At 63.9% G+C, this 57,671-nt stretch carries 50 protein-coding genes (2 of these 50 cut by a window edge); 27 read left to right on the forward strand and 23 right to left on the reverse strand.

The genetic code is table 11. From position 1 onward, the window contains the following. Together OS914_RS01115 and OS914_RS01120 are read right to left on the reverse strand one after the other, a co-directional pair. Positions 1-659, reverse strand: the 5' portion of a protein-coding gene (locus tag OS914_RS01115) for a PspA/IM30 family protein (protein ID WP_267544213.1). Its footprint begins 151 nt before the window's first position; 659 of the gene's 810 nt are visible here — the first part of the coding sequence; the start codon lies at positions 657-659; the stop codon falls past the left edge of the window. Between the two features lie 107 nt (positions 660-766). Beyond that, positions 767-2,809 carry a TPM domain-containing protein gene (locus OS914_RS01120; RefSeq protein ID WP_267544214.1) on the reverse strand — a complete coding sequence of 681 codons (2,043 nt, stop codon included), beginning with the start codon at positions 2,807-2,809 and terminating at the stop codon, positions 767-769. 297 nt (positions 2,810-3,106) lie between these two features. Between OS914_RS01120 and OS914_RS01125 the strand changes: the two genes are divergently transcribed. Beyond that, positions 3,107-4,705: a S1C family serine protease gene (locus OS914_RS01125; RefSeq protein ID WP_267544215.1), complete on the forward strand. Its 1,599-nt coding sequence runs from the start codon at positions 3,107-3,109 to the stop codon at positions 4,703-4,705. A gap of 116 nt (positions 4,706-4,821) precedes the next feature. Here OS914_RS01125 and OS914_RS01130 read toward each other — a convergent pair whose 3' ends face one another. Next, positions 4,822-4,959, reverse strand: coding sequence for a hypothetical protein (locus tag OS914_RS01130; protein WP_267544216.1), 138 nt, complete (start codon positions 4,957-4,959; stop codon positions 4,822-4,824). Between the two features lie 185 nt (positions 4,960-5,144). Between OS914_RS01130 and OS914_RS01135 the strand changes: the two genes are divergently transcribed. Both OS914_RS01135 and OS914_RS01140 read left to right on the forward strand, forming a co-directional pair. Continuing rightward, on the forward strand, positions 5,145-5,975 hold the full coding sequence (locus OS914_RS01135; RefSeq protein WP_267544350.1) for an electron transfer flavoprotein subunit beta/FixA family protein: 831 nt from the start codon (positions 5,145-5,147) through the stop codon (positions 5,973-5,975). Positions 5,976-5,992: 17 nt separating this feature from the next. Further along, positions 5,993-6,958, forward strand: a complete 966-nt coding sequence (locus tag OS914_RS01140) for an electron transfer flavoprotein subunit alpha/FixB family protein (protein ID WP_267544217.1) — start codon at positions 5,993-5,995, stop codon at positions 6,956-6,958. 134 nt (positions 6,959-7,092) lie between these two features. Here OS914_RS01140 and OS914_RS01145 read toward each other — a convergent pair whose 3' ends face one another. The 4 genes from OS914_RS01145 to OS914_RS01160 all read right to left on the reverse strand — a co-directional run bounded on the left by OS914_RS01145 (position 7,093) and on the right by OS914_RS01160 (position 10,074). Beyond that, complete coding sequence (locus OS914_RS01145) at positions 7,093-7,914, reverse strand: anti-sigma factor (RefSeq protein WP_267544218.1); 822 nt, start codon at positions 7,912-7,914, stop codon at positions 7,093-7,095. A gap of 16 nt (positions 7,915-7,930) precedes the next feature. Further along, on the reverse strand, positions 7,931-8,551 hold the full coding sequence (sigK, locus tag OS914_RS01150) for an ECF RNA polymerase sigma factor SigK (RefSeq protein ID WP_267544219.1): 621 nt from the start codon (positions 8,549-8,551) through the stop codon (positions 7,931-7,933). A gap of 227 nt (positions 8,552-8,778) precedes the next feature. Next, on the reverse strand, positions 8,779-9,579 hold the full coding sequence (locus OS914_RS01155; protein WP_267544220.1) for a class I SAM-dependent methyltransferase: 801 nt from the start codon (positions 9,577-9,579) through the stop codon (positions 8,779-8,781). Between the two features lie 27 nt (positions 9,580-9,606). Further along, a complete protein-coding gene (locus OS914_RS01160) occupies positions 9,607-10,074 on the reverse strand; it encodes a tRNA (cytidine(34)-2'-O)-methyltransferase (protein ID WP_267544221.1) in 468 nt (155 codons plus the stop codon). 123 nt (positions 10,075-10,197) lie between these two features. Here OS914_RS01160 and OS914_RS01165 point away from each other — a divergent pair, with 123 nt between their 5' ends. Next, positions 10,198-11,343, forward strand: coding sequence for a baeRF3 domain-containing protein (locus tag OS914_RS01165; protein WP_267544222.1), 1,146 nt, complete (start codon positions 10,198-10,200; stop codon positions 11,341-11,343). A 4-nt stretch (positions 11,344-11,347) separates the two neighbouring features. Here OS914_RS01165 and OS914_RS01170 read toward each other — a convergent pair whose 3' ends face one another. From OS914_RS01170 to OS914_RS01185, 4 genes are all read right to left on the reverse strand, one after another. Further along, positions 11,348-12,328 (reverse strand): J domain-containing protein, encoded by a 981-nt coding sequence (locus OS914_RS01170; RefSeq protein WP_267544223.1) that lies wholly within the window; start codon positions 12,326-12,328, stop codon positions 11,348-11,350. Between the two features lie 125 nt (positions 12,329-12,453). Then, positions 12,454-13,239: a pyrimidine reductase family protein gene (locus OS914_RS01175; protein ID WP_267544224.1), complete on the reverse strand. Its 786-nt coding sequence runs from the start codon at positions 13,237-13,239 to the stop codon at positions 12,454-12,456. Beyond that, positions 13,236-14,189 (reverse strand): dihydropteroate synthase, encoded by a 954-nt coding sequence (folP, locus tag OS914_RS01180; RefSeq protein WP_267544225.1) that lies wholly within the window; start codon positions 14,187-14,189, stop codon positions 13,236-13,238. The genes OS914_RS01175 and folP overlap by 4 nt, the downstream gene beginning before the upstream one ends. A gap of 8 nt (positions 14,190-14,197) precedes the next feature. Then, positions 14,198-15,472, reverse strand: a complete 1,275-nt coding sequence (locus tag OS914_RS01185; protein WP_267544226.1) for an NAD(P)/FAD-dependent oxidoreductase — start codon at positions 15,470-15,472, stop codon at positions 14,198-14,200. Between the two features lie 253 nt (positions 15,473-15,725). Between OS914_RS01185 and OS914_RS01190 the strand changes: the two genes are divergently transcribed. The 4 genes from OS914_RS01190 to mnmA all read left to right on the forward strand — a co-directional run bounded on the left by OS914_RS01190 (position 15,726) and on the right by mnmA (position 19,327). Next, entirely contained in the window at positions 15,726-16,088 is a 363-nt protein-coding gene (locus OS914_RS01190) for a hypothetical protein (protein ID WP_267544227.1), read from the forward strand. Further along, positions 16,058-16,759 carry a helix-turn-helix transcriptional regulator gene (locus OS914_RS01195; protein ID WP_267544228.1) on the forward strand — a complete coding sequence of 234 codons (702 nt, stop codon included), beginning with the start codon at positions 16,058-16,060 and terminating at the stop codon, positions 16,757-16,759. Before OS914_RS01190 ends, OS914_RS01195 begins: the two co-directional genes overlap by 31 nt. A gap of 80 nt (positions 16,760-16,839) precedes the next feature. Beyond that, positions 16,840-18,090: a cysteine desulfurase family protein gene (locus OS914_RS01200; RefSeq protein WP_267544229.1), complete on the forward strand. Its 1,251-nt coding sequence runs from the start codon at positions 16,840-16,842 to the stop codon at positions 18,088-18,090. Positions 18,091-18,151: 61 nt separating this feature from the next. Next, the gene (gene mnmA, locus OS914_RS01205; protein ID WP_267544230.1) at positions 18,152-19,327 is read left to right on the forward strand and encodes a tRNA 2-thiouridine(34) synthase MnmA; all 1,176 of its coding nucleotides are present in this window, start codon (positions 18,152-18,154) and stop codon (positions 19,325-19,327) included. 94 nt (positions 19,328-19,421) lie between these two features. On the opposite strand, the gene OS914_RS01210 is transcribed toward mnmA, so the two are convergent. Further along, the gene (locus OS914_RS01210; RefSeq protein WP_267544231.1) at positions 19,422-19,961 is read right to left on the reverse strand and encodes a DUF488 domain-containing protein; all 540 of its coding nucleotides are present in this window, start codon (positions 19,959-19,961) and stop codon (positions 19,422-19,424) included. Positions 19,962-20,185: 224 nt separating this feature from the next. On the opposite strand from OS914_RS01210, the gene OS914_RS01215 reads away from it, so the two are divergent. The 6 genes from OS914_RS01215 (at position 20,186) to OS914_RS01240 (ending at position 27,368) form a co-directional block, all read left to right on the forward strand. After that, a complete protein-coding gene (locus tag OS914_RS01215) occupies positions 20,186-21,829 on the forward strand; it encodes an ABC transporter substrate-binding protein (protein ID WP_267544232.1) in 1,644 nt (547 codons plus the stop codon). 151 nt (positions 21,830-21,980) lie between these two features. After that, entirely contained in the window at positions 21,981-23,072 is a 1,092-nt protein-coding gene (locus tag OS914_RS01220; RefSeq protein WP_267544233.1) for an ABC transporter permease, read from the forward strand. 2 nt (positions 23,073-23,074) lie between these two features. Continuing rightward, the gene (locus OS914_RS01225; protein WP_267544234.1) at positions 23,075-24,073 is read left to right on the forward strand and encodes an ABC transporter permease; all 999 of its coding nucleotides are present in this window, start codon (positions 23,075-23,077) and stop codon (positions 24,071-24,073) included. Further along, entirely contained in the window at positions 24,070-25,767 is a 1,698-nt protein-coding gene (locus OS914_RS01230) for an ABC transporter ATP-binding protein (RefSeq protein ID WP_267544235.1), read from the forward strand. The genes OS914_RS01225 and OS914_RS01230 overlap by 4 nt, the downstream gene beginning before the upstream one ends. 111 nt (positions 25,768-25,878) lie before the next feature. Beyond that, complete coding sequence (locus OS914_RS01235; RefSeq protein ID WP_267544236.1) at positions 25,879-26,334, forward strand: chorismate mutase; 456 nt, start codon at positions 25,879-25,881, stop codon at positions 26,332-26,334. Then, positions 26,331-27,368, forward strand: a complete 1,038-nt coding sequence (locus OS914_RS01240; RefSeq protein WP_267544237.1) for a uroporphyrinogen decarboxylase/cobalamine-independent methonine synthase family protein — start codon at positions 26,331-26,333, stop codon at positions 27,366-27,368. Before OS914_RS01235 ends, OS914_RS01240 begins: the two co-directional genes overlap by 4 nt. A 34-nt stretch (positions 27,369-27,402) precedes the next feature. Here the strand turns inward: OS914_RS01240 and OS914_RS01245 are convergent, their stop codons facing one another. The 6 genes from OS914_RS01245 to OS914_RS01270 form a co-directional block, all read right to left on the reverse strand. Then, positions 27,403-28,116 (reverse strand): DUF4166 domain-containing protein, encoded by a 714-nt coding sequence (locus OS914_RS01245; protein ID WP_267544238.1) that lies wholly within the window; start codon positions 28,114-28,116, stop codon positions 27,403-27,405. A gap of 69 nt (positions 28,117-28,185) precedes the next feature. After that, entirely contained in the window at positions 28,186-29,478 is a 1,293-nt protein-coding gene (locus OS914_RS01250) for a DUF58 domain-containing protein (protein WP_267544239.1), read from the reverse strand. A 12-nt stretch (positions 29,479-29,490) separates the two neighbouring features. Further along, on the reverse strand, positions 29,491-30,444 hold the full coding sequence (locus OS914_RS01255; protein ID WP_267544351.1) for an AAA family ATPase: 954 nt from the start codon (positions 30,442-30,444) through the stop codon (positions 29,491-29,493). A 101-nt stretch (positions 30,445-30,545) separates the two neighbouring features. Continuing rightward, positions 30,546-31,775 (reverse strand): DUF4350 domain-containing protein, encoded by a 1,230-nt coding sequence (locus OS914_RS01260; RefSeq protein WP_267544240.1) that lies wholly within the window; start codon positions 31,773-31,775, stop codon positions 30,546-30,548. Continuing rightward, positions 31,772-32,458 (reverse strand): DUF4129 domain-containing protein, encoded by a 687-nt coding sequence (locus OS914_RS01265; protein WP_267544241.1) that lies wholly within the window; start codon positions 32,456-32,458, stop codon positions 31,772-31,774. The genes OS914_RS01260 and OS914_RS01265 overlap by 4 nt, the downstream gene beginning before the upstream one ends. Continuing rightward, entirely contained in the window at positions 32,455-33,711 is a 1,257-nt protein-coding gene (locus OS914_RS01270) for a DUF7847 domain-containing protein (RefSeq protein ID WP_267544242.1), read from the reverse strand. The genes OS914_RS01265 and OS914_RS01270 overlap by 4 nt, the downstream gene beginning before the upstream one ends. Before the next feature lie 214 nt (positions 33,712-33,925). Here OS914_RS01270 and mtrA point away from each other — a divergent pair, with 214 nt between their 5' ends. From mtrA to OS914_RS01290, 4 genes are all read left to right on the forward strand, one after another. Further along, positions 33,926-34,600, forward strand: a complete 675-nt coding sequence (gene mtrA / locus OS914_RS01275; RefSeq protein ID WP_267544243.1) for an MtrAB system response regulator MtrA — start codon at positions 33,926-33,928, stop codon at positions 34,598-34,600. Between the two features lie 22 nt (positions 34,601-34,622). Further along, positions 34,623-36,497, forward strand: coding sequence for an MtrAB system histidine kinase MtrB (gene mtrB / locus OS914_RS01280; protein ID WP_267544244.1), 1,875 nt, complete (start codon positions 34,623-34,625; stop codon positions 36,495-36,497). Continuing rightward, on the forward strand, positions 36,497-38,296 hold the full coding sequence (locus tag OS914_RS01285; RefSeq protein ID WP_267544245.1) for an LpqB family beta-propeller domain-containing protein: 1,800 nt from the start codon (positions 36,497-36,499) through the stop codon (positions 38,294-38,296). Before mtrB ends, OS914_RS01285 begins: the two co-directional genes overlap by 1 nt. Before the next feature lie 114 nt (positions 38,297-38,410). After that, positions 38,411-39,412 (forward strand): ComF family protein, encoded by a 1,002-nt coding sequence (locus tag OS914_RS01290; RefSeq protein WP_267544246.1) that lies wholly within the window; start codon positions 38,411-38,413, stop codon positions 39,410-39,412. 51 nt (positions 39,413-39,463) lie between these two features. Here the strand turns inward: OS914_RS01290 and OS914_RS01295 are convergent, their stop codons facing one another. Then, a complete protein-coding gene (locus OS914_RS01295) occupies positions 39,464-40,066 on the reverse strand; it encodes a TIGR03086 family metal-binding protein (protein ID WP_267544247.1) in 603 nt (200 codons plus the stop codon). A 314-nt stretch (positions 40,067-40,380) separates the two neighbouring features. Here OS914_RS01295 and hpf point away from each other — a divergent pair, with 314 nt between their 5' ends. Genes hpf through secA form a run of 3 tightly spaced genes read left to right on the forward strand, consistent with a single transcriptional unit; the run spans position 40,381 to position 45,259 of the window. Continuing rightward, a complete protein-coding gene (gene hpf, locus OS914_RS01300) occupies positions 40,381-41,103 on the forward strand; it encodes a ribosome hibernation-promoting factor, HPF/YfiA family (RefSeq protein WP_267544248.1) in 723 nt (240 codons plus the stop codon). A 14-nt stretch (positions 41,104-41,117) separates the two neighbouring features. After that, entirely contained in the window at positions 41,118-42,365 is a 1,248-nt protein-coding gene (locus tag OS914_RS01305; protein ID WP_267544249.1) for a winged helix-turn-helix domain-containing protein, read from the forward strand. 41 nt (positions 42,366-42,406) lie between these two features. Then, a complete protein-coding gene (gene secA, locus OS914_RS01310; RefSeq protein WP_267544250.1) occupies positions 42,407-45,259 on the forward strand; it encodes a preprotein translocase subunit SecA in 2,853 nt (950 codons plus the stop codon). A gap of 124 nt (positions 45,260-45,383) precedes the next feature. Here secA and OS914_RS01315 read toward each other — a convergent pair whose 3' ends face one another. Both OS914_RS01315 and OS914_RS01320 read right to left on the reverse strand, forming a co-directional pair. Next, on the reverse strand, positions 45,384-46,130 hold the full coding sequence (locus OS914_RS01315) for an Rv3235 family protein (protein WP_267544251.1): 747 nt from the start codon (positions 46,128-46,130) through the stop codon (positions 45,384-45,386). A gap of 141 nt (positions 46,131-46,271) precedes the next feature. Then, positions 46,272-47,120, reverse strand: coding sequence for a LysM peptidoglycan-binding domain-containing protein (locus OS914_RS01320; protein ID WP_267544252.1), 849 nt, complete (start codon positions 47,118-47,120; stop codon positions 46,272-46,274). Positions 47,121-47,343: 223 nt separating this feature from the next. On the opposite strand from OS914_RS01320, the gene OS914_RS01325 reads away from it, so the two are divergent. Beyond that, positions 47,344-47,916: a hypothetical protein gene (locus OS914_RS01325; protein WP_267544253.1), complete on the forward strand. Its 573-nt coding sequence runs from the start codon at positions 47,344-47,346 to the stop codon at positions 47,914-47,916. A 68-nt stretch (positions 47,917-47,984) separates the two neighbouring features. On the opposite strand, the gene OS914_RS01330 is transcribed toward OS914_RS01325, so the two are convergent. Beyond that, a complete protein-coding gene (locus tag OS914_RS01330) occupies positions 47,985-48,236 on the reverse strand; it encodes a helix-turn-helix domain-containing protein (RefSeq protein ID WP_267544254.1) in 252 nt (83 codons plus the stop codon). A 283-nt stretch (positions 48,237-48,519) separates the two neighbouring features. On the opposite strand from OS914_RS01330, the gene OS914_RS01335 reads away from it, so the two are divergent. From OS914_RS01335 to OS914_RS01350, 4 genes are read left to right on the forward strand one after another with little or no spacing between them, the layout of a single operon-like run. Continuing rightward, the gene (locus tag OS914_RS01335; RefSeq protein WP_267544255.1) at positions 48,520-49,218 is read left to right on the forward strand and encodes a CpaB family protein; all 699 of its coding nucleotides are present in this window, start codon (positions 48,520-48,522) and stop codon (positions 49,216-49,218) included. 14 nt (positions 49,219-49,232) lie between these two features. Beyond that, entirely contained in the window at positions 49,233-50,582 is a 1,350-nt protein-coding gene (locus OS914_RS01340; RefSeq protein ID WP_324290603.1) for a CpaE/TadZ family protein, read from the forward strand. A gap of 58 nt (positions 50,583-50,640) precedes the next feature. Continuing rightward, positions 50,641-55,521 (forward strand): NAD-glutamate dehydrogenase, encoded by a 4,881-nt coding sequence (locus OS914_RS01345; RefSeq protein ID WP_267544256.1) that lies wholly within the window; start codon positions 50,641-50,643, stop codon positions 55,519-55,521. Positions 55,522-55,526: 5 nt separating this feature from the next. Next, positions 55,527-57,011, forward strand: a complete 1,485-nt coding sequence (locus OS914_RS01350; protein ID WP_267544257.1) for a sensor histidine kinase — start codon at positions 55,527-55,529, stop codon at positions 57,009-57,011. Positions 57,012-57,076: 65 nt separating this feature from the next. Here the strand turns inward: OS914_RS01350 and OS914_RS01355 are convergent, their stop codons facing one another. Beyond that, the gene (locus tag OS914_RS01355; protein ID WP_196396459.1) at positions 57,077-57,325 is read right to left on the reverse strand and encodes a WhiB family transcriptional regulator; all 249 of its coding nucleotides are present in this window, start codon (positions 57,323-57,325) and stop codon (positions 57,077-57,079) included. A gap of 247 nt (positions 57,326-57,572) precedes the next feature. Between OS914_RS01355 and OS914_RS01360 the strand changes: the two genes are divergently transcribed. Further along, positions 57,573-57,671 carry the 5' end (the start) of a hypothetical protein gene (locus OS914_RS01360; RefSeq protein WP_267544258.1) on the forward strand. The gene runs 384 nt beyond the window's last position, so the window shows 99 of its 483 coding nt (coding positions 1-99); it begins with the start codon at positions 57,573-57,575; its stop codon lies off the right edge, out of view.

The raw sequence follows: 57,671 nt of genomic DNA on the forward strand, positions 1-57,671 counted from the left end.
AAGTCCTCCAGACTGTTAAATTGAGCGTCGAGGCTGGAGGCCTGCAACTCGGCCTGGCCGCGGACCTTCGCCTCTTCCCGGCGGATCTTGTCTTCGAAGCGGCTGACTTCGCTGGTTGGATCCATGATGTCAATGCTCTTGAGCGCGTCATGAACCTGAGTTTGCGCCTGGACCGTTTTCGAACGAGCAATCAGTTCATTGCGCTTATTGGAGAGCTCGCCCAGCTTCGACTTCATCTGGTTCAAGCCGGTCTTGAGCTTCTCCACGACCTCTGACTGCGAGGAGATGCTGGGTTCGGCGGACCGCGCTTCGTTTTCCGAGCTCATCTGGCGCTGCAAAGCGATTTTGGCAAGGTTGTCGAATTTCTGCGCGTCGGCATCGTTTCCGGCGCCGCGGTATTCGTCGGCTTTGCGGCTGGCTGCCAAGGCCTTGGTGCCCCAGTCTTGGGAGGCTTTTATGTCCTGCTGATAGTCATCTTGGAGCATGCGCAGATTACCAATGGTCTGCGCCACAGCGGACTCGGCCTCCGCGATGTTGTTGGTGTAGTCCCTGACCATTTGATCCAGCATCTTCTGCGGATCCTCTGCCTGATCCAGCAGCGCGTTGATATTGGCCCTGGCCAGTTGTGAGATGCGGCCGAAAATGGACTGCTTTACCATCGTCTTACCTTCCGTCGTGCTCTTGATTGAGTTCCTCTGAAGAACGAATTTTTCGAGCTGAAGCAAGCGTGTCAAAAAACCGCTGGGCCGGCTACCGGCAGCGCAGGCTAGAAATTGCCGCCGCTGCCACCGAAGCCGCCTCCTCCTCCGCCAAAGCCGCCCCCGCCGCCGCCGAAACCGCCAAAACCGCCGCCACCCCAGCTGCCGCCGCCACGCCCGCCACCGGAGAGCATGCCGCCTAGAATTCCGCCCAAAATAGCGCCGCCAAAGCCGCCGCCCATGCCACCGCCGGAGCCATAACCGCCGTAACCGCCCCCGCCAAAGCCGGAGACGTCAGACTGGGCGAGTTGGACGGCCTGCTGGGCCAGGGCGCTGGCCTGCTGAGCGTATGTCAATGCCGACACGGGATCGGTCCGCTGGATTGACAGAGCGTAGTCAAGGTTGCGTTGCGCTTCGGCGATGCGGGTCCTTGCCTCGGATCGAACTCCGCCGCGGCGCGCCGCAATGTAGTCCTGGGCGGAGGATATCTGTGCCTGCGCCGCCCGGATGGTCTGCGCCAGTGCTGCCAGTGCCCGGGTGGTCTGTTGCTGCTGATCCCGGATTCCAGCGAGCATTTCATCCAGGTCCGCATGGGCCTTCTCCAAGCGGGCAAGAATGTTGATTGGATCCGGCAGCCCTGCGGTGAGCTGCTTCTGGGCTTGGCCCAGTGCAGCGTCTGCGGCCGCGATCTGACTGGCGAACTGTGGGTTCGAGCCGGCGGAGATAAGGGCTCTAGCCTGAGCGAGGTCGGAGGCGGTGTCCGTCATGGATTCCTTCAGCGCCGCCATCGCCTGGTCCAGATCCCCAGATACCTTTCCCACGGCGTCGAGCAGGAGTTTGGCCTGATGCAGGCTTTCCTCGGCGGCCCGAACCGCGACGGCGGCGCCGCTGACATCCGAGGACGCGATTTTCTCCTGTGCGCTCTGCGACGCGGTCTGGACAAATTCGAGACGATCCTGGGCCTGTTCGACATTATCTGCGACGGTGCTCAGCGCTGATTCCGCGTACCGGTGCTGCAGGTCGGTCAAAGCGGCCCGGGCCTTGGCAACAGACAATTCGGTTTTTTTGCGGCCTTCCGCCACGGTCGCCAGAGCCTGCGGAGCGTTCTTTTCCAGTTCGCGCAGCGAATCAAATTCAGCTTTCTGCGCTTCCAAGGACGCGTTAACGGCTTCACAGCGCCGGATGATGTCCCCGTACCAGGCGCGCTGGTCCTCTATCGTGTCCGGAATGGCGTCGTCGAGCTGCTGCTGCAGTTTGAATGATTCCTGTAGATGCCCTTTCGCCTCAAGCAGGGCTTGCTGGAAAGGTTTGACCGCTTCATCTCCGTAGGCCGCCTGGGCGAAACCGATTTCCTGTTCGCTGGACTTTATCGCGTCGTCGGCTGCGATCAGCAAGGACCCGGCGCTTTGACGCAGCTCGGGAATACTAGTTCCCGCCATCGGATCCAGCTTTTCACCCTGGGGCCCGTAACCTGATTCGGTAGCGGCCTGGGCGGTCTTCCGGCGATTACGGCGGATGGCGAGCGCTGTGCCGGCACCACCGAGGACGACGACGCCGCCGATTCCGAGGGCGACGTAACCACCGGTGGGGTCGGGAACGGTGCCGCTGCCGCCGCCGGCGGCGTCCCCGAGTGCGGCCGCTGCGTTAATAGCGGCCTGCGCCCAGTTATGCTGGCTAAGTTGCGGCTTGATCGCCGTGCCGGTGATACTTTCACCCTGTTTGGCGGTCAGTGCGGTGTTCTTTCCGCCGAGGAACGCGAACTGACTATCCTGTGTGGCGACGGCGAGCAGAGCATCGTGGCTGCCCATGCTCTTGCTGTCGACCACCTGCTGGGCCCATGCCTGTGGAGCCATGGAATCGAAGGACTTCACATAAACGACGAACAGGGTATAACCGTGATCCTTACCCAGTTTCGTAATGGCATCGTTGACATCCCCGGCCCGGCTGCCGAGCACCCCTGCATCGTCGACCACGTGCTGACCGGCCGGAATGGTCACCGGCGGTTGGGCATAGGCGGCTGCGCGCGGAACCAGAAGTAACGCGCCAAGCAGCAGTGCAGCTAATCCCGCGGCGGCGAGAACGCGAGTGAAGAAACTGAAACCGGACCGCATCTGTATCCTTTCGAAGAGTACTTGCGAACCCGTCAGCCGTGGAGGGCAGAGGTGCAACCGTGGTGATTTCCTTTGATTCTATTGGGGGTACGACGAACACGTCCACACCGCAGCAGCGGGCCCTCGCCCTGCAATCACGTCAATTACACCCGCGCAGGGGTGGCGGACAAGACGCACCCGCACGCGGGATACTGGAGACGGACTCGCGCCAACGTTCACAGGAACCTTCCAGTGAACGTTCGCGAAGGATCCAGCTCCACGGCTCATAGTTGAACTACCGACGAGGAAGGAAGTCCAATGACCGAACACAATGGCGGCGAGTCCGGCTTTGGCAGCGATGCCGTCCATAATGACGCCCGCACGCCCGAGAACAACGCCCCGGTCCCGCCGGCGACGCCGCCTACCTACCCAGTAGGATCGCCGTCGTCCCCGCAATCGGGCCAGCCAGCGGCCGATCCCACCCAGCAGTACCCAACTCAGCAATACCCCACCCAGCAGCACCCCGCGGCGCCGTATCCCGTCCCGTACAACTCCGTCCCGTACAACTCCGGTCAGGACAACGCCGTTCCGGGAACTGGGCACCATGCAGAGTCCTCTTATGGCGCAACCCCGTATCCCTCGGGCCAGCCCCAAAGCAGTTCCGCGTTCTATGGCGCCGGCCATGCCCCCGTGCGGCGTCGGGAAAAGCGGAAAGTCGGCGCCGGAATTTTCGTTGCCGGGATGGTCGCAGCGGCATTGATCGGCGGCGGTACGGCCGCGGGAACCTCAGCCCTGTTGGGCAACCAGACCTCGGCGGTCTCCAGCAATCAGGCAGCTCCCAATGTCCCGCTGATCGTCAATAATTCGACTGACGTTAATGCGGTCACCGCTGCTGCCCAGAAGGCCTCGCCCAGTGTGGTGACCATCTCTGCCGTTTCGGGTAATTCCGGAGGCACCGGGTCGGGCATCATTTTGGATACGGCCGGCCATATTCTGACCAACACGCACGTTGTGACGTTAGACGGGGCTGTGGCCCATGCGACGCTGGAGGTCCGGACGAACGACGGCAAGGTCTATTCGGGCACGGTGGTGGGTACGGATCCGCTATCCGACCTGGCGGTCATCAAGATCGACGCGCCCGGGCTGGTCCCGGCCGCTCTGGGAGATTCGACCAAAATCAATGTCGGCGACACCGTCATTGCCATCGGCGCCCCCCTGGGCCTGAGCGGCACAGTCACGGACGGCATCGTCTCCACCCTCAACCGGACCATTCAGGTGGCATCGTCGGCTGTGCCGAAGTCACAGAGCGATTCGGGCAACGGGAACGGTAATGGCGGAAACGGCTTCAACTTCGCGCCGCCGGACGGCTCCAGCGGTTCCAACAAGGCCGCTACCGGGACGGTCAACCTTAATGTGATTCAGACCGATGCGGCCATCAATCCGGGGAACTCCGGCGGTGCGCTGACAAACACCAAGGGAGAGATCATTGGCGTTAACGTGGCAATCGCCTCCGCTGGCGCCTCCTCCGGTACGAGCACCCAGTCCGGCAACATCGGGGTCGGTTTCTCTATCCCGATCGATACGGCCAAGCGTATCTCCCAGGAAATTATTGCCAATGGCACGGCCACTCACGGCCAGTTGGGCGTCTCGGTCAAGGGCAGCGCGGCCGGTAATTCCAATACCGGCACCTTCTCCAACGGTGCCGTTGTTGGCTCGGTGGTCCCCGGTTCCGCTGCGGATAAGGCGGGCCTAAAGACCGGTGACATCATCACCAACTTCGGCAGCCGCACCATCGACGATGCTTCGGCTCTGACCGCAGCGGTTCGTGAGCAGGCCGCCGGGGCGACGGTCAAGGCGACGTTCCTGCGCGACGGTAAGCAGCAGTCCGTGGACGTGACCTTGGACGCGGCGAGCTAGCGGGCGGTACAGCGACGGCCTTCAGGACGATGGCCAGGACGACACCAGAATAGGGGGCCGGATCCGCAGCAGCGGATCCGGCCCCTCACGCGTGAGCGTCCCCGGTTCGATCCGGCTTAATCTTCACTCAGCATCTTGCGCAGCGACCTTTGCGCAGCGACGGTGCCGGTGCTGACCAGCACTTCACCGGCCCAGCCCGCTGCACGGACGCTGCCGCCGTCGCGCATGACACGGCAGGTCAGGATGGCCGGCACAGATGGCTTCCCCGAACCCTGGCATCGCTGCCGGCGACGGGATGGCCGGCGGCGAAGCGCTCCCTGTGGGCGGCGGCAGCCGTCCATGGCAGAGGGAAAATACCGGCCATCGGCCTGAACGCACTAAGCTCGGGGAGGAATCTATAACACCGGCAGGATGAAGGGCAGCAGTGGAAACTTCGGCACTGAACATAGTAGTCCTCGTCAAACATGTACCAGATGCTCAGCTGAATCGGCAATTGAGTGCCCAGGACTATACCGTCGTCCGCACGGACAGTATCCTCTCGGAACTGGATGAATACGCCCTCGAAGCGGCACTGACCCTAGTGGAGGAACGTGGCGGAGCGGCGGGAGGCAACAACATCACCGCGCTGACGATGGGGCCGCCAGCGGCAGTGGCCGCGGTCAAGAAAGCACTGCAGATCGGCGCCTTCGAGGGGGTTCACCTCAGCGACGAGGCTCTGGCCGGATCCGATGCCGCGGCCACGTCCCTTGCGCTCGCGGCATTGGTACGCCATCTGTCAACGGCGGAGCACCCGGTGGATCTGATCATTACGGGGATGGCTTCCACGGATGGGGAAAGCTCGCTGGTCCCCGCCCAGCTCGCCGCACGGCTGGAACTGCCGCAGCTGACCTTCGCCGCGTCGCTGGAGATCCTATCCGAGGGCGCGGAGGCCGACGGCGGTGCGCGGAAGGCCGTGATCCGCCGGGACGGCGATACGGAGGCCGAGATGATAGCGGCTGCGCTGCCCGCGGTTGTTTCCGTGACGGATCAGATCAATTCGCCCCGTTACCCGAACTTCAAAGGCATTATGGCCGCGAAGAAGAAGACGGTGACCACGTTGAGCCTGGCCGACATCGGTGTGGACCCGGCGCACGTTGGCAGCGCCGGATCGTGGACCGCCATCGATTCCGCGCAGGCCCGGCCGGCGCGGACCGCAGGGACCATCATCACGGACGAAGGAAACGCCGGCGTACTGCTGGTTGACTTCCTTGCCGCCCAGAAACTGCTCTAAGCCGGAAGGACCAGAATATGTCTGCAGTTCTCGTTTTTGTTGACCAGCACGGTGCTGCCGCTGATGCCGGGCTTTCCAGGCGCACGCAGGAGCTGCTGACGCTGGCCCGGGCGGCGGGGGAGCCGGTTGCGGCCCTTGCAGGACCGCTCTCACCGGCTGCCCACGCCTGCCTCGGTGCTTATGGCGTTGGGCGGATCTATCAGAGCGAACAGAGCGAATTGTTCGACTATCTCGCAGCGCCGAAGGCAGATTTCCTGGCGCAAGTGGCAGGGGAACTGCAACCTGCCGCGGTGTTGCTGGAGAACAGCGCCGAGGGCAAGGAAATAGCGGCCCGACTTGGCATCGCGCTGTCCGCCGGAGTGATCTGCGATGCCGTGGGGTTGGACGCAGGTCTGCACGCGCAAAAATCCGTACTGGCGGGTTCCTACACCGTCACGTGCCGGGCGACGACGGCGATTTCCATCATCACGGTAAAGTCCAACAGCGTCCATGCCGAAGCGGCGGTAACCCCCGCGGAACCCGTGGTGGAAGCCGTGAGTGTGAGCTTCGGTGCGGCGAGCCTGGCGGCGAAGATCATTGACCGCAGCGCCACGCCCGCCAGCGGACGTCCGGAGCTGGGCGACGCGCGGATCGTCGTGGCCGGTGGGCGTGGCGTGGAAGGAAACTTTGGTCCGGTGGAGGAGCTGGCGGACGCACTCGGCGCCGCCGTGGGGGCGTCCCGCGCTGCTACGGATGCAGGCTGGATCGAGCACTCCGCGCAGGTGGGACAGACGGGCAAAACGGTCTCTCCGCAGCTGTACATTTCAGCGGGGATATCCGGAGCCATCCAGCAGAAGGCCGGCATGCAGACGTCCAAGGTCATTGTCGCGGTGAACCGCGATGCGGAATCTCCGATTTTTGAGATCGCGGATTTCGGTATCATCGGTGACCTGTTCACCGTGCTGCCGCAGGCCACCGAGGAAATTAAACGTCGTAGAGGCTGAGGCGGGGCTTCATGGCCGGGCAACGAACCAAAGGCGACCGGGAAGTCACCAGGTGCCGCTAACAGGACGTTTCAGCGGCACCGGGTGACAATTCCATTCGGACCCGCGCAGAGTCCAGCGGCCGAGCCGAAAACCTAAGCGCTCAGCGGCAACGCGGCCAAGGGAGGCAGCGTCGGCTGTGCTGATCCACCGTCCGGTTCAACCGTGACCGCGAAGGCCGATGCGTCGTCGACCCCCTTGATGGTGGCGGGCTTGGACAGGGCCGCTGCGTCCATGGTTCCCTGCGAGATCGGTGCCGAGCCGTCCTTGGGGAGCAACCACATCTGATAGACCTTGCCCGCAGGCGGGGCCGAGACGCCATTCATCGTGACAACGGCGCCGTCCTTCGATCCGGAAATGGCAAGTTTGGCGCTGCCGCCTCCCGGGAAGTCAAGTGTTTTGGTCTTCACATCAGCGGCGTTCAGGATCTGGTGGCCGGGGTCCTGATTGGTGATGATATTTGCGCCGACGCCGATGCCGCCAACTATGAGGGCGGCAGCGGCAGCGGCCCCGATCAGCCAGCGGCGGCCCGTCGACAGTCCGCCGCGAGCCGCTTTGCGCTCGCGCCGGACCGATAACTCATCGGTAGGACCTGCTTCTACTGCAGCCACCGATTCGGCAGCCACTGCGCCGGGAGTCCGTGACACCTGGGGAAGCTGTGCCAGGATATTCTCCAACAGGGAGGCCGGCGGATCGGCTTCCTCCAAGGCGAACGCACTCACCAGGGTTTCCCGCGTCTGCCGAACCCGCTGGTCGAAGCTCGCCCGCTGCTCCGCAGGGCCGGTCGAAACGAATTCGTCAATTTCGTTGCGCTCGGCGTCGGTCAGGGCGTCGATGGCGTAGATTTCTGCTAGTTCCAATAGCCTGCCCTGGGCCAGATCAATGGCAATGACTTCCGCGAACTGATTGCTCGGCATATCTTTCGTGTTCACCTCAACTCACCCCCAGACAGTTCTTCAAGCGTAATAATCCGTCCCGGATACGGGACTTGATGGTCGGTACGGCGGCGCCTAGTTTCTCCGCGACCTCCCGATACGTCAGGCCGCCGTAGTAGGCCAGATTCACCGATTCCTGTTGCGTCGGCGTGAGCGTAGCCAGGCACTTGACCACCGCTTCGGCGTCGAGCCGCTCGCTGACCGTGTCGACAACGTCGTCGTGCTCAATCACCTGACTCGTCGCGCCGTAGCGGGCCTCCCGGTCCGTCGCGCTCTGCGTTGAACGCACCTTGTCGACGGCGCGGCGATGCGCGATTGTCATCAGCCAGCCCAGCGGACTACCGGCCGCCGGATCATATTTCGCCGCGGATTGCCAAAGCTGAAGGTATACCTCCTGTGTGGTGTCCTCGGCCAGGTTGGGATCGACCAATACCCGCCGGGCCATGCCGTACACGCGCTTGGCCGTCAGCTGGTAAAGCTGGGAAAACGCGCTCTGGTCGCCGGCGGCCGTGAGGGAGATCAGCCGGACAAGGTTGTCCCGCTCGGAATCACCGGACTCGCCGGATGCATGCAGCTGCCGGGAAGGCTCTGGCAGTCGTGCGATCTGTGGGGTATCCATTAAGCCCAAGCATAACGGTTTCGCGTACCTGAACGTTGGATGACCGGCAGTGCTGCGTTCCCTGTGTCCGCACAGTGCGGGCAGTGCCGGTGCTGCGGGCCATTGAAGGTCAGCTGACATCTGCTCGCCTCTATTCCGCTGTAGGCCGGTTACCCGGGTTTGTGGTTCCACTAGCTATTCGGAACCGGGGCGGGAACGGATGGGTGCGGCGGCTGGACTAAAGCTCTCTACCGGCGGTAGCCCATGCCCACGAGCGAGTCAGAATTCATTTCCACCTGCGGCCCTACGGACCGGATAAAAAGTTTCCGCACCCGTTCTATGGCTTCCGGGTCCCTCGGCAGGTAGGTCCGCCAGCCACTGCCCATCACCAGGGTCCAGGCCATTTCGTCATCCACCGTCAGGGACAGCTTGCGCTCGGTCACCGTGACATCCGCGAGGCCGCGGTCCTGCAGCCATATTGTCAAAGCGGCTGCGGACGAGACCTTGTTCATGTTTCGGTTGGGTCGCGGAATCACCCCGGCCAGGCGTGGACGTTCGGTGACGGCGGCGTCTAGGATTCGTCCTGCGAAGGGTTCCAGCGCCCCGGCAAGCCAAGTGCTGGTGACGAATCTGCCGCCGGGGCGAAGCATGGACGCCAGGTGTTCCACGCCGGCTTCCATATCGGAGAAGAAGAACATGCTGTAGGAACACAGCACGGCGTCGAAGGTCCGGTGCCCACGCCATTGCGTGACGTCCGCTTCGGTGAGCGTGGTGTTCAGCAGCTTCGCTGCACCCACCCGTGCTGCGGCGAGGCGCAGCAGTCCGGTGGAAAGGTCGACGGCGTCAACGCTGCCGTCCGGGCCGACGGCCGCGGCAGCGGGAAGCGTCGCGGCACCGGTACCGCAACAGGCGTCCAAGACCCGCTCGCCCGGCTGCAGGGCGGCGGCATCCGCGAGGGCACGCCCCACTGGGTCCCACAGCTGGTCGGACCACATCTGAAACTGCAGGGCGCCGTCGGTGAAAGCCAGGCCAGGGTCACGTGCGGACATGAGTACCTTTCGAAAATGGGACGGGATTCAGAGCCGGGCGCCGGCAAAATCGTGCTGTCGCCATGCCTCATAAACGGCGATGGACGCCGAATTGGCCAGGTTCAGCGACCGCAGGCTGGGCAACATGGGCAACCTGACCCTGGCCGTGACGTGGGTGTCGTGTTTGATGTCTTCGGGCAGCCCGACGGATTCCGGGCCGAACATCAGCACGTCGCCTTTGCGGTACTGGATCTGCGTGTAGGAGCGCTCGCCGTCGGAGGTAAAAGCGAACACGCGTTCTGGTGCCAGCGCCTGCCAGGCGTCCTGCAGGGTTTTGTGCACATGGAGAACAGCGAGGTCATGGTAATCGAGACCTGCCCGGCGGAGTTTTGAATCTTCGAGATCGAACCCCAGCGGTTCCACCAGATGCAGCTCGGTGCCGGTAATAGCGGCAAGCCTAATCGCGTTGCCGGTGTTGCCGGGAATTTCGGGAGTATAAAAAAGAATGCGGAACACTCCTCCATCTTAGGCGCCAAGGACTCTGCCATTGACTATGTACTTGCCGGTGCTACGTCGCTAGGGTCGAAAGCATGGGACGAAGTGAGTTGCGTCTCATGCAGGAACGATGCGGAGGACACCATGGATCATTTGACCAAAAGCCAGCTCGAGGAGCTCGCAGCGCAGGAAACGAGCGGCATTCACGTGTCGCTTTTCATGCCCACGCACCGGTCCGGCAGCGGTACGGAAGCGGACCTGCTGGCGTGGAAGAATCTGCTCGCCGGCGTGGCCGCGGCGCTGTCAGACAAGGGCCTGCGTAAATCTGAGATAGACGAACTACTTGCGCCGGCGTGGGCGCTGCACGAGGACGGCAGAGCCTGGCAGTACATGAGCGACGGGCTGGCGGTCTTTCTGCGGTCCGGCTGGCACCGGGAATTCCGCGTCCCCATCGGCCTGCCCGACCTGGCCACCATGGGGGACCATTTTGTCATCAGCCCGCTGCTGCCGGTGATTTCCGGTGACGGCGGCTTCCTGTTGCTGACCATCAGCCAACGGCAGGTCCGGTTACTGGAAGGAACCCGGGACCGGGTGACGAATATGGACATCGGCGAAATTCCCGTGAGCCTGCGTGATGATTCTACGCCGCGTGAACCACGTTCGGACACGATGAACCGCTCGCTTTCCGGCGGACCTTCCGGCGCGGCCGTGTTCTTCGGACACGGTGGACCGGACGATGATTTCAAAACCGATGAGGTCCGGCGTTTCCTGCAACAGGTAGGAAAGGGACTGCATGACATTCTCGCCGACCTGGATCTGCCCATGGTCGTCGTCGGGCTGGACAAAATGCTGGGCATCTATCGAGAAGTGCGGACCTACCCGCATGTCGTCGGTACGGTCCGGCAAAATCCTGATCAGCTCTCCGATGAAAAACTCCACGCAGCCGCTTGGCCCGTCATGGCGGAGCATCTCAGTACGGTCAAGCGGCGCGCCATTGAAGGGCTTGCCCAGCTCCAAGGCACCGGCCGTGCCTCGACGGACGCGGAGGAGATCGGTGCGGCTGCGGCGACGGGACGAGTGGAAACTCTCTTCGTGGATCCGCAGTGTTGGGGACGAGCGGGGGCTGACGGCCCCGCCATCATCGAGCTCGGGCAAGCTGCTGACTACCTCTCGTGCGAGCAGTTGGACCTCGCCGCCGTCGGCACGCTGGCCGGCGGCGGACGGGTTCATACGTGTCAGGATGCCGACCTTCCGGGCGGCAGCCCAATCGCTGCGGTTTTCCGTTACTGACCTTCTAGTACATACCGCCGAGTAGGCGGCTGAGCACGGACAGATCCACCACATTCGGCGCCGGGCCGGCAGCAAGAAAGTGCCTGACTTCGCGGATCAGCCGCGACCCATTGACGGCGTTGACCAGGGTGGAACCGTCCGGCTCGGCGCCCGGGGCGTAATCGATCACCGGCTGGTACAGGTTGCCCTCGGGGCTGTGGACGCAGATCCAGCCCGTGACATTGCAGTCGGGAAAGACTTGCTGCATGGTCCGCACGGCGGGGAGCATCCGGGGTGGTTCGATCACCTTGCCGCCGTGCAGCAGCGAGCTGCCGTTGAAGCGGTACGCGCCCTCCGGCAGCAGCATTGAGCCGATCAGCACCATCCGGTAACCGGAGAGCAGGACATGGTCGACATAGCCGTTGTCCGCCGGGGAGAGAAGCCCGTTGACGAGCCGTGCCGCTGGGATCTGCGGCAGAATCTGTGCCATCACGAGCTGAATGGTTCTGGCCTCCCGCGCCAGCCGTGCCTGCGCACCGAACACCCCGCGCTTTCGCGGCGCTTCGTGGACCTGCTGGGCCGCCCGGGGGAGCGGCAGCAGCGGCGTAGTTCCCGCCGCTAAATCGGTGAAGGCGGGAACATAGACCGCAGGATCGCTGGCGTTAACCTTCGGCGCCCGCTGTGCGTGGCCCATAGCGAAGGAGGTTGCTGACGGGGGCCCGGCGGCGCGGGTAGCGGAAGCTCCGGCGCCTGCCGGTGAAGAAGGCTGATACCAGCCTGGCCGGCGCTGTGAACCAACCCCGTACGAACGGTCATAGGCGGCGCGGCGTTGCGGATTGATCAAAGTCTCATACGCGGCCGTGACCAGCAGGAACGCGGCCGGATCCCCACCATGATCCGGGTGCGCGAGCCGCGCAGCTTTGCGGTAGGCGGACTTGATATCGCGTTCCGTTGCCGTGGCCGCAATGCCCAGCACCTGATAGTGCGTGAGGAGGTTCTCGCTCACCCATGGCCCTTCCCGTGTCTTTGCCTTTTTTGCAGTCTGCGCCGCACGTTGCCGCTGGCGTTGCGGGTATCCCGATGATTGTACCGATTCCAGCTCCGACGATCCCGGTGGGAAGGCCCGGCCCGTCAGTGGCGCGGATGGCGCAGGTAGCGCAGGAACAACATTTCCTCGCTGTGCAGCACATGCGCCAACCACATACCCGTGGGGGCAGCCGGGGGGTTGTCACCGGAAAGGGTCGCGCTGATTCGCGGTTCCTGGCCACCGACGAGCAATGGGGAAAGGGTCAAGCACAGCTCGTCCACGCGCCCGGCTTCCTGGAACGAGCCGAACAGGTGCGGGCCGCCTTCACAGTGAATGTGGTTCAGGCCCCGGGTCGTCAGCTCCGCAAGGATGGCGTTGATGTCGAGTACTTGCGTCCCTGCGCTGATTACATCAGCGACTCTTTCAAGGGCTTTCCGCTGCCGGGCCGGGGCCGTGGCGGTGGTGAAAATCAGTGGCCGAACGGGCGCCTGGGTGAAAAAGTCGCTGGCCGGGTCAAGACGCAGCGAGCCGGACACAATCGCCACCGGCGGATGGGCGGCCGAGCCGTGCCCCACCCGCCAGCGCTGTGCCTCACCGTCCAGCAGCTCACCGGCGTAGCCCTCGGCCCGCACGGTCGCAGCGCCGAGCAGTATTACATCAGCGTGTCGGCGCAGCAGTTTGAAAATACGCTGGTCGGCGGGACTGCCCAGGCCCCCTGATCGTCCATCGACGGTGGCCGCTCCGTCCAGGCTGGCAATAAAATTGAAACTGACGCGAGGTTCGTCGGGAGCGGACCCGCCCGCGTTCGGCGCGGCGTACCACTGCAGCAACTGCTCATCCGTGGCGGCGCCGGCTGGATCGGGGAAAATCCGGCTGATCGGCGGGTTCATCGGGATGCCGGCTCATTGTGCTCGCCCATATTATGCAAAAGGTAGGCCGGCGGCCGCCAGCCCAGCACTGACTCGGTGAATCTGACGGCAGAGCAGGCCGCGGCCACATCGTGCATCCGCACCACCCGGGCCCCGCCCAGTATGCAGATCACGGCGGCGGCCAGCGAGCCCTCCGTGCGGTCCGCTTTCGCCTGGTTGAGCGTCTCGCCGATGAAGTCTTTATTCGACACGGCGGCAAGAGTGGGGAAGCCGATTCCGGCGATCTCATGGAAGCGCCGGGTAATTTCCAGCGAATGCAGGGTGTTTTTGTTCAGATCATGGCCCGGGTCAAGAAGGATCTTGTCCGCGCTAATGCCCAGTTCCACGGCATAGTCCGCCTTCCGGCGAAGGAAATCAGCCACCTCGGCCACCACATCGGCATACGCCGGGCGCGGAAATACCGTCCGTGGTCGGGCAAGGCTATGGGTAATCACCAAATGGGCGCCGCTGGCGGCGACTACGGCCGCCAACTCTGGATTTTGCAGTCCCGTGGTGTCATTGATCACATGGGCTCCGGCGGCGATACTCAGCTCTGCCACCTCGGGCAAAAACGTATCGACGGAGATGATCACGTCGCTGCGGGCCGCGACCGCCTCGATGACCGGGACCACCCGTTCGGCTTCCTCCTCGGCGCTCAGGGCCGGACCTGGGGCGAACGGAACGCCACCGATATCCAGCCAGTCCGCGCCGTCCTCGACGGCCTGCTGGGCGGCGGCTACCGCAGCCTGCAGCGCAAACGTCCGGCCGCTGTCGTAAAACGAGTCCGGTGTGCGGTTGATGATCGCCATAATGGCCACTCGCCGGCTGAAATCAAAGGTCCGGCCGCCGAAATCGTGGATCGCGTACAGCAGCGGCGGTTGATAAATGGACTGCCTTGGCAGTGGCTGTGCTGTCCCGGAAAGAACGGTCATACCTTCCATCAAAGAGTATCCAGCTCAGTTTTCGGGTCAGCCAGCCGCAGCGTGTCCACCGGACGCCCGCTGCCGATCAGCTCCTTGATGGCATCCTGGACCTCCCAGACATTGACGTTCATTCCCGCGACCACCCTGCCGTCGAGGACCCAAAAGGCAATGAACTCATGATTTTCCAAACTGCCCCGGATCACCAGCTGCGCCGACTTCGCCAGGGCGGCGTAGCCGGAGTATTCCATTCCGAGGTCAAACTGGTCCGTGTAGAAGTACGGGATATCTGCCAGCGCCGCTTTCTGGCCCAGCATGGAGCGGGCTGCGGTCTGGCCGCCGGCTATGGCGTTGGCCCAGTGCTCGCTTCGGGCGTATTCACCGGTCACTGGATGCATGGCATTGGCAACATCGCCGGCCGCGAAGACGTCCGCGGCGCTCGTGCGCAAACCGGAATCCGTACGGATGCCGTTGGTGATAGTCAGGCCGGCGGTTTCGGCCAAGGCGGTGTTCGGGAGGACACCGACCGCGATCACTACCAGATCCGCCGGCAAGTTTTCCCCGGCACTGGTCACCACGCCCGTGACCCTGCCGTCGTGGTTGCCCTTAATTGCAGCAGCGGAGGCCGGCACGCGAAATTGCACGCCGGCCTGCTCATGCCGCGCCATAAAGACCCGGCCCAGCTCGGCCCCGATGACATTGCTCAAGGGGACCGCTTCAAGCCCCAGTAGTGTCACGTCGTTGCCCAGCGATCGTGCAGATGCGGCAATTTCCATCCCAATCCAGCCGGAACCAATCAATACCAACCGGCGCCCACCGCCGGCCAGCTCGCTGCGCAGCGCCACGGCGTCCGCGCGCGTGCGGAAATACTGCACGCCCGCCAGGTCCGAACCCGGCAGGGACAGCTGGCGTGCAGCCGCTCCCGTGGCCAGTAAAAGCTTCGCGTAGGTGAGCACTCGTCCACTGGTCAGGGTCACGGTGTGTGCCGTTGGATCAAAGGACAGGGCGGCGTCGGAGATGATCAGCTCCACGCGGTGCTCCTCGTACCAGGTGTTCGGATAGACCGGCAGGGAGTCGGCAGTTTCGGTGCCGGCGAGGAAGCCCTTGGACAGTGGCGGGCGCAGGTACGGGATCTCATCCTCGCCACCAATCAGGATCACGGGACCGGCAAATCCTTCGGTACGCAGGGTGGCCGCTGCCATGGCTCCGGCAAGCCCGGCTCCAATAATGACCATGGCGTTGTTTTCCGGCCCGTCGTCCGGAACCGGGGAACGGGGGGTGGCTGGTGCGGACATGGTGTGCTCATTTCGGTCGGTTGCGGGGACGACGGGTTGTTCGGTGCGCGGGGACGGGGGAACCGGCAGCTGGGGGAGGTACGGAATCAGCCGGGGAACTGGTCCCGAAGCGGTCCCGGCACATCGAGGTCACCGTAGAAGGTAGCGGTGCGAGTTGTGGTTCCGCTGCTCTGGACTCACCGCAGGGACATGCACAGGCGCTCTTCCTCCAGGACAACACCGGCACTACGGCGACACCGCGGAAAGGGAGCAAATGGTGTTCGTCGCGTCCCAACACGCGCAGAAATTCGGCGATGGCGCGCTCGGCCGCCGGCAGATCGATGACGTTGCTAAGGTCGGCCCGCCCGCCATCACCGGTGAGAAATTCTGGATCCAGCGCGCGGTGGCCTTCGACCGGTGCGGTGGGTGCTTGTCTTTGCGTCAGCACTTTTGTGGTGCCCTTCTAGCCCTGGCAGCCGCCGTGGTTGTCCCGCGCCGCCTGCGGATTCCGCAAAATATGGCCCTTGCTGCACTTCTAAATCTTGTATTTCTGACTTTAGAAGTGCACACTCGATATGTCAAGGATGTCAGCGCAAAAAGGAAGCCATGCAGGAACCGAATCAGGAAGCACGGCTAATGGCCGTCGCGGCGCTGGGAGATCCCGTCCGGCGCACCCTTTACGAGCTGTTGCGGCGCAGTCCCGGATCGATGAGTCGGGACGAACTGGCCGGATCCGCCGGGATCCCGCGCAGCACTGCCGCTGTCCAGCTGGAGCGTCTCGTGGCCAGTGGACTGCTGAGCACCGAGAATCGGAAACTGAGCGGCCGCAGCGGGCCCGGGTCCGGGCGCCCGGCGAGGCTGTACCGCACCGTCCTCCCCGAAGTTGCGGTTTCCGTACCCGAACGGGCCTACGATCTCGCCGCCCGGCTGATGGCCGCCGCCATTGAGAAATCCAGCGCCGACGGAACACCTGTCCGCGACACGTTGGAGCAGGTGGCCTTCGAGGCCGGCAACGAGCTTGGATCCGCGGCCGGGAGAATCGACGGGATGCTGGCGCAGACCGGGTACTCACCGGAACCCGATGGGCAGGGCGGGTACATACTCGGTAACTGCCCCTTTCACCGGCTGGCCCACCGGCACCGGGACGTTGTCTGCGGGCTGAGCGCGGCCCTTCTCGCCGGTGCCTTGAGCGGCTGCGCCGACGAACTCCATCAGGTGTCATCCGATCCGGACGGCCCTTACTGCTGCGCCCGGATTGCCCGTAGTCCGACATTGCTCGGACCGGCGGCGCTGGAGCCGAAGTTGTAACTGCTGCCCGCACGGCGTGCGGACCGGACGCAAATCCAGGGCGAATGGGCCGCGGCGAAACGGCGCGGTAGAATTGTCCGATGCCCGTGTACCTCGACCATGCGGCAACTACGCCTATTTCAGGGCCCGCGTTGGCCGCACTGACCAGTGAGCTCAGCCGTAGCGGCAACCCCTCGTCGCTGCACGGCTCCGGCAGGCGTGCCCGCGCCGTGGTGGAGCAGGCCCGGGAAACTCTCGCCGCCGCCGCCGGTGCCCATCCCTCGGAAGTCATCTTCACCTCCGGCGGCACGGAGGCGGACAATCTGGCGGTCAAGGGACTCTTCTGGGCGCGCCGGGCGGCGGATCCACGGCGGAACCGGATTTTGGTCTCGACGGTGGAACACGCCGCCGTGCAGGATACCGTGACCTGGCTGGAACAGCATGAGGGCGCAGACGTGCGCTGGCTGCCGGTAGATGAGTCCGGCACAGTTCGGTTGGACGTGCTCAAGGCGGAGCTCGACGGCGGTGCGGACTCCGTGGCGCTGGTTTCCGTGATGTGGGCCAACAATGAGGTGGGCACTATCCAGCCGGTGGCAGATATCGTGGCGCTCGCCGCCCGGCACGGGATCCCCGTCCACTCGGACGCGGTGCAGGCCTTCGGCTCCGTCCCGGTCGGCTTTGACTCCTCCGGACTGGCGGCGATGTCCGTCAGCGGGCACAAAATCGGCGGCCCCGTCGGGGTAGGGGCCCTGCTGCTGGGCCGGGCGGTGACCTTGGTGCCGGTCCAGCACGGCGGCGGCCAGGAGCGTGAGGTGAGGTCCGGCACTTTGGACACCGCGTCGATCGCCGCGTTCGCGGCGGCCGCCCAGGACGTCGTCGGGCAGTTGGCTGCGGAACGTGCCAGGATCGCTGGCCTGCGCGATGCGCTGATCACCGGAGTGCGCTCGGCGGTCCCGGCTGCCGTGCTCCGCGGCGTGGACCCGGCCAGTGGGCCTGATCGTCGGCTGCCCGGTAATGCGCATTTCACCTTTCCGGGCTGCGAAGGAGATTCGCTGCTGTTTCTGTTGGACATGGCGGGCATCGAAACCTCTACCGGCTCGGCCTGTACGGCGGGCGTACCCCGTCCCTCGCACGTTCTGCTGGCCATGGGGCTAACGGAAGAGGTGGCACGGGGGGCCCAGCGCTTTAGCCTGGGGCATACATCCGGGACTGCGGACGTTGAGAAATTCGTGACCGCTCTGCCGGATGCCTATGCGCGGGCAAAGCAGGCCGGCATGGCCTCGCATGTTTCCAGCATTCAAACCGCCAGTACCGCACACGCCGGCAGCGCACACGCCGGCGATAAGCCTTAGGGCACCGCCGCGCCCATCGCGGCCCAACCCCAACGTACAAGCACAGTAGGAGAGGTAAGAAATGCGAGTTTTAGCCGCCATGAGCGGGGGAGTGGACTCGGCCGTAGCAGCCGCGCGGGCCGTGGACGCCGGGCATGACGTCGTCGGCGTTCACCTGGCGCTGTCCCGGATGCCGGGGACGCTGCGGACCGGCAGCCGCGGCTGCTGCACCGTCGAAGATTCCAACGATGCCTGGCGGGCCTGCGACAAACTCGGTATTCCCTACTACGTCTGGGATTTCTCCGAGCGCTTCAAAGAAGACGTCGTGCAGGATTTCATTGACGAATACGCCGCCGGCCGCACGCCGAACCCCTGCATGCGCTGTAATGAGCGGATTAAGTTCGCGGCGCTGCTGGAAAAGGCCGTTGCGCTCGGTTTTGACGCCGTCTGCACCGGGCATTACGCCAAGGTGGTCGACGACGGCAACGGCAATATGGAACTGCACCGTGCGGCCGACTGGGCCAAGGACCAAAGTTACGTGTTGGGTGTGCTGACGCACGAGCAGCTCAGGCATTCGATGTTCCCGCTGGCGGACACCCCGTCCAAGGCAGAGGTCCGCGCCGAGGCCGAGCGCCGCGGCCTGTCGGTGGCCAAAAAACCGGACAGCCATGACATCTGCTTCATACCCGACGGCGACACTTCCGGTTGGCTGGCGGAAAAGATTCAGATGACAACTGGGGACATCGTCGACGAGTCCGGTGCCAAGGTTGGGGAGCATCCGGGAGCCAATGCGTTCACCGTCGGTCAGCGCCGCGGGCTTAAACTGGGGACTCCGGCAGCGGACGGCAAGCCGCGCTTCGTGCTGGAGATCCGGCCCAAGGAGAACAAGGTGGTGGTGGGGCCGCAGGCGCTGCTGGCGATCGATGAGATCCGCGGCATCAAGCTGTCCTGGGCCGGTGAGCCGATCCCGCAGGCTCTTCCGGGCGTTCCGGTGGGCAGCGAGGGGGAACCTGCGGTGTCGGAAACCTTCGATTGCTACGCACAGGTCCGTGCGCACGGGGACCCCGTGCCGGCGCGGGCACGGGTCGAGATGACGGACGACGGCGGCGGCGGCCTTCGGTCGGAGCTGCTGGTCACGTTGATCGAGCCGCTCCGTGGGGTGTCGCCGGGTCAGACAGTGGTGCTCTACCAAGGTACCCGCGTGCTTGGACAGGCAACGATCGATGCCGCCCGTTCGCTGGCCCGCCCGGCACTCTGACACGAACGACGCCTGATTGCCGCTCCAATGGACGGGTGCCGTGGAAATTTCCACGGCACCCGTCCATTTCCACGGCACGCGCGGAGCTCCAGCGCTACTCGTCCGGAGCCTCTTCGGGCGGATAGGTGACACTGGTCCCCGATGTCTTAGCGAAGGGCGTCAGCATATGGGGCTTGGCGGACTTTTCGGTCATGATGTCCAGCACCTGAACGCCACGGACCAGCAGTGCATCGCCAATCAATGACCGGTGGCAGCGCCACGGCACCGCTTCCGCACACATGATCGCCGTCGGCGTCGTTTCCGCAATCGCCATGAGTTCCTCCATACCGGCGGCGAATTCCTGCGTTTGCATGTAATCCGCGTAGCCCCGGAACGAGGCGTTACGCCAGGCGCCGTTAATTCCCGTAGCGCTGTCTTTTTTCGTGTGCCGCAGCCCGCCAAGGGCTGCCAGCCTGCGGTAGGCGATTCCGTGCCCGGGCAGGGATGTGGCCAATGCATCGGTCATGAACTGTGGATTGTGCCTGGATTTGGGAACGGTACGGACATCGACAACGGCTACAACATGGTGGGCGGTCAGCAGGGAGACAAATTCCTCCAGCGGATGGGTCGAATGGCCAATGGTGAAGATCTGCAATCTTGTGATGGGTTCCTCCAGCCCTGGGGGGGTTGTTCTGCGATCCTATCGTCTGTATTCCTGACGGCTCTCCGGGGCCCGTGCGGTAACCATCTGATTGCAACTTTTGTTGTTGTGCGAAAAACTTTGCCCTGATCTGGTAGAAACAAGGGATAACGAATGTGCCCCCGCTCACAATGATGTGTCCGCGGGTGCGATCGCACTTCCGACAAGAAAGATCCCAGATGGCTAAGAAAAAGACAGGCCTGCGCTACCTCGTGGCCTTCGCCGGTGTCTCGGCATTGGCACTGACAGCGTGCACCGGGCCTACCGGCGGTTCAACCAGCAGCAACAGCGCCGGCTCTTCCGGTGCTCCCATCACCTTTGGCACGACCGACAAGGTGACGTTCCTGGATCCCGCAGGATCCTATGACAACGGCTCTTTTATGGTGATGAACCAGATTTATCCGTTCGTCCTCAATTCCAAGCCCGGCAGCGCCGACCCGGAGCCTGACTTGGCTGAGTCGGCGTCCTTCACCACGCCCACCGCCTACACCGTGAAGCTTAAATCCGGTCTCAAGTGGGCCAACGGCGACACCCTGGATTCCACCGACGTGAAGTTCAGTTTTGACCGTCAGCTGAAGATCAACGATGCCAGCGGTCCCGCGTCACTGCTGGGGAATCTGGCCACGGTGGATGCGCCGGACGCCACCACCGTGGTCTTCAATCTCAAGAAGGGCAATGACCAAACCTTCGCACAGGTCCTCAGCAGCCCTGCCGGCCCCATCGTGGACCATAAGGTATTCCCGGCGGACAAGGTGATGAACGATGAGGACATCATCGCGGCCAAGGCGTTTGCCGGCCAGTACACCATTGAGTCCTACAAGAAGAACGAGCTGATCAGCTTCAAGTCCTACCCTGACTACAAGGGCCTGCTCGGCAAACCAAAGACGGACAACGTCAACGTCAAGTACTACGCGGACTCCAATAACCTCAAGCTCGACGTGCAGCAGGGCAACGTCGACGTTGCCTCCCGCAGCCTGACGGCCACGGACATTGAAAATCTTAAAAGCTCCAACAAGGTCAACGTGGATGTCGGCCCCGGCGGCGAGCTGCGCTACATAGTCTTCAACTTCAACACCATGCCGTTCGGCGCCACCACGCCGCAGGCCGACCCGGCCAAGTCGCTGGCGGTGCGGCAGGCCGTAGCGGATTCCGTCGATCGTCAGGCCATTGCGGACCAGGTCTACAAGGGCACCTACCTCCCGGTCTACTCCTACGTCCCGCAGGGCTTTGCCGGCGCCATTGAGCCGCTGAAGGACATGTACGGGGACGGGACCGGCAAGCCCAGCGCGGACAAGGCCAAAAATGCCCTGGCCGATGCCGGTGTCAGTACGCCGGTGACGCTGAATCTGCAGTACAACCCCGATCACTACGGCACCTCCTCCGGAGATGAGTACGCCGCGGTCAAGGACCAGCTCGAAAAGACCGGCCTCTTCAAGGTGAACCTGCAGTCCACCGAGTGGGTCACCTACAGCAAGGACCGGGTCAAGGATGCTTACCCGCTTTACCAGCTGGGCTGGTTCCCGGACTACTCGGATGCGGATAACTACCTGACCCCGTTCTTCGGCGGAGATGCCTCCAGCTTCCTGAAGAACCATTATTCGAATCCAACGGTGACCAACCTTATTTCCGAGCAGGTCACCACAGTGGACAAGGCCGCACGGCAGAAGATGATCGAGCAGATCCAAACGGATGTTGCCAAGGATCTGTCCACCCTGCCGCTCCTGCAGGGCGCCCAGGTGGCGGTTTCCGGCAAGGACGTCAAGGGAGTGAAGGATACTCTCGACGCCTCCTTTAAGTTCCGCTTGGGAGTATTGTCCAAGTAGTCCCTGGACGCAGCTCAACCCTGAATTACATAACGGACTGCTGATTGGGGAGGCGGGGCGTCTACCGGCGCCCCGCCTCCTTGCGCCGGAACCGGCTGGCCCACGAAGCCGTCCGTCGCGGGCCAGCGGAGACAAGAGAACTTAGGTAGTTATGACAACGTTGATTGACGCACCACCGCAGGAAGCCGACGGGCTTCTTCCCACCAAAAAATCCAGATCCGGCGGCGGACTTGGCAAGTACTTGGTTGTCCGATTTTTCCTGATCTTTCCGACGATATTTATCCTGATCACTCTGGTCTTCTTCCTGATGAGGATCACCGGAGACCCGATTACGGCCGCCTTGGGCGGACGCCTGCCACCGGATGCGCTGCAGGCCCGGATCCATGCGGCGGGATACGACAGGCCCATTTGGGTGCAGTATTTCGAGTATCTGGGGCAGATCGCCACCGGGAACTTCGGCCGCACCATCTCGGACAACCTCAAGGTCACCGACATGCTCGCCACCTACGGTACGGCGACCTTGGAACTGGCCATCAATTCCCTCGTTGTGGCACTGATCATCGGTATCCCGTTGGGAATGGTGGCAGCGAAATACCGGGACAAATGGCCGGACGCCGTGCTGCGTATCTTTGCGATCCTCTCCTACGCAACCCCGGTTTTCTTTGCCGGCCTGCTGCTGAAGCTGGTCTTCGCCGTCGGGCTGGGCTGGCTGCCGGTGGCCGGGCGGGCGAAATCGGGAAACGAGATCGCGCTTACATCGCTGGCCAATCCCACCGGAATCTACTGGCTGGATGCCATCCGCAGCGGCAATATGGGCGCCCTCGGTGATGTGATGGCACACGCCGTGCTGCCTGCCATCGCACTCGGCCTGCTGACCGGCGGCGTATTCCTGCGGTTGGTCCGGACCAACGTGATCGGTACGTTGAGCAAAGACTACGTCGAAGCGGGCAGGTCCCGCGGGATCCGCGAATTCCGGCTGGTGACCAAGCACGCCTATAAGCCCGCACTGATTCCCATTATCACCGTGATGGGCCTGCAGATCGCCTTGCTGCTCGGCGGTGCGGTGCTGACCGAGACGACCTTTGAGTGGAAGGGCCTGGGCTTTCAACTGGCCCAGTACCTCACCGCGCGCGACTTCGTGGCGGTCCAGGGCATTGTGGTGCTGCTGGCCGTGATTGTTGCGCTCACCAACTTCATCGTGGACGTTATCGCTGCGTTGATCGACCCGCGAGTGAGGTACTGACCATGAGCAGAAACGAAGGATCCTTGTTCCAACGCCTCCCGGTGGTCTCCCATTTAGGCAAAAGCGTGGGACTGCAGCGCGGCATGCTGGTCACCGGCCTGGTGATCACCGCACTGTTCCTGCTGACCGCAGCCCTTGCGCCGCTGATCTCCCCTTACGGCTTTGCCCAGCACTTCGATTCGCAGCTGCCGCCCTCGGGCACCCACCCGTGGGGGACGACGTCGGGCGGTTATGACGTGCTTTCCCGTGTTGTCTGGGGCACGCAGACGGCCGTGATCGTCATTGTGGTGGCCGTGATACTTTCCATCTTCCTCGGCGTCGCACTGGGCCTGGTGTCCGGTTACATCGGCGGCTGGCTGGACCGCATCCTGGTGGTGATCGCCGACGCGATCTATGCCTTCCCCACCCTGCTGCTGGCTATTGTGATGTCGATAGCCATCAGCCATGGCCGCTCCAGCATGCTCGGCGGAATTTTTGCCGCGGCCATTTCCATCACGGTGGTGTTCATTCCGCAGTATTTCCGGGTGATCCGCGCCGAGACGATCCGGCTTAAGGCCGAACCTTTCGTGGAATCCGCCATGGTGGTCGGCGCCTCGTCCGTGCGGATCATGGCCCGGCACATCTACAAAAATGCCACCCGGACCCTTCCGCTGATCTTCACGCTCAATGCCTCCGAAGCCATTTTGACCCTGGCGGGGCTCGGCTTTCTGGGGTTCGGGATCGAGCCATCCTCCGCGGCGGAATGGGGCTATGACCTGAATAAGGCGCTCTCCGACACCACGGCCGGCATCTGGTGGACGGGTGTCTTTCCGGGTGCGGCCATTGTGCTCACCGTGCTGGGCCTGACTTTGGTGGGCGAGAGCATGAACGACCTGAATGATCCGCGGTTGCGCGGCCGGCGGCGTGCCGGCAGGAAACTGCCGCCAGCGCCGGGAACACCGGGCAGCAACACTGTTCACACGCCGGGGACCGAGACAGCTGGGAATGGGGTAACCGTATGAGCCACGCAGTAGAACAGCCGAAGAACATCCGGCAGGAAACGGGCGGCCCGGTGCTGAATATTGAGCATCTTAAGGTCACCTTTGCCACCGATACCGGTGACGTCAAAGCGGTGGACGACGTCTCCCTCACCGTGGCTGCGGCGGAGATCGTCGCCATCGTCGGTGAATCCGGATCCGGCAAGACCGTCACGGCGAAGACCATATTGGGCCTGCTGCCGGAGACGGCCATCAGCTCCGGGGCCGTGCTGATCAGCGGGAACAATGTCATCAGCGTGACGCGTAAGCATCTGCGGCAGATCCGCGGGCTGGAAGTGGCAATGGTCTTCCAGGAGCCTTCAACCGCCCTGAATCCGGTGTTCACCGTCGGTTGGCAGATCGCCGAGGGCCTGCGGGCGCACGGCAAGGTGGGGAAGAAGGAAGCCCGTGCACGCGCCATCGAGGCGCTGGGCAAGGTGGGGATTCCGGAGCCGGAAAAACGCGTGGACTACTATCCGCACCAGTTTTCCGGCGGCCAGAAGCAACGCGTGGTGATAGCCGCCGCACTGGCGCTGAATCCGGGCCTGATCGTCGCCGATGAGCCCACCACCGCCCTGGACGTGACGGTTCAGGCGGAGATTCTTGAGCTGTTGCGCGACTGTCGGGACATCTACGGCACATCCATCGTCCTGATCACGCACAACATGGGTGTGGTGGCGGACCTGGCGGACCGCGTGGTGGTGATGTATCAGGGCGACGTGGTCGAGGAAGCGGATGCCACAACACTCTTCGCCTCCCCGAAGCAGGATTACACCAAAAAGCTGTTGGCTGCGGTGCCCCACCTGGGGCGTAACTCCGCTTCCGCCGGCCTGACGGAGCGGGCACATCAGGACGCCGAGGTCCTGGTCCAGGCAAAGAATCTGGTGATTGAATATCCGGGCCGGCTGGGCACCCCGGCGTTCCGGGCCGTGGATGAGGTGAACTTCAGCATTTCCGCCGGAGAGGTCTTCGGGCTGGTGGGGGAGTCCGGCTCCGGCAAGACCACCATTGGCCGGGCGATCGCGGGCCTGAACAAGACCACGGGCGGGTCGCTGAAGGTCCTGGGCTATGAAATGCTCACCTACCGCGAGCGCACCTTCCGGCCGTTGCGCAAGGACATCGGGTTCGTTTTCCAGGACCCGGCAGCATCCTTCAACCCGCAATTGAGCATTGGTGAATGCGTTGCGGAGCCGATCCTGATCCATGAAAAGCGTTCCCCGCAGGAGGTGGACAAGCGGGTCGGGGAATTACTCGAAGCGGTGCAGCTGCCCAAGATCTACGCCAACAGGTATCCGCATGAGCTCTCCGGCGGCCAGCGTCAGCGGGCCTCGCTGGCCCGGGCGCTGGCGCTGAATCCGAAGCTGCTGATCGCCGATGAACCCACGTCCGCCTTGGACGTTTCGGTGCAGGCCAAGGTGCTGGAACTGTTTAAAGAAATCCAGGCAGAGTTTGGTTTCGCGGCCCTGTTCATCAGCCATGACCTGGCGGTCGTGGACATCCTCTCGCATTGGGTGGGCGTGCTCTACAAGGGCAAGATGGTAGAACAGGGAATCGGCAGCCAGGTGATGGGTAATCCGCAGGATGATTACACCAAGCGGCTCATTGCCTCGCTCCCGGTACCCGATCCTGCCGAGCAGGCCAAGCGGCGCGAGGAACACCGGGCGCTGCTGCACAGCTAGGACCGCAGGGGCCCAACGGGCCGGCAGCAGTGGCGCCTCGAAGCTTTCATTCGCGCCACAGCTGCCGGCCTGTTGGGGATACGCCTGGGCCGCACCACTTAGACTAAATCCATGACTGAACCGACCCCCAGCTACGAGGCCGATCCCGATTTCGACCCCACGGCCAGCTCACTGGCCGGGCACATCGATCCTGCCGTGATGGCGGAATTGCTCGCCATGCGCTCCAGCATCGATAATATCGACGCGACCTTGGTGTACCTGCTCGCGGAACGATTTAAAGCCACCCAGCGGGTCGGATTCCTCAAGGCCCAGCATCAGCTCCCACCGGGGGATCCGGGTCGGGAAGCGGCGCAGATTGCCCGGTTGCGGGCACTGGCCGAATCGGCCCATCTGGACCCGGCGTTCGCGGAGAAGTTCCTGAACTTCATCATCAGTGAGGTGATCCGCCATCATCAGGCGATCTCCGACAGCCATAGCGAAGCACTGCGGACCGGCGCTACACCGGTGGTGACGAGCGCCGGACTGGCCGGTACCGTGCGCGACGGCGGCCGCTCAGTACGGCCGTGACGGGTACCCTGATCCCCACCGAGGTCACCGCCACCGCGCTGGGCAGCTGGCCGGGCACCGACCCGGTGGAGGCTGCCTTGATCACGCACGGGGAATTGGGCGATCCGCAGCTGCCATACCTGGTCCAGCTCCCGGACCGTGGAATAGGTTCCGACGCGGTTGGCCGGACCGCCGCCGTGCTGATCGAGCTTCCCGTTGATGTGCAGCCCTTCGGCTGGCGCCTGGTGGACCGCGCCGGCGCGGATCAGCGCAGGGCAGTGTCCGCGCTGTCAACGGACATAAATGTTTTGGCGGACGTCATCGGCGCCCAGGAGCAGTCCGGACCCGAGCTCAAGGTACAGCTTTGCGGGCCCTGGACCATGGCGGCGTCCCTGTACATGCACTACGGGGAGCGTGCGCTCCTTGATCCGGGAGCACGGCGCGACATCGCCGAATCTTTGGCGGCCGGAATTGCAGAGCACCTTGCCCGCGTCCGTGCCGCGGCGCCCGGCGCCCAGCTGACGCTGCAGCTCGATGAACCGGAAATCACCCGGGTCCTGGCCGGAACCATCCCCACCTCAAGCGGCTACCGTACGCTGCGCTCCATCGGGGAGCAGGAGGTTTCCTGGGGTTGGGAGTTGGTCCTGACCGCGGCGAAGGCGGCCGGTGCCGCGCAGGTGGTGCTGTGCCTGCCGGGGGCTCAGGCGCCGGTCCGGCTCGCGCTGGCTGCCGGTGCAGACGGCATAGCCGTTGCGCTGCGGGACCAAAAGATGCCGGACTGGGAACAGTTGGCGGCCGCCGTGGAAGACGGCAAGAAGGTGTGGGCCGGCATCAGCGGAAAGGGACAGCGCGGCGGCCAGCTCCCGCAGGTGTCTGCATTGGTTGAGGAGGTCATACGGCCGTGGCGTTCGGTGGGCCTGCCCTCGCGGTCGCTCGGCGCCCTGCGGTTGACGCCCGACGGCGGATTGGCCACCTACACGCCCGCGACGGCCCGCGCCGTTCTGAACCGTCTCACCGATACGGCGCGGGCGCTGAACGACGTGCGGATGGAATGACGCCGGCCCGCGGCGCGCATTAGCCCTTAGGCGGTCACACTCTGGCCTCCCACTGCACCGGTTGGGCGTATGACGGCAGGGAACCAAGCACACCGTGCGCAGCGGCTTCGTGCGCCGGGTACTGCACTAGTTCGTAGTCAAAGCCGCCGGCGTAGACCAGCACCAGGCCCAGCTGCGGTTGAATCACCTTGACCTGAATCCGATGACGCTGCGCAGCCTGGTCCCACCACTGCTGTGCGTAAGCCCGGGCGTCCAGCAGGCCCGGCAGCGGAAGCCGGATCCTGCCGGCCAGCAGCCGGGAGGCCTGCGAAACACCGCGCAGCATGCCGTCATCGGTGGCAGTGACGTCCAGATCAGTGACCAGGCGGCGGTATTTACCCACATAGTCCAGCAGCCGGTTGCGGCCATCGTCTGTTTGCAGGCTGGTGGTGTCCTGGAACAGCCGGGTGATATGCGGGAAGCTGATTTCCCGGCGGGCGGTCAGGCTGGATCGGCCGAAGGGATCGAGATGGGCATGGTTTTCAATTCTGAAGGGAATCTGGGTCCCATACTCGGGGAAAAAGGCTTCCTCACCGGTGCTCAGCTTCAGCAGCGGGCGCAGCCACGGCTGGGGGCAGCCGACGACGTCAAAGGATCCCTTGCCGACGCCGTAGGTTCCCGAGCCGGGCTCCAGCGAAAAGTACTCTTGGACCTGAGGCTGGAGGCGGTGAAATTCCTGGCCCATGGCTAGTTCGTAGATGCCGCTCATGCCTCAACCCTACTGCGCGTGGACCTCCGGTGACTCGATCGGCCGCGGGTCCGCGGAGCTGACGTCGTTTTAGAGCCGGCCTGCGGCTTTGAGCCGGATATACAGATCCGCAAGTTTCGAGGGCAGCTCGTGCGGTTCGGCGTCCACCACCTCCACGCCCTGCCGGCGCAGCAGTCCGGCGAGTGTCTCGCGGTCCAGCAGTGCGCGTTCGGCTGCTGCCGCGCGGTAGATATCAGACGCCGTCGCCCGTTTTATCCGCAACCGGCCCAGCAGGGGATCGCGCACCGAGGCAACCACCACCAGATGCCTGAGCGCCAGTTGGCCCAGCATCGGAATCAGCCCTTCCTCGGGCGCACCGGAATCCAGCGAGGTCAGCAGGACCAGCAGGGATCGGTGCGCGGAGACCGACCGGACCTGGCCGGGGATCTGCTGCCAGTCCATTTCAATCAGTTCAGAACGCAGTGGCGCCATCGCGTGCACCAGCGCACCGAGCAGGTTGCCCCTGCTGGCGGAGCTCACCCGTGCGCGGACCCGCCTGTCGAAGGCCAGGAAATCCACCCGGTCACCGCCGCGCTCCGCCAGCACCGCCAGCAGCAGGGCAGCCTCGATGCCGGTATCCAGGCTCGGCTCGTCCTTGATCCGGGCAGCGGACGTCCGAGAGGTGTCCAGCAGGATGACCAGCCGACGGTCCCGCTCCGGGCGCCACGTGCGTACGACGACGTCGCGGCGCCGCGCGGTGGCCCGCCAGTCGATGGAGCGCACATCGTCGCCACGGACATAATCGCGCAGCGAATCGAACTCGGTCCCGGCGCCGCGGATCTGCACGGCCGCCCGGCCATCGAGTTCGCGCAGTTTCCGCAGCTTGGCGGGAAGTTGCCGCTTGGAACGGAACTCGGGCAGCACCCTGAGCCGGCCCGGGGCAGCGACTGTCAGCTGGCGCGCGGCCATGCGCAGCGGGCCGAAGGACCGGATCGTAGTAGTCCCAATGTGCAGATCGCCGCGTCGTGTCGGCAGCAGCGCCACCGTGATCCGGCCCCGTTCGCCCGCCGGGACGAGGATCTGCTGGCGTGGATTCACGGCGCCGGCTGAAGGCTGCCAGGCTTCGCGGACCTGCGCCCGCAACATCCTGGCCGACCCGTTGGCCAGCGTCAGGTGCGCCTCGGTGCGTTCGGTGAGCCGGACGTTTTCCGGAAGCGAGCGGTGCAGGCGAACCGTCCGTGCCGATGCCGCCAAGGCCAGATCGATGATCAGCACCACCGCCAGCAGGGCAAGCCAGAGAAGGATGGTCCACCCGGTGGGGAAGAGCATGACGGGGATCAGCCCGGCCAGTGCCAGCAACACGAACCTTCCGGTAATGGCCATCGGATGTCCCGCTCAGCGAGGCACTGGAACGGTGGCCAGAATGCTGCCCAGCACATTGTCGACGCTGACGCCGTCCATCTGGGCTTCGGGCCGCAGCCCCACACGGTGGCGCAGCGCCGGCAGCGTCAGCGCCTTGACGTCGTCGGGCGTGACAAAACTGCGTCCGGACAGCCAGGCCCAGGCCCGGGACGTGTTCAGCAGGGCCGTGGCACCGCGGGGTGAGACGCCGAGCTGGAAGGACGGTGCGGCGCGCGTGGCGCGGACCAGATCCACAATGTAGGCCAGCACCTCGGAGGAAATGCTGACCTGGTTGACCGCTTTCCGGGCCCGTTCCAGCTCCACGGCGCCGGCCACCGGGCAGACACCGGCAGCGGCCAGATCCCGTGGATCAAACCCGATGCTGTGCCGGCGTACCACCTCGATTTCATCATCGCGTTCCGGCAGTGGCATCGAAATTTTAAGCAGAAACCTGTCCAACTGCGCCTCCGGGAGCGGATACGTCCCCTCATATTCCACCGGGTTTTGGGTCGCTGCCACCATGAACGGGGCCGGCAGTTTTCGGGAAATGCCGTCTACCGAGACCTGATGCTCCTCCATCGCCTCCAGCAGCGCGGCCTGCGTTTTCGGCGGCGTCCGATTGATCTCATCCGCGAGCAGGATGTTCGTGAACACCGGGCCCTCCCGGAAGCTGAATTCGCTGCTGTGTACGTCATAGATCAACGAGCCGGTCACGTCACCGGGCATCAGATCCGGGGTGAACTGTACGCGTTTGGTCTCCAGGCTCAGCGCCGCGGAGAGCGTGCGGACCAGTAGGGTCTTGGCCACCCCGGGGACGCCTTCGATCAGCACATGACCGCGAACCAGCAGGGCGATCAGCAGGCCGGTGACGGTTGCATCCTGCCCCACGACGGCCTTGGCCACTTCGGTGCGCACATCCAGCAGCGCCTGACGTACCGGATCGTGCATCCCGGCTGGGGCCTGCGCAGGGGGTCCCGCCGGGGGCAGGGCAGCGGAAGGCCAAACAGGCTGCAGGCCGACGCTGACGTGTCCGTCGGGATACGTTTCGCTCATCTGGAGGTTACTTCTTTCTCTAGCGTGTTCAGTTCCGTGGCCCAGCGCAGCAGGGCAGGCGCGGTTGTCGGCCGGGTGTGGAGCAGCTCGGCCACCTGTCCATGCGAACGGCCGGTGTGGCGGGCGACCGCGGCAAGCACGTGCGCGTCGGACGCCGCCCGTCCGAGCCGCAGATGCCCGGACATGCGCAGCATCGCTCCCGCTCGCAGAACGGCTGCGGCGGTTTCACTCGCGCCGGCGTCCTCGTAGAGGCGGGCACGCCCGGCCGCCGTCTCGGCCGCCTTAACGGTAACCGGGAGCGGCTCCGTCACGATCGGCCCGTCCCGGCGGCCCTTCCAGAGCATGCCAAGAACAGCGACAATCAGTAGCCAAATCCCGGCAGGCACCCGCCACGGCGGAGTGAGGGCGGAGAGATCCTTGGGCGCGGCGTCCTGCGGCAGGTCCTGCAGGGACGGTGTATACCAGAGCAGATCCGGGTTTTTCCCCAGCATCCGCAGTGTCAGTGCCGCGTTGCCGCTCGTCGCCAGTTTGTCATTGCTCAGGATTTTGTGGTTGCCGATCACCATGATCCGGCCGTTCGCGCTCGCCGCATACAGTCCCGCCGGCGTGTTCGTCCCGCCATGCGCCGTTCCGCCGCTGGAATTCTGCGCATCCGGAAAGCACATTACCGGTCCGCGGTACACCGTACCGGCGTCGGAGCTGATGCTCCCGGCCGCCACGGCATCGGCGTTTTCGCAGGCAGCCGCGGCGGTGTCCGCCGGAAATGCTGCCGATCCGGCCGCGGTGATGCCGGGACCGGTGCGTGCTGCGGTTCCGGACGGTGCGGTGAGACTACGAAGGGACAGCGGACCGGGTTCCACCAGGACCAGTGTCGCGTCGGTTTCGGCCAACTGTTCGATCTTTCCGCGGTCCAGAATTCCGGCCGGATCGTAGATTAGAACGGTTGGCGCGGAAGCATCCGTCTGACGCAGCCGGGCCAGAGTTGCCGCCAGGGAATTTGTGGCCGCGACTTTGACGCCGTGCTGGGCCAGGATGCTGGCCGCTGCCATTGCGCCCTCCGGAGCCGGATTGTCGATAGCCAGCGTACCGTTACCGTGCCGGCCCAGATTGCCCAGGGCGAAAAGGGTAACGGTGACCAACACGGACACGGTGCCGACGATCAGCCAGAAGCGGTGCCTCCCCAGCCGTTCCCTGACACGTTGCCGGACAGCGCTGGTGCCGCTCATCGTGGTGCCGCCAGGGCGCCGGGACCGCCGTCGTACTGCGGCCGGTGCTCGAGCAGAACATGGTCCAGCTCCTTCAGCCGCACAAAGTCCGCCGCGGCGGCAACTACATCGCCGTACCGTACGCCGTTGAAGCAGCCGGCCGCGGCCAGCAAGCTCCCGCGGTGGGCGCCGAAGGCCCTGATCAGTCCCGCAGTGGCTTCATCAACGGTCCGGCCGGGCTGCGATTCAAGGATGGCGCGTTCCTCCGCCGTACGGACCAGGGCCCGGAACTGGGCGGTAACCGCGCCGGCATAATCCCCGACCATCGCAGCTTGCTGTGCAAGCTCCCGGTGTTCGCCGGCCGTCAGGAGCGCTTCGGGGCCGAAAATCTCTGCTTCGAGGTTCGGCTGCCGGCGATTCAACTGCGGACGCACCAGCCAAATGGCCACGGCAACCAGCGCCAGCAGCACAACCCCCAGCAGGACAACGCCGAGGTTGCCGTTGATCCCCGAGAGCTCATTGAGGACATCGGTAAAGAACTTTACGACCCGGGCCCAAATCTGCTCGGCCAGGCCCGGTTTAGCGTCCTGATAGATTTTCCGGGAAAGTTCATCGCGGGCCCAGCGGCGGGCCTCATCGGCACCAGGCAGGACGGGAACGTCCGTGCTCCCGGAGGTCGGGGCGAGGCCGCCGGATACCGTCATTTCCCGGCTGCGCTCCAAGGTCCGTTCCGGGGCTGTCCACCGGGAGGCAAGCCGCCCGGTAGGCCGTCCGGATCGGTGCCGGGCCCACCATCATGTTCCTTCATCAGGACGATGTCGAACCCCTCTTTGCGCATCCTCAGGTCCACGTAGATCAGCGCGAGCACGCCTGCTTGGAAAGCCAGCGCTACTGCCCCGATGACACTGGTGATGATTAGCGATATACCCTGCCCCAGCACTGCCTGCAGAATCTGCTGTTCCGGCGTCGGATTCGAATTAATCAGCATGCCCACAATGCCGACCACAAAACCCACCGCGGTGGATATTCCGCCGGTGATGGCCCCGACAATCACGCCGGTCACGATCCAGATGCCGAAAGTCCGCCACCAATTGTTCCGGGTCAGTCGCCAGGAACGCGCGATGGCGGGGAAAATGCCTAGATTCTCCACCACGATTGCCGCCGGCGCCACGAGCAACTTCACACCGATCCAGAGGAAACCGGCGATCATGGCCAGCACCAGTGCCAAACTGAGGAGGGCGCCGCCGACGCGCAGATCAGCAATCAGGAGGACAGCAGAAAAAACGACGACGGCGAGCACCACACCGACGCCGAGCATGTACAGCAGCGACAGCCCCACCAGCGGGCCAATCCGGCGGCGGGCCAGGTACCACATCTGTTTAAAAGTCGTGGTCCGGTTCAGTACCGCGCGGGACACCGGAACCACCAGGACACCCTGCAGGATCATCTGGGTCACGGTCTGCAGCAACGCCGCTATCAGCAAGGTGGCCCCGGCACCCACGGCGAAGGACGCTATTTGGCTTCTCGATAGGTCCCCTTCCGCAATCGACATGATCGGGATGCCGCCGCTGAGGAATACCGCCAGCAAAACGACCGTCAGCACCGCCGAAAACGCCTGTACAAGCAGGGCGGAGCCAAACATCGCCTTGCCGTTACGGCGGGCTGCCTGAAACGCCCCGTCGAGGATCTCTCCCAACCCCAAAGGCCGGAGCGGGATGACGCCGGGCTTCGGCGGCGCCTCGTACTGCTGGTAGCCGGGGTACTGCTGCTGTGGCCAGCCATAGTGCACGTGCGGCGCGCCGGACTGAGCCGGTCCCGGCGGTGGTGCGTATTGGCCCCACAACGGTGCCTCGCCCCATCGGGGTGCCTGGCCCGGCGGGGGTGCCTGGCCCGGCGGGGGTGCCTGGCCCGGCTGGGGTTCGGGGCGCCCCAGCGGCTGGTCGGGTTCCTGCGTCATGTTCATCTCCCCATAGCTGACGGCAGCCAATCCTGCGGCTGCACCGACGGCTGCCGGCCCCAGTTCTGACTCTGGCTTTAGCCTAGCGGCACCCTACGACGTCGGCCATTATCGCGGCGACCGTGCAGCTGACCGCTGTCTGGTCGGAGGACGCGGACCCAGGGTACAGGGCTGCCAACAAGACATTGTCCGGGGGATAGGCGAACATATAACTATGAAGGCACGCATTCTGGTAGTTGATGATGATGAAGCACTGGCCGAGATGATCGGTATAGTGCTGCGCAATGACGGGTTTGAACCCTTCTTCTGCGCCGACGGGGCGCAGGCGCTGGCAGCCTTCCGCTCATCCAAACCCGACCTGGTCCTGCTGGACCTGATGCTGCCGGGCGTGGACGGAATCGAGGTCTGCCGCCAGATCCGTGCCGAGTCCGACGTCCCGATCGTGATGCTGACGGCAAAATCGGATACCTCCGACGTAGTCCGCGGTCTCGAGTCCGGTGCTGACGACTACGTCCCCAAGCCGTTCAAGCCGGCGGAGCTGGTGGCGCGGGTCCGCGCGCGGCTGCGTCCGGGCGACCAGAAGGCGCCGGAGACTCTCACTATCGCGGACGTAAGTATTGACGTTGCAGGCCATGCCGTGCATCGTGCGGGGAAGAAGATTTCCCTGACGCCGCTGGAATTCGATTTGCTCGTCGCGCTGGCCCGCAAGCCCTGGCAGGTCTTTACCCGGGAGCTGCTGCTGGAACAGGTCTGGGGCTACCGGCATGCCGCGGATACCCGTCTGGTCAATGTGCACGTGCAGCGGCTGCGTTCGAAAATCGAGCAGGACCCGGAGGCGCCGGAGGTCGTGCTGACCGTGCGCGGCGTGGGCTACCGGGCCGGGCAATAGAACACGGAGCCGGCGCGCACGGATGACCAAGCTAGAAGAGCACAAGCCGCAGCTCGGCGGCGGATCCCGGGCAGCGCTGCCCGCCGCAGGCAGCGAACCTACGGACGGTCCCGCCGATTCCCCGACACCCCGGCTCGCGCGCCTGCCCATGATCCTGGGGCGGATCAAGGGTTCCTTGCGGCGGTCCGGAGTCCTGCTGCTGCGCTGGGTGCTGCGCCCGGCCGGACACTGGCTGGACCGCCGCCGGCGTGGGGTTCGACGTCGGTGGCGCACCTCACTGCAGTTCCGCACGGTGCTGGTCACCCTGCTCATTGCGTTTATCGCCTTGGTCGGCGTCGGCGCCTACCTGTCCAGCCAGATTGCCAACGGACTTTTCCAGGAACGGCTGCAACAGGCAAAACAGGAATCATCCCGCGGTATATCCCAGGTCCAGGAAAGCTTCGACAACGCCCAGCTCAGCGACGTCCCGGCCGCCTCAACCTACGTCCGTGACACGCTCAAACTACTCGAGGTCGGCGGCACTGACGACACCCGCAGGTACCTGATGGTCTTGGTGCCGGGGCAGAATAATTCTTTGTTCGTCGCCACAGTGAGCTCCGGCGGGATCACCCCGGCCATCATCCCCGACGAATTGCGATCGGCGGTGCAGGGACATTCGGGCCAGTACTGGCAGTCAATGTCCTTGAGTGCCGGAAGCAATGAGGAACATCCTGCTCTGGCCGTCGGCAGTAATGTCAATCTTCTCGGCACGCATTATGAGCTGTATCTGATCTACGATCTGAACAATGCGCAGGCCACGCTGAACTACATCCAGTCGGTGTTGTGGCTTGGCGGCGGCATTTTGCTGCTCCTTATTGGCGGCATCGCGCTCTACGTGACCCGCAACGTTGTCCTCCCGATCAGCCAGGCAGCCGCTGTGGCGGAGAAACTCGCATCCGGCCAATTGCAGGAACGCATGGTGGTCCGGGGTGAGGACGAGGTGGCCCGACTGGCCTCGTCGTTTAACCGGATGGCCAATTCGCTGCAAGAGCAAATCAATCAGCTGGCCGCGCTTTCGCATATGCAGCAGAGCTTCGTGTCCGACGTCTCGCATGAACTGCGCACTCCGCTGACCACGGTCCGGATGGCCGCGGAGGTTCTTTTCGATGCCAGGGACAGCTTCGATCCGGTGAACAAACGCTCCGCGGAGCTGCTCTACCACCAGGTGGAGCGTTTCCAGGCCCTGCTTGCCGACCTGCTGGAAATCTCCCGCTTCGATGCCGGAGCAGCCGTCCTTGACGCGGAACCGGGCGATATTTACGCCGTCATCCACAACGTGATGGAGGGAGCCCAACCCTTGGCCGAACGGTGCGGCTCTGTCCTTAACCTTGCGGCGGCCACCGATATCTATGGCAGCGTGGTGGACATGGACCCCCGCCGGATCGATAGAATCCTGCGGAACCTGGTGGTCAATGCCCTCGAACACGGAGATGGGAAGCCAGTGGAGATTTTCGTGGCATCGGATGCGGATACCATTGCGGTGGCCGTCCGGGACCACGGCATCGGGATGTCTGCCGGTGAGGTGACCAGGGCGTTTGACCGTTTCTGGCGGGCCGACCCTGCGCGTGCCCGCACCACCGGCGGCAGCGGTCTGGGCCTGGCCATCGCCACGGAAGACACGCGGCTGCACGGCGGTCTCCTGGAGGCTTGGGGGAAGCCCGGTGCGGGGTCCTGTTTCCGCCTCACGCTGCCGCGCCGCAGCGGTGCGGCGCATGGGCCTTCGCCGGTCGGCCTTCCGCCGGGCGGGGACGACGACGCCTCGGGTAACCTGCACCTGACGGGCGAGCCGGCGCCCGCTGCCGAGTTCGAAGCCAAGGTCACCGGGACCGATCCGCTGTCCGGAAGGGCGGTTTTGTGATGAACGTCCTTCATGTCCCAAAGGCCCGTCACGCACTTGACCGTCGCGGACCCGCAGCGGTCCTGCTGCGCCTGCTGGTCGTCGTCGTCGTGGTACTGCTGTGCAGCGCCGGATGCGCTGTCATCCCCAGCAGCGGAGTCGTGGGCAAAAGCGATCCGGTGGCCGGCCGCAATAACCCTGTCACCATCGATTTCCGGCAGAACGCGCCCGTCCGGGGTGCCAGTCCCACGAGCATCATCGAGGGTTTTATCGCCGCCGGAACCGGTGTCTCGGACGACTTCCAGGTGGCGAGGCAGTACTTGGACCACAAGATCGCCGGGACGTGGAAGGCCGATGCGCGCACACTGGTCTACAAAGACAGCTTTAAGGTCGTCAGTACCGGCAGCGAGGTTGACCCGGGGAATGGTCCCAACAGCAGCGCCGGCAGTGATTTCAAAATTGACTTCGCCCTGCAGTCGATGGTCGATGCGAACGGGATTCTTACCCCGGCGGACCCCGGTGCCGTGCAGACCGTTAAGTTCTCCCTGGTCAGGGAAGATGGTGAATGGCGAATCAGCAGCGTGCCGGACGGGATCATGCTGCAGTCCGCAAACTTTGCCACACTGTACAGCCCGTACTCGCTGTACTTCTATGACCCGACGTTTGCCTACGCGGTGCCGGACATCCGCTGGCTCGCCGGGAAAGCCACTACCCGGGCGACGTCTATTGTCCGGGCGATGCTCAACGGCCCAGCACCTTACCTCAAGGGCGCCGTCGCCAGTGCCTTTCCGGACGGAATCAAGCTGGTACGCGATTCGGTGCCGATCAACAATGGGGTGGCCCAGCTGGATTTGACCGCGCAGCCATTGTTGGATGCCACGGTCAAGGCGCGGCAGCAGATGCAGGCTCAGCTGCTGCTGACGTTGCAGCGTAACCTCAATACCGTCACATCGGTCACGCTGCGGGCCGATACCCGCGAAATTGACCTCGGGCCGCAGGAGGCCGGGCAGCCGGCATTAGTGGTCAACAACCAAGTGCCGCACACGCAGGTAGCGGTCGCCAAAAATGAATTGGTGCATTTCGATAATGGACAGACATCGCCGATAGACGGGCTCGCGTCCATGGCCAAGCACGGGCCCTCGCACCCGGCGCAGTCGTACACCAAACCGCTGTATGCCTTCCTTAATGCAGACCACAGCCAGGCCTTCAGCGTGGCTCCCGGACAGGCTGAGGTTCCCGGAGCCACGGGGATTAATCTCACCGCGCCGTCGTTTTCACCGCAGGACTGGATCTGGACGGCCGCGGGCGACGGCGGCGGCCAGATCATTGCCTTCCACCCGGACCTGAGTAAACCAGGGCAGCCGCCGGCCGCCGTCGTTCTCTTTGTCCAATGGCTGGTGGGACGGACGGTAACTGATTTCAGGGTCTCACGGGACGGCAGCCGGGCGCTGATCATTTCCACCCTGAACGGCGTCAGTTCGGTGCAGATTGCCGGTATTTTACGAGCCGGAGACGTGCCAAAGGACCTCACGGTTCCCATCACCGTGGTGTCATCGGTCAATCCCGGCGTTGGCGATTGGGTCAGTGAGACCAGTATGGCCGTTATGCGGCCGTCCGCGACCGGCCCGGTGGTGGTGGAGATACTGGATCTGAAATCGGATCCGCAACAGCTCGCGCCGTTGGAAGGGATGCGGTGGCTCAGCGCGGGCAATAGCTGGCTGGACCTGTATGCGCAGACCGACAAGGACATCTATGCGCGTCTGGGCAATGGCTGGGTTATTCAGGCCAAGGACGTCACTGACGCGTCCTTCGCGGGTTAAGCGGTTGGGTTTTCTCACCGCTGTTCCCCTGCACAGATAGGAACCGGGCGGTGGTTGTTCGCATGCTGGGACCGCAGACCTGCCAACCGCGGCAGGACCGGCCAGCATGGGTGGATGGACAACCTGACCAAACCCGCCGTTGCCGCTCCGGCAGCGGTCGCGGCGTTCCACCCGGGCGTAGTTCCGGCGCTGCACCGGGGCAGGGCAACGCGATGGTGGGTCCGGTCCTGGCTATGGCTGGATTCCGCCGGGCGTGAAGTGGCGGCCCTGATACTGCCGGCGGAGTGCGTGGTCTGTGGTGCGGAGGACTGCTCCCTGTGCCGGGATTGCGCCCGCGCACTGCGGGCCGCCACGCACCATCCGTACCGTGCGGAAGAGAGCGCTCCGGCCCTGATGGACGTAAACGGCACCGTGCTGTTGCCGGTGGTCGCGGCGGGATGCTATCGCGATGAGCTGGCTCTGGTGCTGCTGGCCTTCAAAAATCACGGGCGCACCGATCTGGCTCCTTCGCTGTCGGGACCCCTTGGTCGATCCCTGTCCGCAGCGCTGGGGGCGGCGCCGGGTCCCGCACCGCACCGCCGGCGGGGCAGGCCGCTGCAAAACGGGGTAGTACTCCTCGTTCCGGTGCCGACCAGCGGGAGGGGCTACCGTAAGCGTGGCTACGATCCACTCTGGCGATTGCTGCTGGCGTTACTCCGGCGTTCAGCGTTGCCGTCGGGCACGATGCTCTGCCGTGCGCTGAGGCTCAAAACCCGGCCGCCCTGGCGGCAACGCAGTCAGAAGGCTTTGGGGCGAATGGCACGGCGCGCCAATGTGCGTAATTCCATGTATGTGCCGGCGAGCCCCTGGTCCGGGCGCAGTCGTGGGCATCGTCCCACCGGGAATTCCGCGGTGGGATGCGCATGGCGGCCGGTGCCCGGCCTAATGCACGGCCCGCAGCTGGCAGGACGTACGGTCGTGATTGTCGACGACGTGCTGACCACGGGCGCCACTGTCGCCGAAGCGGCCCGCGCGCTCCGGGCAGCCGGCGCCATCGTATGCGGAGCGGTGGTCATCGCAGCCGCAGGAGGTTTGATCCCTGCCGCGTCGGCAGCCTCTCGAACAGACGCCAGGTGACGGTAAATGCCCCTCTACTTTTCGGGCCAGCCGTCTTGGAACCCAGCGCTGTTAACGGCCATCCGCTACGAAGGCAGTGACGTCCCGACCCAGGCACGCAGCAAGTCGGTCCAGCGCCGACGCGTCCTGCGCGACGGGCCGCGGTGGTCCAAACGGGCTGCGCTCGGGCGGAACATCGGCGAGCCTCATTTCGGTGAAGGCTAATTCCTGCTCAGCAAGTTCCTGGTCGAACGGCGGCCGTACGCCAACGGCATGAGCCAGATCCCATCCGTGCACCAACGCCTCGACCAGCCGCAGATGCAGCGCGATGAGTCCTGGAACCGATCCGAAGGGCACCACGACGACCCTCTCCAGCGCGCCGGGGGAATTAAACGCTGCAAGCAGGGCAGTGACGGAGTCCCGATGCGCTGCCGCCCGTTGCCCTGGCGGCAAATCCGCGGCCAGCGGAGCAGCCGACGGTGCGGCCACTGCCGGGTCTCCGGCCAGGGCGTACGCGAACAGTTGATTGCCCGCGCTGAGATGGCTCACCAGCTCGTAGACGGACCACTGCGTGCACGGGGTGGGCAAATCCCATTGGTTGTCGCGGATACCCTCGACCAACTCTGAAATGTCGGCCAGCGAGCTGGCCAGTTGTTCCACGGGTGAACGCGACATGGTTTCCTCCCTTGGTTCCGCGGATGACTTCTGCGCCGACCATTCCACCGCACGATGTACGGTGTCAATACTCCGCGGTGCCTGAGAGGCTCCGGGCTCCCTAGGGCACGGAGGTATTGGGTCCATCGGCGGGACGAACGCGCTCGCTACGGACAACGCCAGCGAAGAAATGCGGGTCAGAAGATGAATAACAGGCATGAGTGGACTAGCGTGGGTAAACGGGTACCTCGTAGAGGTTGACCACCCGTCGGCGGTCAGGCAATGGTGAACGGCATTGCGGACCGTCGTGTCACCGAAGTCATTTGGAGGGCACCATGGAGTTCATGATCACCGGCCGCAACGTCACCGTTTCGGACCGTTTCCGCGAGTATGCCGGCGAAAAAATGTCCAAAGTTGAACAGCTCGGGGACAAGGTTCAACGCATCGACGCCAAGGTGTCGAAGGAGACGAATGCGCGGGCGGCAGATGCCCAGCTCACGGTCGAACTGACCGTTCAGGGCCGCGGCCCCGTGATCCGCGCCGAAGCGTCCGCAGGCGACAAGTTTGCGGCTTTCGATGTTGCCTACAACAAGCTGCTCGAACGACTCCGACGTGCGAAAGACCGCAAAAAGGTTCACCACGGCCGGCACGCTCCGGTGGGGGTGAACACGGCCACGGCCGCACTCCCCACGGTCAGCGCAACCGAACCGATCTACGCCCAGTCCACTGCCGAAAACGCCGCCGTTGCGGTTGAAGAGCGTTCCCCGTACGAGATTGACAATGATATTCCGGCCGGCGATTCACCGGTGCTGATCCGCCGTAAGGTTTTCCCGGCAACTGCTGTCTCGATGGATGATGCCGTGGACAATATGGAGCTTGTGGGTCACGACTTCTACCTCTTTGTCGACTCGGCCACGGGAGCCCCATCGGTGGTATACCGTCGGAGCGGATGGACGTATGGTGTGATCTCACTCGATGCTGACTGCGCCGATATGGACGCCGTCCCCGCCGAGGAGATCACCGCATATCGTTCCCCGGACAAGGCATCCATCGCCTAATCACTGGAGGTTCCATGGCAGCGGACCTCAGCCTCTCGCAGGCCCGACGGATTGCCTTGGGAGCCCAAGGACTAGCAAAGGAACGGCCCACCGGACCCATCAGCGCACGGGCGGTGGGCCGGACCTTTGCCCGGATCCAGCTGGTCCAGATCGATTCGGTAAACGTGCTCTCCCGGAGCCACTATCTGCCGTTCTTCTCCCGGCTGGGCAGCTATGACCGGGAAATCCCGGATCGACTCGCCGGGATCGCGCCTCGGGCCATGATGGAGTACTGGGCCCATGAGGCAAGCTTCATCCGCCCCGAACATTTTGAGGATCTGCGGCAGTGGCAGAGACGTCAATGGGTCGGCGCCCATGTGCTGGAGCCGGACCTGCGGACCTCGCTGGAAACCCGGATCCTGGCTGTACTGGCGGATGGGGCTGCCCTGACTGCACGGGAAATCACCGCGGCCATTGACCACCGGCAGGCAAAGGTGACCGATGGCTGGGGCTGGAACTGGAATGCCGCAAAGCGCGTGCTGGAAGATCTTTTTGAGCGCGGAACGCTCGGCGTAGCCTCGCGCACACTCCAGTTCGAGCGCAAGTACACGCTGACAGCTGCCATTTTGCCGCTCTCGCGCACCCAGCGAGATCCGGACGCTTCGCTGCGCCGGCTCATTGAAGCCGCGGCGGCCGCGCATGGGATCGGCACGGTCAGGTGTTTTGCCGACTATTTTCGGCTCCCGGCAAAACCAGCGGCGCGGGCGGTGGCCGAGCTGACGGAAAGCGGAATTTTGCTGCCTGTCACCGCACATGGCTGGGATGCTCCGCTTTTCCGGCACGTAAACGCTGTCCTGCCGCGGCAGGCAACGGGGCGCGCCCTGCTGAGCCCCTTCGATTCGCTGGTTTTTGAGCGGCGCCGGCTCGAGCAGCTCTTCGGCTTCCACTACCGGATCGAGATTTATACGCCGGCAGCCAAGCGCCGTTACGGCTACTACGTGCTGCCTTTCCTCCTCGGTGAGCGATTAGTCGCACGGGTGGATCTTAAGGCTGATAGGAGCAATGGGGTGTTGCTGGTCCGCGGCGCCTACGCCGAGGCGGATGCACCGGACGAAACGGCCGCCGAGCTGGCAGCTGAATTACGGCTGATGGCCAGCTGGCTCGCGCTTGCCGACGTCGTCGTCGAGCCCGTTGGAACGCTGGCAGCCGAACTCGCTGCAGCGCTGCGCTCCGGCGGGGAGGGAACCGAAGAAACGTTCCGTTCGTCTGTTCACGTAGACTGAAAAGGCCAGTTTTAGGCAGCCACAGATTGGGAGTAACATCCGTGCCATCACTTCTCGAGCGAGTCCTCCGTACCGGTGACCGCAAGACACTGAAGCGCCTTCATGTCTACGCGGACGCCATCGAGAGGCTGGAGGAGCCGTTCCAGACCTTCACCGATGCCGAACTCCGTGAGGAAACGGACAAACTGAAGGCGCGCCATGCCGACGGCGAGCTGCTGGACGAACTGTTGCCGGAGGCCTTCGCTGCGGTCCGGGAGGCTTCGTCGCGCACCCTCGGCATGCGCCACTTCCGCGTTCAGCTGATGGGTGGTGCGGCGCTTCACCTGGGCAATATCGCCGAGATGAAGACCGGTGAAGGTAAGACATTGGTAGCCACCGCTCCGGCGTATTTGAACGCGCTCGGCGGCAATGGCGTGCATGTGGTCACGGTCAATGACTACCTTGCGGAGTACCAGTCCGATCTGATGGGTCGTGTCTACCGCTTCCTCGGCCTGACGAGCGGGTGCATCCTGTCCAACCAGGACCCGGCCGTCCGCCGCCAGCAGTACGAAGCGGACATCACCTACGGCACCAATAATGAGTTCGGGTTCGATTACCTGCGTGACAACATGGCCTGGTCCGCCGAAGAGCTGGTCCAGCGCGGACACCACTACGCCGTGGTTGACGAGGTGGACTCGATCCTGATCGATGAGGCCCGGACACCGCTGATTATTTCCGGGCCGGCCTCCGGGGACGCAAACCGCTGGTACGGCGAATTCGCCAAGATGGTACTGCGTCTGAACAATGAAGACGACTATGAGGTGGACGAGAAAAAGCGCACGGTGGGCGTGCTGGAACCCGGCATTGAAAAGGTCGAAGACTACTTAGGCGTCAGCAATCTTTATGAATCCGCCAATACGCCGCTCATCGGGTTCCTGAACAACGCCATCAAGGCCAAGGAACTGTTCAAGCGAGACAAGGACTACGTCATCCTCGACGGTGAGGTGCTGATCGTTGACGAGCACACCGGCCGTATTCTGGCAGGCCGACGCTATAACGAGGGCATGCATCAGGCCATAGAAGCCAAAGAGGGCGTGGAGATCAAGGCGGAAAACCAGACGCTGGCCACCGTCACCTTGCAGAATTACTTCCGGCTGTACAAGAAGCTTTCCGGCATGACGGGCACTGCCGAGACGGAGGCCGCGGAGTTCATGGGGACCTACAGTCTCGGCGTGGTGCCGATCCCGACCAACAAGCCGATGCGGCGGATCGACCAGTCGGACCTCGTCTACAAAAACGAAGTGGTGAAGTTCGACGCCGTCGTCGAGGACATCGCTAAGCGGCACGATACGGGGCAACCCGTTCTGGTCGGTACCACCAGCGTGGAGAAGAGCGAATATCTGTCCAAGCAGCTGGCCAAACGTGGCATCAAGCATGAGGTCCTCAACGCGAAGAACCATGCGAGGGAGGCCGCCATTGTGGCGCAGGCCGGCCGCAGGGGAGCCGTGACTGTAGCGACGAACATGGCCGGCCGCGGTACGGATATCATGCTGGGCGGCAACGCGGAATTCAACGCCGTGGCCGCGCTCGCGGCCCGCGGACTGGATCCGGAAGAGACGCCGGAGGAATACGAGGCAGCCTGGACGGAGGCCTTCGAGGACGCCAAGAACGCGGTGTCGGAAGAGCATGACGCCGTCGTCGAGGCGGGCGGGCTATATGTGCTGGGCACCGAGCGGCACGAATCACGACGCATCGACAACCAGCTGCGCGGTCGCTCCGGTCGCCAGGGCGACCCGGGCGAATCCCGCTTCTACCTCTCGCTCACGGACGATCTGATGCGCCTGTTCAACTCCGGAGCGGCAGAACGTCTGATGTCCCGCTCGGTCATGCCTGACGATGTGGCGCTGGAATCCAAACTGGTGTCCAAGGCGATCGCCTCGGCCCAAGGCCAGGTGGAGGGCCGCAACGCCGAACAGCGAAAGAATGTGCTCAAATACGACGACGTCCTGAACCGACAGCGTGAAGCCATCTACGGAGATCGTCGGCGGATCCTCCAGGGCGACGACCTGCATGAAAAGGTCCAGTTCTTCCTGGAAGACACCGTTTCCGAGTCCATCGACGCGGCGACGGCGGAAGGTCACAGCACGGATTGGGACCTAAAGGCGCTCCTGGGCGGCCTGAAGACGCTGTACCCGGTCTCGGTGAGCACGGAAGAACTCGAAGAGGAGGCTGGCGGTGAGGACCGCATCACGCCTGAATTGCTGAAAACGGAGTTGCTCTCGGACGCCAAACTGGCCTATCAGGATCGCGAGGAGAAGCTGGGCTCGGAGACGATGCGCGAACTGGAGCGCCGGGTGGTGCTCTCGGTGGTGGGCCGCAAATGGCAAGAGCACCTTTACGAGATGGATTACCTGAAGGAAGGCATTGGCCTGCGGGCCATGGCGCAGCGCGATCCGCTCGTTGAATATCAGCGCGAGGGTTTCACCATGTTCCAAGCCATGATGGGGGCCATCCGCGAAGAAAGCATAGGGCTGCTGTTTAATTTGGAGGTCCAGGTGGAGGAGCCAGCCGCTGCGCAGGTCGGCGTCGTTGCCGATCAGCCGGCGTCGCTTCTTCAGCGCGTCGCCGGGGCAGCATCCGACGGCGCAGCGCCCGTCGGAGTGCAGGACGGCCATTCGGTGGCAGCGACGGAAGAACACGCTGCCATGAAGTTCAATGCGCCGGGTCTGCAGGCTCCTGAACAGCCGGCCTCGCTGCAATTCACTGCCCCTGATGTCTCCGGTGAAGCGGAGACCCATACCGAGCGGAGTTCGCGCGGAACCGGTCTGCCTCCTGCGGCGAAAAACACGGGCGGGGTTAAGAGCGGTGCGGCGAAGTCCGGTGCGGCGAAGACGAAGAAAAAGAAACGCCGCTAGGGCTGCGCAGCGGGCCAACGGCGGACGTAACGGTTCGTCGGCCTAGGCCGCCTGTGGTTGGCGTAGCGCCGTTGTTGACGTAGGCCGCCGGTGCCCCGGCGGGACCGGACCAGTCGTGCCCGCGTTACCCTATTTCGAGTGCAGTCACTTTCCAGACACCGTTGCGCTCTTCCATGCGCATGGCGAGGGCACGAATTCTCCGGCGTTCGGCGATAACTAGCGAGGATTCGTAAACACCGGGTCTGACGGCGCAGCAATGCAAGGATCGGACCGATGGGTTGCGGTGTAGTTCATGGACGTTGCTGTGGACGCTGCTGCGGTCCAGTGTCCGCTGCACCGATCTGGTCAGCTCCGCCCGGACCTGCAGGGCTTCGAAGCTGCGCGCATCCAGCCAGCGCGCCAGCTGCTGCACGGGGCGGCTGCCGGCGAGCACTTCCACGGCGGCCTGCCCGATCTTAGCGGTCATGGACCGGACCAGGGCCGCCTCGTCCGCTTGTGCCCTGGCGAGATCGAGTTGAAATTTTTCTGCCCGGGTTACCGATCCGTCGATCGCGCCAGCGCACAAACTGGCCTCTGCTTCCGGGTTGACGGGGGCCCTCAGTGCCCCTGATGAGCTTCGCGAGCCAATGTCTGCCGGGCTGGCGGACCAGGCCAAGGGACCTGCTGGTACACGGTTGTTTCGACGGTGGGGCGGCATCGGAATGACGGGTGCGATGTCCCCGCTGGCGTCGTCCTGCACGGGGGCCGGGCGACACCGTATGGCGGGGGAAGCGAGCACAGCTGGAGCGGCGCTGCCGGGCACGGGAGCCCCATCGGTTAGGGCGGCACTGGGGGGTAAGGCAGCACTGGCAAGAGCTGCTTGAGTCTTCATGGTTGTCTCCTTGTTTGAAATGCACTGGAGTTGCTTGGCTGCCGTCAGCTCCATGCTGTGGGGACTGCCGGAGCGCTGAAACCGGCAGATAGCCGGCTAGGTCCGTACTGCCTAAACGTCCTGCCTGCGGAAAATCTGCACTCATGGAGCACGCAGGATCTGGCCGGGAAGGATTAACGCTGGGTCGGAGCCAATGATGGAGCGGTTAATCCGGAACCAGGCCGGCCACTGTCGGGCAATCTCGGAATCGGTTGCCAGCGGACCAAGCTGTTGCGCCGCCAGGGTCCAGAGACTGTCGCCGGCCTTCACAACCACCGTTTTGCCCTCTGGCGGTGTGTCCGGTGGCAGCACTGAATCGGGCTGCCCACCAGCAGCCGCACCCTGCTGGTCCAGGAGCGGGCCGAAAACCGGCGATGCGCGGCTGGGAACGGGGGCAAGCAGACCTGGAGCAACCATGGGTGCCTGCGGCTGCCACTGCGGACTGATCGGTTCGAGGGCGGGCCCAGTTGCCGTCGTGGGGGTAGATCGTCCGGGTGCATCGGGTATCGGACGCTGCGGGGGAGGTAGCAGACCCTGTCGTACCGGCAGGACGGCCGAAATGGAGGGCTGCCACAGCGGGTTTATCGGTTCATCAGCCGCGTGGGCCAGCGGGGTGCACAGAAGATTAACTCCGAGGAAGGCCAAAACCAGCCGTCGCATAAACGCCGGAGCTAAACGACCGGTTGCATCAGCAGCCTCCGGCCGGCCGGTGCGCTGGAGGAGTCCGGCGATGACCGCGAGGACAAAGGCCAGGAGCCACCAGAGGACGACGGCGAATCCGACTGCCGCCGAGACGGCACCGACAGCTTCCTCAAAGCGGGGTGGGTGCAGGTATCCGCTACCGCTGAACCAGCGCAGCACAAGCACCGACCCGGTAAAGGCAAGGACTGCCCCGAGCAGCAGAATCGTGGCGGCCATCGCCGCATCGGCCCGCAACTGTTTGCGCATCATGGCTCCTTAGCAACTACTTGACGAACTATTTAATCCAAAAGTAAAGACGGGAACGGCAGGGACGGGCCTGCCTACAATGCTCCGTCTGAAACTTTTTGACGATGTTTGATGCTTTATAAGTTATCTTGAGCCTGTTTAGTTATTTTTGTCCATACCTCGGACTTAGATGTGGACAAGTGAAGGGGTCGTTGACCACGGGCAGCGGCGCTCGTAGGCTGACCGGATGCGATGGGACGCACTTTTTCGGGACATGGAGAATCAGTTGGCGGCCGGACGGCTGCTGGAATTGGAAACAGACGTCGCGGAGCTGATTCGAATGGAGGAGTCCGCGATATCACTGGCTGACCGGATCCGAGGCGCCGCCGACTCGCCGGTCACCGTCGTTCTGAGCGGTAACGTCCGGTTCAGGGGAACGGTCTCCTACGTCGGACAGGAGTGGCTTCTGCTAACCGAGGGGGAACGGTCCGTCCTGGTTCCGCTGCGGCACCTGACCCGCATCTCGGATCTGCCTAAAGGAGTGCTGAAACCTTTGAGTCAGGTTCCGCACACACTGGCGGCGGCTCTGCGGACCCTCGCACGGGAGCGGGCCGCTGTCCGGGTCTATCTGGTGGGTGCAGATATGGCGGGCAGTGGTCTACCGGTGACGGGCGTGCTGGACAGGGTCGGCTCCGACTTTGTGGAACTGGCGGTGGTCGCCGATGGCGAGCCGCGGCGGGAAAGCAGTGTACGCGCCCGCTTGGGGATTCCTTTCACTGCCGTTGTGGCCATAAGTTCACGGGCCCAGGCGCAGAGCTAGGCACCCTCGAAAATCTCAGCTGCGTATGCTGCGGCAGGACTGGGGAGAGTTCCCCCATCAACGGCAGTTCAGCTGTCTACCGGCCCTGCGGAAGTCTTGGTGCCCGGGAGGTGGGCGGCTTTCGAATCCGCCAGTAGTTGCTCTGTTGCGGCGTACCGGCGTTGGATAAAGTCTTCGAATTTGGTTTCTTCCACCCGCCATTGGCCGCGTCCGCCAATCTGAATTGCGGCAAGCTCCCCGCTACGGACCAGCGCATAAGTGGCCGCCGCGGAAAGCTGCAGTTGCTCCGCTACATCGGCAAGAGTCAGGAAGCGTGGCATGGCACTATCCTGCCACGTTTGGTCGCCGTTGACACGGTTATGCACACCCCGCTGCAGATACCGCTCCGGACTCGATATGTGGCCTTACACCGCGCATCTGGCGGGACGGTGCGGAAGCGGGTTGTGCACAAATTTTGGGTTGGCCCTTTCCTTCTTGGCCGCGAACCACTAGAACTAGGAGCACGATCACAAACACCGGCACCGCACCTACGACCAGAGGAACCATGACAGCCGGAAGCACAACGGCCTGGAAAATGCTACGGAATACACGGGGGAAGAACAGATGAGCTTTGACGGGGCGGCAAACGGTGGCTCGCCCTATGGCCCTTCTATTATCGGAGCCGTCAATAATGGTCTGCGTCCGGCAGCGCGGCTGAAGAAGCCGTCCTGGAAAGACCCGCGCCTGCTGGTGGGCATCTTATTGGTGCTGGCGTCCGTTGCGTCAGTGACGGCTCTGGTGGGTAGCGCAGATCAGACGGCTGAAGTTTATGCTGCCCGGGACAACATCGTGCTGGGGCAGAAAATTACTACCGCAGAATTGACCACCGTTCGGGTTCGGCTGGGCGATGCTCAGGGACTATATGCCATGGCCTCCGATACATTGCCGGCCGGGCAGGTGGCGGTTCGGCTAGTGCCAAGTGGTGAATTGCTGACCAAATCCAGTATGGGAACGCCGGATACATTAGGCCGCAAACCGGCGGCTCTGACCCTGGAGGAGGCCTTGCCGAAGGAGGTCGGGGTCGGTTCCCGGGTGGATGTGTGGGTATCCCTTCCCAACGGGAAGAACGGTTACGCCGAGCCGTCGCTGCTCTTGCCCGCGGCTGAGGTTGCGGGGCTGACTCCCGGATCATCCGCGTTGGGCGGCACCAAATCCACCGCCCTGCACGTCCTGGTCAGCACGGCGCAGATGCCTAAACTGCTCGGTGCCTTAGCCAACAAGGCGAAGATCGCCGTGGTCTGGAACCCGGCCGGCGGACCATGATGCAGATTCCCGTTGTGACAGTGGGGCAGAGCACCCAGGATCTTGTCGGCGAACTGGAGAAGCTGCACGGTCCGGTGACTGTAGTGCGGCGCTGCGGCGAACTTGCGGAGCTGCTCGCGGCCTGCCAGAGCGGGTTGGCGCGCGCCGCCGTCGTCCTCGGTGACGCCACGGAACTCACCGCCACGTTGGTCGACCGGCTGTCGGCCGTCGGTGTCGTCGTCATCGTACTGGCCGACGACGACGAGGCCGCCAGGTTGCGCGGGATTGGCGCGGTAGTGACGGCCTGCAGCACCGACCCGGCGACGCTGGCCAGCCAAATAGCGGCGGCAGTGGCCACGGCGGCCGGTACGCCAGGCACACGCGGATCAACGGACCGCTTCACCGGACATGCTGTCACCGCACCGCCAACGGAGCGATCGGTTCCGCGGACGGCCGCGCTTGGCGTTCCGGCGGTGGACTCCGCGGCCTGGACGGAATCCCCCGCCGCGCTTCCCGCCGCGCTTCCCGCCGCGCGCATTCTGGCCGTGTGGGGACCAACGGGAGCACCCGGGCGTACGACGGTCGCCATGAACATTGCGGCCGAGCTTGCCGCGTCGGGTTTGTCCGTGTTGTTGGTGGATGCGGACAGCTATGGCCCGAGCATCAGTGCCAGCCTTGGCCTGTTGGATGAATCAGCGGGTCTGGCGCAGGCGTGCCGCCTCGCCGATCAGGGTCTCCTCACTGCCGATGGCCTGCGGAATGTGGCAACATCGGTAGTTTTCACCGGTGGTCAGATGCATGTGCTGACCGGTTTAACCCGAGCGGACAGATGGCCTGAGCTGCGGTCCGCGGCGCTGGCGGGTGTTCTGGGTCTGTGCCGGGAAGTTGCCGACGTAACGGTGATCGACTGTGGGTTCGCTCTGGAAACGGATGAAGAACTGAGTTTTGACACGGCCGCACCGCGTCGGAATGCGGCCACGCTGCGGTCGCTGGCTGCTGCGGATACCATCTACGCCATCGGTGCCGCGGACGCTGTCGGGCTTCCGCGACTGGTGCGCGGCCTTGCTGAGCTAACGTCACTGCTGTCTCCGGCAGACCTGGTCGTAGTGCTGAATAAGGTCCGCAGCGCTGCGGCGGGCAGGGCTCCGGAACGGGCCCTGAAACTGGCATGGGATCGGTTCGGTCCGGAACTGGCGATCGGTCATTTTCTGCCCTGGGATCCCGCTGCCGCGGATAAAGCACTCAGTGCTGGGCAGCTCCTCCGGGAGTCAGGGCCGGAAGCGGCGCTGCGAGCTGCCATTGCTGCAATGGTTTGTGCACCCGCCCAGCACAGGCGCAGATCCGCTGTCGGAAGGACCACAGCGCGGCTGGGCGTTTCACGCTAGGCTCGATTTTGGGCCGCAATGAGGCGGACTTCAACAACTCTCACGGAGGCGTTACTTCATGTCGTCTGGAATCAACTCGGTCGAAACCGCCCTGGATGCAGCGGTGTCAGATCCAGCGGTGCTGGAAGCGTTCATCGCCGATTATTACCAGCAGCTCGCTGCCGAGGATTCGCAGTCCTACGATCCGCAGACTTTGAAGAACCGGGTGCTGGAGCACCGGAGCCTGGCCCATGACCGCTCTCCGGGCGAAGCCAAGGTTCATATCACCTCGGAGATTGATCGCAGCGTCGTCTACATTGTTACCGACGATATGCCGTTTCTTGTTGACTCTGTCAACGCTGAACTGGTCAGGCAAAAGACTGCCATCCATCTGGTTCTGCACCCGATGTTCGTCGTTACCCGAAACCGCGACAGCCATGAGCTTGTCAACGTGGCACGCGTTCCCTCCCACGTCGGTATCGCCAGCGGTGACACTGCCGCGCTGCCCAACATGTCCCACCTTATTGCCCAGGGCGATAACGCATCTTTCATGGAGTCGTGGATTGCCGTCGAGATCGATCTGGTCGGCGACGGTGTCAAAGAGGCCCTGTGCACGGGCCTTACCAAGGTTCTCGGCGATGTCCGGGCCGCGGTCGAGGACTGGCAGCCGATGCGCCAGCGGGCACTGAGCCGAGCCGAGCTGCTGGGGAAGGTCCGCGCCGCGGAGTCCATCGTGGATCTGCGCGAAGCAGAGGACCTGCTGCACTGGATGGACGCCGGCAACTTCACGTTTCTCGGTTACCGGGAATATGACCTGGTCCGTGAAGACGGCGAGGACGTCCTCGTCAACAGGGACGGAAGCGGGCTGGGGCTGCTGCGTGATGACCGCGGCAATAAGCACGTCCAGCATCTGACGGACACCGGCCGGCGCAAGGCTCGGGAGAAACGTGCCTTGGTCATTACCAAAGCCAATTCGCGTTCCACCGTGCACCGTGCGGCGTATCTGGACTACATCGGGGTAAAGTCCTTCGACGCGGCGGGGAACGTTAACGGCGAACAGCGGTTCATTGGCCTTTTTGCCTCCACGGTTTACACCGGAAGCGTACGGAACATTCCGGTAGTGCGGGAAAAGGTCGACGCCGTGTTGCGTCACTTCGGCTTCCCCCCGGATTCGCACTCCGGCAAGGACCTGTTCGCCGTGCTGGAGACCTATCCGAGGGACGAGCTCTTCCAGATCGAGGTTGAGGATCTGATCAACACCGCACAGGGGATCCTGCGTCTGCAGGAACGGCGCCGCACCAGGCTTTTCCTTCGGCCGGACATCTACGGCCGGTTCATGTCCGCACTGATCTATATTCCCCGCGACCGTTACACCACGGCCGTCCGGCACCGGATTGAAGCGGAGCTCACCAGCACCTTCGACGCCGTGTCCATCGACTTCGAGGCCAGGATGAGCGAATCCGCTCTGGCCCGTCTCTTTTTCCGGATCAGGCTGCCCAAGGGCGGGGAACTGGGTTCAGTGGACGCCGCGGCGTTGGAGCAGCGACTGGTGATGGCGGCGCGGTCTTGGCCGGAGGGTATCAGCGAGGTGCTCCGCGGAGCGCACCAGCTCGAAAGCGCCAACCAGCTGGCCGCACAGTGGTCCGACGCCTTTCCCGCCGGATACCGGGTGATTTTCGAGGTCGAAGAGGCACTGGAGGACATCCGCCGCTTTGAAGAATTTGATACCGCCTACAAGGCGCTGAAGGCGACCGGCACCGACGCGGGCCACTGCGTGCCCGGAACGTACGTCTACCTCCCGCAGGGCGGCGAGGCGGAGCGGGAGGAGGACGCCCGGATTAAGCTCTATATGGCCGATCCGAAGAGCCTGAGCCAGATTCTGCCGTACTTCCACAATCTGGGACTCGAGGTCTTGGACGAGCGTCCGTTCGAAATCCGGACGGCGGATCAGCGGGATTTCTTCCTCTACGATTTGGGCCTGCGGTATCCCAAAGGAATTGACCCGCTCGCCACGGCCGGCCTGCTCGCAGAGGCCTTCGGCGCCGCAATCACCGGGGCAAGCGAGTCTGACGCCTTCGACCGTTTGGTGCTTCGCGAAGGCATGGGCTGGCGGCAGATCGTGATCTTGCGCAGCTACGCCAAATACCTGCGCCAGATGGGCAATGCCAACTCCTATGGCTTCGTCTCCAACACGCTGCTGGCCAACGCCGGGGTGGCCCGTTCCTTGGTGGAGCTCTTCGATGCCAGCTTTAATCCCGAACTCAGCGCGGAGGCCCGGGCCGACCGGCTAGAACAGGTGCGCGCGGAACTTTCCGCGGGATTGGAAAACGTCCCAACACTCGACGCCGACCGGGTGTTGCGGACGCTGGCGAACCTGATTGAGGCGTCGCTGCGGACCAACTATTTCCAGGACAAGCCGTACCTGAGCATCAAGCTCAACCCGGCCATGATCGAAGGACTGCCCTTCCCGCGGCCGATGTTCGAGATCTGGGTCTACTCGCCCCGGGTTGAGGGCGTGCATCTGCGTTTTGGCAAGGTGGCCCGCGGCGGCCTGCGCTGGTCCGACAGGCGCGAGGACTTCCGCACCGAGGTCCTCGGGCTGGTCAAGGCGCAGACGGTTAAGAACGCCGTCATCGTCCCCACCGGGGCCAAGGGCGGGTTCTTCGCGAAGTCATTGCCGGATCCGGCCGTTGACCGTGCCGCATGGATGGCGGAGGGCGTGGAAAGCTACAAGACGTTCATCCGTGGCCTGCTCGATATCACCGATAACCTGGTCACCGGTGAGAACGGTGAACAGTTGGTGCCGCCGGAACGGGTGGTACGGCACGACGACGACGACTCTTACCTTGTGGTCGCAGCCGACAAGGGAACCGCGTCCTTCTCCGACATTGCCAACGCGCTTTCTGCTGACTACGGCTTCTGGCTTGGCGACGCCTTCGCCTCGGGCGGCTCGGTCGGCTACGACCATAAAGCCATGGGCATCACCGCCCGCGGAGCCTGGGAATCCGTCAAGCGGCACTTCAGCGAGCTGGACGTGGACACGCAGACCGAGGATTTCACCGTCGTCGGCGTCGGGGACATGTCCGGCGACGTCTTCGGCAACGGGATGCTGCTCTCCGAACACGTTCGATTGCTCGCGGCTTTTGACCACCGGCATATTTTTCTGGACCCGAACCCGGAGGCCGCCAGCTCCTTTGCCGAGCGCCGCAGGCTGTTTGACCTGCCGCGTTCCTCGTGGGCGGACTACGATTCCTCGCTGCTCAGCGAAGGTGGCGGCATCTACCCCCGCCAGGCCAAAACGGTTCCGATCTCCGCCCAGGTGCGCACCGCGCTGGGCCTGCCGTCAGGAACCACGAAGCTGAGCCCGCCGGAGTTGCTGCGGGCCATCCTGCTGGCGCCCGCTGACCTGCTCTACAACGGCGGCATCGGCACATACATCAAGGCCAGTACGGAAACCCATGCCATGGTGGGGGACAAGGCGAACGACGCGATCCGGGTGGATGGCCGGGACCTGCGCGTTAAGGTGGTCGGCGAGGGCGGAAACCTCGGCATGACTCAGCGCGGGCGCATCGAAGCCGCGCTCGCCGGAGTGATTCTCAACACCGATGCGATCGACAACTCCGCCGGTGTTGACTGCTCGGACCATGAAGTCAACATCAAAATCTTCGTGGACCGTATGGTCGCGGCAGGGAAGCTGGTCCCAGCGGAGCGGGCGCAGTTCCTCGCGGACATGACGGATCAGGTCAGCTCGCTGGTGCTCACCGACAATGTGGAGCAGAACATCCTGCTGCTCGTGGACAGGGCGCGCGTGGTTGAGGCCAGCCCCAGCTACGAGCGCCTGATGGACTGGCTGGATACCTCAGCGGACCTCAAGCGTGATATCGAGGCCTTGCCGTCGACGGCTACCCTGCAGACCAGGCTCGAAAGCGGGCAGGGGCTCACGTCGCCGGAACTTTCGGTCTTGCTGGCCTACGCGAAGATCGAGCTCGCGGGTGCCCTCACGGCCAGTGATCTCGCCGACGATCCCTGGTTCCGGAAAACCCTGCGGAGCTACTTTCCGAACCAGCTGGCGGAGCGCTTCGACGCCGAGCTGGACAGTCACCCGCTGCGTCGGGAAATTATCGCCACCGTGGTGGCCAATGACATGATTAACATCGGCGGCATCACGTTTGCCTTCCGTGCCATGGAGGAGACCTCCGTGAGCGAGGCGGTCATTGCCCGTGCTTTCGTCGCCATGCGGGAGATCTACCAGTTAGATGGCATGCTCGACGCACTCAATGCCTTGCCGCCGTCGTTCCCCACCGCACACTGGACCGGTATTCAACTGGATATCCGTCGGCTGCTGGACCGCGGGGTTCGCTGGCTCGCCAATCAAGGCACCGACGGCCGCCGGATTGACGACGTCGTTGCACAGTTCGGCCCCGTAGTGACTGGTTTGCGTCACGAACTCCCCGGTTTCCTGGACGGCGTAGACAAGTCACGGATCGAGACGTTGCAGGGACGCTCCGACGAGTGGGACGTCCCCGGAGAGTTGGGGCAACGTTGGGCCCAGCTGTTCGAAAGCTTTGCGCTGCTGGATGTTGCCAAGGTCTCCGGGCGGATCGACGAGCCGGTGGACAACATAGCCGGCGTCTACTTTGCGCTGTATAGCCACTTTGGGGTCGACGGAATGTTGGAGCGGATTACCGCCCTGCCACGGGATGACAGGTGGCAATCGCTGGCCCGCGCGGCGTTGCGCGACGATCTCTACGCCACGACGGCGGACATGACGGTTGCCGTGATGAGTGGGACTGAGCCGGGGCTGCCGGCCGCACAGCGAATCGCGGGATGGGAGGCACAGAACGCCGAGCAACTGGGCCGGGCCCGGAAGATGTTTGACGAGGTCAATGACCTGGAACAAGATGACATGGCGTCCTTGTCGGTGGCATTGAGGCTTCTGCGCTCCATCGTGCGGCACTAGCGAAGATGGCACTCTTCACCGACCCCATGCGGGAACATGCCAATTTGGGCCCGGGGGATTCGGAGTGGCTGCACCTGTTAGTGGGGGACTGGCAGCTGGTGGCAGATCTGGCCTTTGCGGACCTCGCGTTATGGTTTCCGGACCCGGACCCGGCGCACGGTTATGTCGCGTTGGCCCACGTGAGGCCATCCACCACGCATACCGTCTTCCACTCCGACATTGTCGGGGACCGGATCCGCAGCGATCTCTCACCCCTCGTGGCTAAGGCATGGGCGAGCCAAGTCATTGAGCGTTCGGCGGATACGAGCGGGTGGAACACCGATATGGCCATGCGGGTGGAGGCTGTGCCGATGGTCCGCAATGGCCGCACGCTGGCTGTCGTGACGACGCACATGGACCTGTCCAGTTCGCGGATGCCATCTCGGCTGGAGTTGACCTACCGGCAGTGTGCCTACGATCTGCTCAAAATGGGCACGCTGGGTCTGTGGCCTGATTTTGCTTCACCGACCGGGTCCCGTCGCGGTGCCCCTAGAGTGGGCGACGGCCTGATCCGGCTCGATGCCGAAGGTATTGTGCAGTACGCCAGCCCCAACGGCGTTTCCGCTTTCCGCCGGCTGGGCGACGTGGAATCACTGGAGGGCAGGTCTTTGGCGGAGGTAACCACAGCGCTGCTGCAGGACCGCCGCATGGTAGATGAGACACTGCCGCTGGTGGTTACCGGGCGGATGCCGTGGCGGACTGAGATCGAATCCGGAGGGGTCAGTCTGTCGCTGCGGGCTATCCCGCTGCGCGATGCCAACGAGCGTTTCGGCGCCGTCGTGTTATGCCGTGACGTGTCCGAACTGCGGCGCCGGGAGCAGGAGCTGGTGACCAAGGACGCCACCATCCGCGAAATCCACCACCGGGTGAAGAATAATCTGCAGACCGTGGCGGCTCTGCTGCGCATGCAGTCGCGCCGGATGCAAAGTGAGGAAGGCAAACAGGGGCTGGAACAGGCCATGCGCCGGGTGGGGACCATCGCCCTGGTGCACGAGACGCTGTCCCAAGGGCTGGCCCAGAGCGTCGATTTTGACGAACTGATCGGACGCCAATTCCGGCTTTCGGCGGAGGTGGCCTCACCGGCCCAACGAGTCCGCACGGAGCGGGAAGGTGTTTTCGGCGAATTGCCCAGTGATTTTGCGACGCCGCTGGCCTTGGTGATCAACGAACTCGTCACCAACGCGGTGGAGCACGGGCTACAGGGCAGAGAAGGCACCGTGTGGCTCAATGCCAACCGGAGTATTAGCGGTACCGGCGACGAAATTCTCAATGTCCAAGTATCCGACGACGGTGTAGGCCTCCCGGCGGCGCCCTACAGCGAGGGTTTGGGGCTGCAGATCGTCCGCACCCTGGTGACCAGCGAACTCGGCGGTTCCATTCACTGGTCGTCCCGGGTGGGGGGAGGCACGACGGTAGAGCTTGAAATGGCCCTGATCAGCCGCGGTGGCTGATCAGGGCCCAGGCAAGATCCCGCTTTCGGTGATCGGGTCACGCCGGCTAAGGCCGCTCGGCTCTCTTAGCTGGCGCGGCGGGCACGCGCGGCGCGGCGCTTGAGGGCGCGGCGTTCGTCTTCGCTCATGCCACCCCATACGCCCGCATCCTGACCCGATTCCAGGGCCCACTGAAGGCAGGTGTCCATGACCTGGCAGCGACGGCAAACGCTTTTCGCTTCCTCGATTTGGAGCAGGGCGGGGCCGGTGTTCCCCACGGGGAAAAACAGCTCCGGGTCTTTGTCGAGGCAGGCGGCGCGGTTGCGCCAGTCCATGCTGATCACTTTTCTCCTTCTGATTTGAGGGCGGTGGACTTTGTGAAAACATTCACGTGCCCCCACATAAAAAAGGGGCCTATGGGGCCCCCTTGGTCACTTCAACAAGCGTGTCATGTTAACGAAGCGTAAACAAGGGGTGGAAGGCGTTTTGACCGTGTTGGTGGATGAGCGATGCATCACACCGGGTGCTGAATCCGAAGCTTCCGATCAGCCTCGATTCAAGTTTCTCAGGTAGGGTGCCCTTGTGCCAATACCTGCAGCCAATGAACCATTTCGACCCGGCGACACCCCAGCGGAACCGTCCAACCCGTCCCCCGAACTGCCGGATGGCTTAATCAGGCCG

This window comes from Arthrobacter endolithicus (assembly GCF_026627425.1).
In the GTDB taxonomy this organism is placed as follows: domain Bacteria; phylum Actinomycetota; class Actinomycetes; order Actinomycetales; family Micrococcaceae; genus Arthrobacter_M.

What these genes read in the sequence shown, in the direction of transcription:
- OS914_RS01120 (WP_267544214.1), bottom strand. Translation starts at nt 2,809, where the DNA reads ATGCGGTCCGGTTTCAGTTTCTTCACTCGCGTTCTCGCCGCCGCGGGA.
- OS914_RS01125 (WP_267544215.1), top strand. Translation starts at nt 3,107, where the DNA reads ATGACCGAACACAATGGCGGCGAGTCCGGCTTTGGCAGCGATGCCGTC.
- OS914_RS01140 (WP_267544217.1), top strand. Translation starts at nt 5,993, where the DNA reads ATGTCTGCAGTTCTCGTTTTTGTTGACCAGCACGGTGCTGCCGCTGAT.
- OS914_RS01145 (WP_267544218.1), bottom strand. Translation starts at nt 7,914, where the DNA reads ATGCCGAGCAATCAGTTCGCGGAAGTCATTGCCATTGATCTGGCCCAG.
- sigK (WP_267544219.1), bottom strand. Translation starts at nt 8,551, where the DNA reads ATGGATACCCCACAGATCGCACGACTGCCAGAGCCTTCCCGGCAGCTG.
- OS914_RS01155 (WP_267544220.1), bottom strand. Translation starts at nt 9,579, where the DNA reads ATGTCCGCACGTGACCCTGGCCTGGCTTTCACCGACGGCGCCCTGCAG.
- OS914_RS01165 (WP_267544222.1), top strand. Translation starts at nt 10,198, where the DNA reads ATGGATCATTTGACCAAAAGCCAGCTCGAGGAGCTCGCAGCGCAGGAA.
- OS914_RS01175 (WP_267544224.1), bottom strand. Translation starts at nt 13,239, where the DNA reads ATGAACCCGCCGATCAGCCGGATTTTCCCCGATCCAGCCGGCGCCGCC.
- folP (WP_267544225.1), bottom strand. Translation starts at nt 14,189, where the DNA reads ATGACCGTTCTTTCCGGGACAGCACAGCCACTGCCAAGGCAGTCCATT.
- OS914_RS01185 (WP_267544226.1), bottom strand. Translation starts at nt 15,472, where the DNA reads ATGTCCGCACCAGCCACCCCCCGTTCCCCGGTTCCGGACGACGGGCCG.
- OS914_RS01190 (WP_267544227.1), top strand. Translation starts at nt 15,726, where the DNA reads ATGGTGTTCGTCGCGTCCCAACACGCGCAGAAATTCGGCGATGGCGCG.
- OS914_RS01195 (WP_267544228.1), top strand. Translation starts at nt 16,058, where the DNA reads ATGCAGGAACCGAATCAGGAAGCACGGCTAATGGCCGTCGCGGCGCTG.
- OS914_RS01200 (WP_267544229.1), top strand. Translation starts at nt 16,840, where the DNA reads ATGCCCGTGTACCTCGACCATGCGGCAACTACGCCTATTTCAGGGCCC.
- mnmA (WP_267544230.1), top strand. Translation starts at nt 18,152, where the DNA reads ATGCGAGTTTTAGCCGCCATGAGCGGGGGAGTGGACTCGGCCGTAGCA.
- OS914_RS01215 (WP_267544232.1), top strand. Translation starts at nt 20,186, where the DNA reads ATGGCTAAGAAAAAGACAGGCCTGCGCTACCTCGTGGCCTTCGCCGGT.
- OS914_RS01220 (WP_267544233.1), top strand. Translation starts at nt 21,981, where the DNA reads ATGACAACGTTGATTGACGCACCACCGCAGGAAGCCGACGGGCTTCTT.
- OS914_RS01225 (WP_267544234.1), top strand. Translation starts at nt 23,075, where the DNA reads ATGAGCAGAAACGAAGGATCCTTGTTCCAACGCCTCCCGGTGGTCTCC.
- OS914_RS01230 (WP_267544235.1), top strand. Translation starts at nt 24,070, where the DNA reads ATGAGCCACGCAGTAGAACAGCCGAAGAACATCCGGCAGGAAACGGGC.
- OS914_RS01235 (WP_267544236.1), top strand. Translation starts at nt 25,879, where the DNA reads ATGACTGAACCGACCCCCAGCTACGAGGCCGATCCCGATTTCGACCCC.
- OS914_RS01245 (WP_267544238.1), bottom strand. Translation starts at nt 28,116, where the DNA reads ATGAGCGGCATCTACGAACTAGCCATGGGCCAGGAATTTCACCGCCTC.
- OS914_RS01250 (WP_267544239.1), bottom strand. Translation starts at nt 29,478, where the DNA reads ATGGCCATTACCGGAAGGTTCGTGTTGCTGGCACTGGCCGGGCTGATC.
- OS914_RS01255 (WP_267544351.1), bottom strand. Translation starts at nt 30,444, where the DNA reads ATGCACGATCCGGTACGTCAGGCGCTGCTGGATGTGCGCACCGAAGTG.
- OS914_RS01260 (WP_267544240.1), bottom strand. Translation starts at nt 31,775, where the DNA reads ATGAGCGGCACCAGCGCTGTCCGGCAACGTGTCAGGGAACGGCTGGGG.
- OS914_RS01265 (WP_267544241.1), bottom strand. Translation starts at nt 32,458, where the DNA reads ATGACGGTATCCGGCGGCCTCGCCCCGACCTCCGGGAGCACGGACGTT.
- OS914_RS01270 (WP_267544242.1), bottom strand. Translation starts at nt 33,711, where the DNA reads ATGACGCAGGAACCCGACCAGCCGCTGGGGCGCCCCGAACCCCAGCCG.
- mtrA (WP_267544243.1), top strand. Translation starts at nt 33,926, where the DNA reads ATGAAGGCACGCATTCTGGTAGTTGATGATGATGAAGCACTGGCCGAG.
- mtrB (WP_267544244.1), top strand. Translation starts at nt 34,623, where the DNA reads ATGACCAAGCTAGAAGAGCACAAGCCGCAGCTCGGCGGCGGATCCCGG.
- OS914_RS01285 (WP_267544245.1), top strand. Translation starts at nt 36,497, where the DNA reads ATGAACGTCCTTCATGTCCCAAAGGCCCGTCACGCACTTGACCGTCGC.
- OS914_RS01290 (WP_267544246.1), top strand. Translation starts at nt 38,411, where the DNA reads ATGGACAACCTGACCAAACCCGCCGTTGCCGCTCCGGCAGCGGTCGCG.
- OS914_RS01295 (WP_267544247.1), bottom strand. Translation starts at nt 40,066, where the DNA reads ATGTCGCGTTCACCCGTGGAACAACTGGCCAGCTCGCTGGCCGACATT.
- hpf (WP_267544248.1), top strand. Translation starts at nt 40,381, where the DNA reads ATGGAGTTCATGATCACCGGCCGCAACGTCACCGTTTCGGACCGTTTC.
- OS914_RS01305 (WP_267544249.1), top strand. Translation starts at nt 41,118, where the DNA reads ATGGCAGCGGACCTCAGCCTCTCGCAGGCCCGACGGATTGCCTTGGGA.
- OS914_RS01315 (WP_267544251.1), bottom strand. Translation starts at nt 46,130, where the DNA reads ATGAAGACTCAAGCAGCTCTTGCCAGTGCTGCCTTACCCCCCAGTGCC.
- OS914_RS01320 (WP_267544252.1), bottom strand. Translation starts at nt 47,120, where the DNA reads ATGATGCGCAAACAGTTGCGGGCCGATGCGGCGATGGCCGCCACGATT.
- OS914_RS01325 (WP_267544253.1), top strand. Translation starts at nt 47,344, where the DNA reads ATGCGATGGGACGCACTTTTTCGGGACATGGAGAATCAGTTGGCGGCC.
- OS914_RS01330 (WP_267544254.1), bottom strand. Translation starts at nt 48,236, where the DNA reads ATGCCACGCTTCCTGACTCTTGCCGATGTAGCGGAGCAACTGCAGCTT.
- OS914_RS01335 (WP_267544255.1), top strand. Translation starts at nt 48,520, where the DNA reads ATGAGCTTTGACGGGGCGGCAAACGGTGGCTCGCCCTATGGCCCTTCT.
- OS914_RS01345 (WP_267544256.1), top strand. Translation starts at nt 50,641, where the DNA reads ATGTCGTCTGGAATCAACTCGGTCGAAACCGCCCTGGATGCAGCGGTG.
- OS914_RS01350 (WP_267544257.1), top strand. Translation starts at nt 55,527, where the DNA reads ATGGCACTCTTCACCGACCCCATGCGGGAACATGCCAATTTGGGCCCG.
- OS914_RS01355 (WP_196396459.1), bottom strand. Translation starts at nt 57,325, where the DNA reads ATGGACTGGCGCAACCGCGCCGCCTGCCTCGACAAAGACCCGGAGCTG.